Genomic DNA, 57,335 nt, shown 5'->3' on the forward strand with positions numbered 1-57,335 from the left:
CGGCAGCCGTGCCCACGCGGTCGACGGCCGGGCCGGATGGTCCGGCGGACGAAACCGCAGCAGCAGTGGTCGAGCGGCCCGTCCCGGTCGTCGCCGCTCGCGCCGACGAGGACGCGCCGCGGTCGGATCCGGAGCGGAACGCAACCGTCGATCCGGGGGACCGGTCGGAGTCGGGTCGTCCCCGGTGGGACGCGCTGACGGCCGAGGTGAGTGCGATCTTCTCGACCGCGCAGCGCCGACCACCGCGTACGGCGCCGGAGCGGGAGGCAGGGTCCGGTCGGACCGCACCCGAGCGGGACAACGCGCCGAGCCGGACCGTGCCGGCGCGGGAGTCGTCCGGCCGCGCCGGGGCCGAGCGGCGGTCGGTGTCGGCACGGATCGGGGCCGAGCGGTCGCCGGAGTCCGCACGGGTCGCGGACGAAGAGGAGCCGGTACCGGAGCGGGGGATACCGGCCGAGCCGGCGGACGGCCCGTCGACCGTACCGCTGCTGGACCGTCCATTGCCCGACCTGGTAGCTGCGGCGGCAACCCGTACCCTTCCTCCGTCGCAGGTCAACTCCGTGTCGGCGGCCGAACCGGTGCGGCCGGCCCGAGGCGTGGCGTCCGTGCCGTCCAGTACCGAGGGCTCGCTGCGGGCCCGGGTCTACGGCCTGCTCGACGAGGAGGTGCGGGTCGGCGACGACCGGGAGAACCCCGCCCTGACCGAACTGGTGGTGAGCCGACTGGGGCTCAGCTCGACCGAACGCGCCACGGCGTCGAAGTACGTCAGCCGCTGGCGCAACGACGTGGTCGCCGGACGTCGTACGCCGGCCGCCGAACGGCGTCTGCCGGTCGTACCCGGCCAGTAGGCGCGCCGCTCGGTCGGCCCACCCGGCCGGCCCGCGCCGCCGGTGGGGGCGACGTCCGGGAACGGAGGTTCTAGGAGCTACGCGGAGCGAGCGCGGTGCCGATCCGGACCGTGGTGCCGGCCGGGCCGCTGTCGATCGAAAGGGTGTCGGTCGTGTGCTGGACGATCCACAGACCCATCCCGCCGTCCGGCGAGGGTGTCGGCCGCTGGCTGCGGTTGAGGTACTTGGCCGCCGGGAAACCGGGTCCCCGGTCGCGGACCTCGCACACCAGGTGGGCACTCTCCCACAGCCGCAACTCGCCGCTGCCACCGCCGTGCCGGACGGCATTGATCATGACCTCGTTGACGGCCGTGACGAAGTCGGCGGCCTTTTCGGCGTTCAGGCGGCAACGACGGATCACCGCATCGACCGCGTGACGGACCTCGGTGAACCGCCCGGCGTCGAATATGGATACGAGGAGTAGTCGCTTGATGGCGTAGGGTGGTGTGTCGGATGGGGGATGCCCGGTCACGGCAGTCCCTTTCTGAACCTGGTTCGACCGCTGGTAGGTGCCCGATTCCGGGCCGTCGAAGCAGGACGAGGGTACCCGGAGGCCGGGCGAGATGCTGGGTTGGTGCGTACGTTTCGTGTTCGGCAACGAGCGAATTCTCGCAACGCCGCCCGACACGGGCCCGTCGGAACTTTCGCAAATTCTCCGATCCTGGTCGGCGAAAGCTGGCTAGATGTTACCGCCGCCGGTCGGTGGCGTCCGGGGGTGGCCGGGTTCCGCCCGGCTGACGCTAGGCTCTTCCCGTGATCGAGGCAGGTGATACCGGCAGTACGGAGCGGTTGCGTCGGATAGAGGCGGTGACCGACGCCGCCCTGTCCCGGCTCGACCTCGACGATCTGCTCAACGAACTGTTGGATCGGGTGCGGGACCTCCTGGATGTCGACACCGCGGCGATCCTGCTGCTCGACCCGCATGCCCAGGAACTCGTGACCACCGCCGCCAGAGGGCTTGAGGACGAGGTTCGACAGGGTTACCGACTTCCCGTCGGCCAGGGCTTCGCCGGACGGGTCGCGCGGGACAGGCAGCCGGTCGCCATCGAGCGGCTCGGGCAGTCCGACGTGCTGAGTCCGGTGTTGCGGAAGAAGGGCATCTGCTCGTTGCTCGGCGTTCCGATGCTGGCCGGCAGGGACCTCATCGGGGTCCTGCATGTCGGCTCCGGTACCCCGCGTCACTTCACTCGGGACGACGTCCACCTGCTCCAGTTGGCGGCCGATCGCGCCGCGTTGGCGTCCCAGGCCCGTCTCGGCAGCATCGACCGTGCGGCCGCACTGGCCCTGCAGCGAAGCCTCCTCCCGACGCGCCTGCCGAACGTGCCCGGCGTCGACGCGGCGGCCCGATACGTGCCCGGCCACGCGGCCGGCATCGGCGGCGACTGGTACGACGTGTTCACGCTCCCGTCGGGGTGGCTTGGCATGGTCGTGGGCGACGTGTCCGGGCACGGACTGGCCGCGGCCGTGGTGATGGGACGGCTGCGCAGCGCGCTGCGCGCGTACACCCTGGAGTGCGATGATCCGGCCGACGCGTTGACCCGGCTCGACCGCAAGGTCCACCATTTCGAGACCGGCAACCTGGCCACCGTCCTGTACGCCATGGTCACTCCGGAGCGGGATCGACTCCACATCTCGCTCGCCGGCCACCTGCCCCCCGTGCTGGTGAGCCCCGGACGTGCGGCTCATCTCCTGACCCTGCCCGTCGACCCGCCGCTGGGCATCGGACGAGTGCAGCATCGGCGCACGACGGTGGTCGACTTCCCGCCGGAGGCGGTCCTCGTCTGTTACACGGACGGTCTGGTCGAACGCCGCGACGAACCGATCGACGTCGGATTCGATCGTCTCCGTGCCGCCGTCCGGCCGGGTTCCGCCGAGGATGTCTGCGTGTCTGTCATGTCGGCGCTCGGTGCCGAACAACCCGCCGACGACATTGCGGTGCTGACCATCCGCCGCCACGACTCTCGCGGATAGCCTCCGCGCGTCCACGGCGAAGAGCCGGGCACCGAGTCCCAGGAACCCTCCGTACGCACCGGATCACCCCATACCTTGACTGACTTCCATACTGCATACAGAATCCTAGGGGGGTGACCGCGGTGTCCCCGCCGGGTGGTAGGCGGGCGGCGGCCCGACCTACCGCCCACCGCGCCGGCAGTGAGACCTGGAGCAACGTGAGGAGATCGCTGATATGACACGCGTGGGTTTCATCGGACTCGGCATCATGGGCGGCCCGATGGCCACCAACCTGGTCAAGGCCGGCTTCGAGGTGATCGGCTACGACTACAGTCCGGCGCGTACCGAGGCGCTCGCGACCGCCGGTGGACGGGCCGCGGGCGGCGTCGTCGAGGTGGTCCGGGAGTCCGACGTGGTGATCACGATGGTGCCCGACTCACCCGACGTCGAGGCGGTCGCCCTCGGTGACGGCGGCATCCTCGCCACCGCCCGGCCCGGTCAGCTCTGGATCGACATGAGCAGCATCTCCCCGAAAACGGCCCAGGGCGTGGCCGAGGCGGCGAAGCCCTACGGCGTACGGGTGCTCGACGCGCCCGTCAGCGGTGGCGAACAGGGCGCGATCGAGGGCACATTGTCGATCATGGTCGGTGGTGACGCGACCGACTTCGAAGCCGCCCGTCCGGTGCTCGAGGTCGTCGGCGCCACCATCGTCCACGTCGGACCGCATGGATCCGGCCAGACCGTCAAGGCGGCGAACCAGCTGATCGTCGCGGGCACGATCGAGCTCGTCGCGGAGGCGATCGTCTTCCTGGAGGCGTACGGGGTGGACACCGAGGCGGCCGTCCGGGTGCTCGCCGGTGGCCTGGCCGGCAACCGGATTCTCGACCGGAAGGCGGCCGGCATGCTCGCCCGGCAGTTCCAGCCCGGATTCCGGATCGACCTGCACCACAAGGACATGGGCATCGTCACCTCGGCGGCCCGGGAGGCCGGGGTGGTGATCCCGCTCGGTGCGGCGGTCGCCCAGCTCATCGCCGCGTTGAAGGCGCAGGGACACGGCGGGCTCGACCACTCCGCGCTGCTGAAGGTGGTCGAGCAGCTCTCCGGTCGTACGTCGGACTGAGGCCGACTCCGATGCCCCGCCGCGCGAAGATCGTCTGCACCCTGGGGCCCGCGACCGCGACCCCGGACCGGCTGCGAGAACTGGTCGGGGCCGGGATGGACGTGGCCCGGATCGACCTCGGCCACGGCACTCCGGCCCAACACGCCTCGACCTACCGGATGCTGCGCGAGACCGCCGCTCGGGCCGGGCGCACCGTCGGCGTCCTCGCGGACCTGCGCGGACCCCGGATCCGGTTCGGTCGTCCCGCCGCCGGTGCCGAGCTCACCGAGCAGCTCACCGCGGACCTGCGGTTCGTCCTCGGACTCGGGGTGGACCTGGTGGCGCTCTCCGCCGTCGGCTCGCCCGAGGACGTCAAGGTCGTCCGTGACGTGATGGACGAGTACGGGGTGCGCCGGCCCGTGCTCGCGAAGCTGGACACCCCGGCGGCGGCCCGGCAGCTCGACGAGATCGTCGCCGCCTTCGACGGCTTGGTGGTCGCCCGCGACGACCTCGGGGTGGAGCTGCCGCTGGACGAGATACCCCTGATCCAGAAGCGGGCGATCCGCCGTTGCCGCGAGTCGGCGAAGCCGGTCGTGGTGGCCGCCCAGTTGCTCGACTCGATGGTCGAGCAGCCGCGACCCACCCGGGCGGAGGCGTCGGACGTGGCCAACGCCGTACTGGACGGTGCGGACGCGTTGCTGCTCGGGGCCGAGACCAGCGTCGGGGCGTTCCCGGTGCAGGCGGTGCGGATGATGGCGCAGATCGTCGGGTCGGCCGAGGCGACGACCTCGGTCCGGCGTACCGCGTTGCGGACCGGGGCGGTCACGAACGTCGACGCGATCGCCGAGGCCGCCGCCGAGGTGGCCGAGTCGCTGGGGGTGAAGGCGATCTGCTGCTTCACCCGCAGCGGCGCCACCGCCCGGCAGTTGGCCCGGCACCACCCCGCCGTACCGCTGCTCGCGTTCACCCCGGATCCGCACGTACCGGCGCGGCTGACGCTGACCTGGGGAGTGGAGACGTTCGGTGTGCCGGTGGTCGTGCACACCGACGAGATGGTGCACCACGTGCAGGACGTACTGCTGTCACTGCCCCGGTTCCAGGTCGGCGACCTGGTGCTGATCGTGGCGGGCAGCCCGCCCGGACTGCCCGGTTCGACGAACACCATGCGCCTTCTCCGACTCGGTGACCGGGTTCTCGCCCGGCCGCCCGGTCAACCGTCGGGACCGGCCCGGGGCCCGGCGCCCCGACCCGAACCGGTGCCCTGAGCGTCAGCTCTCCGCGCCCGCGGTGGCGGGCAGCCGTTCCCCGGTCCGGGTGGTCCCACCGGCCCGTGCGCCGGTGCCGGGATCGGCCCCGGGCAGCTCGGCGGGCCGGACCGGGCCGACGGCGGCCGGCACCGGCACGCCGGCCGCGTCCGCGCCGGGCAGCGCGAGCAGTTCGACCTCGCCGCCCGGCCAGCCCGGCGGTACGACCGCCAGCCCGTGTGCCTCGGCCGCCCCCCAGAGCAGGCCGGGGCGGTCGTGCCCGACCGGGACCACCCCCGAACCGACCCGCGTCACCGGCACCAGTCGGGTGTCCCGCTCGAGCACCTTCACCGGTCCGGTCAGCCGGGCCGTCACCGGTGGCCGCTCGGCACGTCCGGCGAGCTGACCGAGCAGCGGCGCGAGCAGGGTGAGCCCGGCGACGAGGGCCGCGTACGGGTTTCCGGGCAGTCCGATCACCGCCCGGCCGTCCGCCATCGTGGCGAGCAGTTGCGGATGGCCGGGCCGGCAGGCCACCCCGTGCACCCGGACCAGCGCCGCGACCGCCTCCAGGGCGGCGCGCAGGTGGTCGGCGGCACCGACCGAGGTGGCCCCGCAGACCACCGTCACGTCCGCACCGGGCCGCCGGATCGCCTCGACCAGTGCGGCCTTGTCGTCGGTCACCCGGACGGTCCAGACGATCTCGCCGCCGGCCGAGTGCACCAGGCCGGGCAGGAGCGGACCGATCGCGTCCCGGACCCGTCCCGGCGACGGCAGCCCGGCGCTGAGCAGTTCGGCGCCGGTGACCACCACCCCGACGCGGGGCCGGCGGAACACGGTCAGCCAGTCGTTGCCGAGGCTGGCGGCCAGCCCGAGCAGCGCGGGCGTGACCAGGCTGCCGGCCGGTAGCACGTGTTCGCCGAGCGGGCAGTCGTCGCCGCGCCGCCGGATGTGCCGGCCGGTTTCGATCTCGCCGTGCACCCGGTCGGCCCGGCACCGGGCCCGCTCGTACGGCAGCACCGCGTCGGCGCCGACGGGCACCAGGGCGCCGGTGGCGATCTCCACGGCGGTGCCGGGGCGCAGCGGGTCGACCGGGGTCGGGTCGCCGGCGAGCACCCGGCCGGTGACCTGCCACGGCCCGGTGCCGGCGACGGCGTACCCGTCCATGGCGGCGGCGTCGTAGGCCGGTAGTGGGGCGAGGGCCACGAGCGGGGTGGCGAGGGTGGTGCCGAGCGCGTCGGGCAGGGCGAGGTCGATCCGGCCGAGCGGGGTGCCGGCCGCCCGCGCGATCCGTCGGGCCGTGGGCCAGTCGGTGGTGTTCACGAGCGGGTTTCCGAGCCGGGCCAGCTCTCGGCGAGGGTGGTCAGCCGTGCGGCGGCCTCGGCCGGGTCGGCGCCCCGCCCCACCGCCACCCCGAGCAGGTAGGTGCTCAGCGGCGCCGCCGGTCGGGCCACCCCGTGTGCCACGTCGCGGGCCAGGTCCAGGACGAGTCCCTGGTCGAGGGTGCCGGGGTCGAGGCCGAGTTCGTCGAGCGCCCGGCGGTTCCATTCCTGCAACTGGCTCATCAGCGTCCCTCGCAGTCTTCCGGTCGGTTGCCGGGCCGGCCCCTCCATCGTGCCCGACCCGGAGGGCGGAATCGATTGATCCTGGACAGCCGTGCGTCGCTGGTAGACACTAGTGCACGTAACATACAGTATACAATGGCCGTCGGCCTGGGGTTCCCGCCGCCCGGCCGCACACGGTGACAGGTGGAGGTGCCAGGGATGCCGGAGGCCAGGAATGCCGTTGCCGCCCGCGAGGTGAGCGACGTCTACGGACGCCGCTACCGCGTCGGGGAGACCGACTTCGACCTGATGGGACGCTCACGCGCCTGGATGCTTCGGCTGTGCTGGGCCTCGATGCTGGCGATCAGCCTGTTCCAGTACGGCTTCGGCGCCGCGATCCCGGCCCTGGTCCGGGCCAACGGCTGGACCCTCTGGGAGGCGTTCACCGTACTGGCGGTCTGGATCGTCTGCCAGGCCGGCACCGCGCTGCCGGCGGTCTGGCTCTACCGGCGGGTCCGGGTGCGGCTCGCCGTACCGATGCTCGCCGGTGCCACGCTGAGCCTGGTTGCCCTGGTCACCCTCGGGCACAGCCGGGACCTGACCGGGGTGCTGCTCGGCTACTCGGTGCTCGGCGGGATCGGCGCCGGCCTGGTCTACATGACCTGCATCGCCACCGTCACCGAATGGTTCCCGGAGCGGACGGCGACCATGGTCGGCGTGGTCAGCGGTGCCTTCGGCTACGGCTGCGTCCCGTTCGTCGTGGTCGCCGCGTACGCGCTGGAGCTGGGGAACCTGCCGGTGGTGCTGGACGCGGCCGCGATCGCCGCGTTCGTCGTGATCGCGGTGAGCGGGCTGCTGCTGCGCAAGCCGCCCCGGCACTGGTGGCCGGCGGACCTCGATCCGCAGCGGTGGGCGGTCGACCGCCGGCTCAACCGCAGCATCCCGAACAACATGCCGGCGCTGCGGCCCTACTCACCCCGGGCCGCCGTCCGCAGCGGCATGCTGCCGGTGATGTTCGTCCTCGTCGTGGTGACCGCGGCGATGGCCCTGTTCGACATCGCGTACCTGGTCGGCTTCGCCCACCACCGGGCCGACCAGCCGTTCCTGGTGGTCGCCTCGATCGGCGTACTGGCCGTCGCGACCGGGATCGGCCGGGCGGTCACCAGTTCGCTCTCCGACCGGCTGGGGCGCCGCCGTACGCTCGGACTGGCCCTGGCCGTCGGGGGAGTGGCCCAGTTCGGCCTGCTCGCCGCCGTGCAGGCGGAGCAGGTGGTGGCGGTGGTGGCGTTCGCCGGACTGGCCGGCGCGGGCACCGGCGCCGGATACTCTCTGCTGGTCAGCCTGGTGCGGGACTGGTTCGGTGGCGAGGCGACCCTGCTGAACTACGGCATCGTCTACACCGGCAAGGTGGTCGGCGGGCTGGTGGGCATCGGGTTCGCCGGACTGGTGACCGGCACCCCCGGCGCGATCGCCGCGTTCGTCGTGGCTGGCTGTCTGGGGCTGTTCGGCGCACTGTTGACGAGCGGGATGCGGCAACCGGGACGGCCGACGCTGTCGGTTCTGCCCCGGCTGCGGCCCGACGAGCTGTGAGAGCGGTCGGGGCTGGTGAGCCGGTCCCGACTGCGCGACCCGCCGGGACCGGTGAGCCGGGCCCGGCGGGGGAATCCGGACCGACGATGGGTGGTGGCAGATGGGACGCGTGACAAGCCGACGTCGCGTGGTGCGGGTGGTCGACGGGACCGTCACCGAACCGGTGGACACGCTGGTGGCGGAGGAGCCGTTGGAGATCCGGGTCAACGGACGGGCGTTGACCATCACCATGCGTACGCCGGGCGACGACTTCGACCTGGCGGCCGGATTCCTGGTGAGCGAGGGCGTGGTGCAGCGGGGCGAGCACATTGCCGGGATCCGCTACTGCGCCGGGGCGACCGAGGACGGCAGCAACACCTACAACGTGGTCGACGTGGTGCTCGGCGCCGGGGTGCCGGCACCGGACCCGTCCCTGGAACGCAACTTCTACACCACATCCTCGTGCGGGCTCTGCGGCAAGGCCAGCCTGGACGCGGTGCGTACCACGGCGGCGTGGTCGGTCGCCGACGATCCGCTGCGGATCACTCCGGACCTGGTGGCGGGACTGCCCGACCGGCTGCGCGCCGCGCAGCGGGTGTTCGACCGTACCGGCGGGCTGCACGCCGCCGGGCTGTTCGACGCCGCCGGGCAGTTGCTCTGCCTGCGCGAGGACGTCGGCCGGCACAACGCCGTCGACAAGGTGGTGGGCTGGGCGCTGCGCTCCGGCCGGGTGCCGCTGCGCGGCACGCTGCTGCTGGTCAGCGGCCGGGCCTCGTTCGAGCTGGTGCAGAAGGCGGTGATGGCCGGGGTGCCGGCGCTGGCGGCGGTGTCGGCGCCGTCGTCGCTCGCGGTCGATCTCGCGGCCGACTCGGGCCTCACCCTGGTCGGCTTCCTGCGCGGTACGTCGATGAACGTCTACACCGGCGGGCACCGGCTGGGGCTCGCCGACCGCGCCCCGGCCGCCACCGCACTGTCCTGACCACGGGTACGGCGACCGTCTCCGGTACGGCTGTGACAGGTGCCTCCCGGCCTCCCCTCCGACGAGCGGGGAGGCCGGGAGTTCTCGGTTGTTACCGGGTCGCCATCCGGGACAGCAGCGTCTCGCGCATCAGCTGGGCGGTCTCCGACGGTGTCCGGCCCACCCGCACCCCGACCGCCTCCAGCGCCTCCTGCTTGGCGGTGGCGGTGCCGGAGGAGCCGGAGACGATGGCTCCGGCGTGTCCCATGGTCTTGCCCTCCGGGGCGGTGAAGCCGGCCACGTAGCCCACCACCGGTTTGGTGATGTGGGCGGCGATGTACTCCGCGGCCCGCTCCTCGGCGTCGCCGCCGATCTCGCCGATCATCACGATCGCGTCAGTCTCCGGGTCGTCCTGGAAGGCCTGGAGGCAGTCGATGTGGGTGGTCCCGACGATCGGGTCACCGCCGATGCCGACGCAGGTGGAGAAGCCGAAGTCGCGCAGCTCGTGCATGAGCTGGTAGGTCAGCGTGCCGCTCTTGCTGACCAGTCCGATCCGGCCCCGTCCGGTGATGTCGGGCGGGATGATGCCGGCGTTGGACTGTCCCGGGCTGATCAGGCCGGGGCAGTTCGGGCCGATGATCCGGGTCCGGTTGCCGGTCGCGCACGCGTACGCCCAGAAGTTGGCGGTGTCGTGCACCGGGATGCCCTCGGTGAGCACGACGACCAGGGCGAGTCGGGCGTCGATAGCCTCGATCACCGCGGCCCTGGCGAACCGGGGCGGTACGAAGACGACCGAGGTGTCGGCGCCGGTGGCGGCGACCGCCTCGGCGGTGGTGTTGAACACCGGGATGCCGTCGACGGACTGACCGCCCTTGCCGGGGGTGACCCCGGCGACGATGTTCGTGCCGGCGGCGACCATCCGCCGGGTGTGCTTGGTGCCCTCGGTCCCGGTGATGCCCTGGACCAGCACCCGGCTGGTCTCGGTGAGGAAGATTGCCATCGCTGTCATGCCCCCTTGGCGGCGAGTTCGGCGGCGAGGCGGGCCGCGCCGTCCATCGTGTCCACGGTCCGTACGCAGTCCAGTGCGGCGGCGGTGAGGATTCGCCGGCCCTCCTCGGCGTTGTTGCCGTCCAGCCGGACCACCAGCGGTTTGGTGATCTCGGCGCCGTCGCGGGTGAGTAGTTCGATCGCCTGCACGATGCCGTTGGCGACCGCGTCGCAGGCGGTGATGCCGCCGAAGACGTTGACGAAGACGCTGCGTACCGCCGGGTCGCCGAGGATGATCTCCAGCCCGTTCGCCATCACCTCGGCCGATGCGCCGCCGCCGATGTCGAGGAAGTTGGCCGGTTTCACCCCGCCGAACTCCTCCCCGGCGTACGCGACCACGTCCAGGGTGCTCATCACCAGGCCGGCACCGTTGCCGATGACCCCGACCTCGCCGTCGAGCTTGACGTAGTTGAGGTCCTTTTCGGCGGCGAGCGCCTCCAGCGGATCGGCGGCGGCGGTGTCGACGAACGCGGCGTGCGCGGGGTGCCGGAACCGGGCGTTGTCGTCGACGGTGACCTTGCCGTCGAGGGCGCGTACGGAGCCGTCGGCGAGCCGCGCCAGCGGGTTGATCTCGACCAGGGTGGCGTCCTCCTCGGTGAACACCGTCCAGAGCCGGACCAGCACGTCCCGTACGCCGTCGTGCACCTCGACCGGGAGGTTGGCGTCGACGCAGAGTCGGGTGGCGATGTCGGCGGTGACGCCCTCGGCGGGGTCGATCGGCAGCCGGATCAGCGCGTCCGGCTTCTCCACCGCCACCTGTTCGATCTCCATCCCGCCCTCGCGGGACACCATGGCGAGGAACGAGCGGTTGGACCGGTCGAGCAGCAGCGAGACGTAGTACTCGTCGGCGATGTCGCTGGCCTCGGTGACCAGCACCTTGCCGACGGTGTGTCCCTTGATGTCCATGCCGAGGATCGCGCTCGCCGTCTCGTACGCCGAGTCCGGGCCGTCGGCAAGTTTGACCCCGCCGGCCTTGCCCCGGCCCCCGGTTTTCACCTGGGCCTTCACCACGACCCGGCCGCCGATCTCGGCGGCGGCCTCGCGGGCCTGTTGCGCGGTGCTGGCAACGCGGTACCTACCCACAGGCACGCCGTGTTTGGCGAAGAGATCCTGTGCCTGGTGCTCCAACAGATCCACTGAGGGCCTCCCTCTCCTTGACCTTCTCCGGTGGTGGCGCCCGACCTTCGCCGGTGGCGCCCGAGCCGGGTCCGGAACGGTCGTCGACCCTGCGGCGGGCGTGGAGCGGCCTACGGACCGCAGGTCGGGTCGGTCTGCGAGGGCTTCGCAGAATTCGTTTTGCTACCCCCTAGACACCCCGCTGTTACATGGGCCACGATATTGCCTACCCCATACGGTATGCAATCCCCGAGGACGCGGAGGGTGTCGATGACCCGATCGTCAGCCCGGACCCGCGCGGAGCACACCTCGGGTCTGAATCCCCTGATCAGCAACACGTGGAGTGTCACGTACAGGAGGTTGGCTCATGGGTAAGGCACTGGAGGGCATCCGCGTCCTCGACATGACACACGTGCAGTCCGGTCCCTCGTCCACACAGATCCTGGCGTGGTTGGGCGCCGATGTCATCAAGCTGGAGGCACCGGGTACGGGTGACATCACCCGGGCGCAGCTCCGCGACCTGCCCGGCGTGGACAGTCTCTACTTCACGATGCTCAACTCCAACAAGCGGAGCATCACGCTCAACATGAAGAGCGAACAGGGCAAGGAGATCTTCACCTCGCTGGTGTCCGGAGTGGACGTCCTGGTGGAGAACTTCGGACCCGGCGTGGTGGAGCGGTTCGGCTTCCCCTGGGAGCGGCTCCAGGAAATCAACCCCGGCCTGGTCTACGCCTCGATCAAGGGCTTCGGACCCGGCCGCTACGCCAACTTCAAGGCGTACGAGGTGATCGCCCAGGCGATGGCCGGCTCGATGAGCACCACCGGCTTCGAGGGCGGCCCACCGACCGCCACCGGCGCGCAGATCGGCGACTCCGGCACCGGCATCCACCTGGTCGCCGGCATCCTCGCCGCGCTGTACCAGCGCACCCAGACCGGCCGTGGTCAGCGGGTCCAGGTCGCCATGCAGGACGCGGTGCTCAACCTGTGCCGGGTCAAGCTCCGCGACCAGCAGCGGCTGGCGCACGGACCACTGGGGGAGTACCCCAACGAGCACTTCGGCGACGAGGTGCCGCGCTCCGGCAACGCCTCCGGCGGCGGCCAGCCCGGCTGGGCCGTGCGCTGCGCACCGGGCGGACCGAACGACTACATCTACGTGATCATCCAGCCGGTGGGCTGGAAGCCGATCACCGAGCTGATCGGCAAGCCGGAGTTGGCCGACGACCCGGCCTGGAGCACCCCGGCGGTACGGCTGGCCAAACTCGACAAGGCCTTCGCGCTGATCGAGGAGTGGACCGAGAAGCACACCAAGTGGGAGGTCATGGAGAAGCTCAACGCCCACAACATCCCCTGTGGGCCGATCCTGTCGACCAAGGAGCTGATCGAGGACGAGACCCTCGCCGAGCTGGGCTCCGTGGTCGAGGTCGAGCACCCCGAGCGGGGTGTCTACAAGACCGTCGGCAACCCGATCAAGCTGTCCGACTCGACCGTCGAGATCGAGCGCTCACCCCTGCTCGGCGAGCACACCGAGCAGGTTCTCGGCGAGCTCGGCTACGACGAGACCCAGGTCGCCGGGCTGCGTACCGCCGGCGTGATCTGACCATCCCGCTGTTCACCGTCCGCCGCGTCCGGCGGAGCGTTCGGTCCGAAGGAGAGACGAGGAAATGCCAGATAACGCAACCGGCTACGACCGCGAGGCGGTACGCCGGGTCCTGGACCAGGTCCGTGCCGAGGGCCGTGACTCGCTGACCGCGCCCGAGGGTCGGCTGGTCGTCGAGGCGTACGGCATCGCCACGCCCCAGGAGGGGCTGGCGACCAGCGCCGACGAGGCGGTGACCCTGGCGGAGCGGATCGGCCTGCCGGTGGTCCTGAAGATCGTTTCACCGGACATCCTGCACAAGACCGAGGCCGGCGGTGTGCTGGTCGGGCTCAAGACGCCGGCCGAGGTGGCGGACGGCTACCAGACCATCGTCGACAACGCGCACGCGTACCGGGCCGACGCCCGGATCGTCGGGGTCCAGGTGCAGCAACTGCTCACCTCCGGCCACGAGGTGATCGTCGGCACCGTGACCGACAAGACCTTCGGCAAGGTGGTCGCCTTCGGGCTCGGCGGGGTGCTGGTCGAGGTGCTCAAGGACGTCACCTTCCGGCTCGCCCCGGCCGACCACGAGACCGCGCTGTCGATGATCGACGGCATCGCCTCGGCCGAGATCCTGCGCGGCGTACGCGGAGCCGAGCCGGCCAACCGCGAGGTGCTGGCCGGACTGATCCGGCGGTTGTCCGACCTGGTCACCGACTTCCCGGAGCTGGCCGAGGTCGACCTCAACCCGGTGCTGGCCACCTCGGCCGGCGCGACCGCGGTGGACGTGCGGATCCTGGTCGACGACGAGGCCGCCAAGACCCCGGAGCGGTTCTCCGAGGAGGAGATCCTGGCCAGCATGACCCGGATCATGCGGCCGGCCGCGGTCGCCGTCATCGGCGCCTCCGCCGAAGCCGGCAAGATCGGCAACTCGGTGATGAAGAACCTGGTCAACGGCGGCTACCAGGGCGAGATCTACCCGATCAACCCGAAGGCCGACGAGATCCTGGACCGCAAGGCGTTCAAGAGCATCGGCGACGTACCCGGACCGGTGGACGTCGCCGTCTTCGCCATCCCGGCGAAGTTCGTGCCGCAGGCACTGGAGGAGGTCGGTGTCAAGGGCGTGGCCGGGGCGATCCTCATCCCGTCCGGCTTCGGCGAGACCGGCAACCACGCGTTGCAGGACGAGATCGTGGCGATCGCCCGACGGCACGGCGTACGCATCCTCGGACCGAACATCTACGGCTACTACTACACGCCGGAGAACCTCTCGGCGACCTTCTGCACCCCGTACGACGTCAAGGGTGGGGTCGCGCTCTCCTCGCAGAGCGGCGGCATCGGGATGGCGATCCTCGGTTTCAGCCGGTCGGCCAAGATGGGTGTCTCCTCGATCGTCGGCGTCGGCAACAAGGCCGACATCGACGAGGACGACCTGCTGACCTTCTTCGAGACCGACCCCAACACCCAGCTCATCGCCATGCACCTGGAGGACCTCAAGGACGGTCGGGCCTTCGCCGAGACCGCCAAGCGGGTGTCGAAGACCAAGCCGGTGCTGGTGCTCAAGGCGGGCCGGACCGACCAGGGCGCCAAGGCCGCCAGCTCGCACACCGGAGCCCTGGCCGGCAACGACAAGGTCTACGACGACATCCTGCGGCAGAGCGGCGTGATCCGCGCCCCCGGCCTCAACGACCTGCTGGAGTACGCCCGCGGCATCCCGCTGCTGCCCACCCCGCAGGGCGAGAACGTCGTCATCATCACCGGTGCTGGCGGCTCGGGTGTGCTGCTCTCCGACGCCTGCGTCGACAACAGTCTGCGGCTGATGGAGATCCCGCCGGATCTCGACGAGGCGTTCCGCAAGTTCATCCCGCCCTTCGGCGCGGCGGGCAACCCGGTGGACATCACCGGCGGCGAACCGCCGTCGACCTACCGGAACACCATCGCGCTGGGCCTGTCCGACCCCCGGATCCACGCGCTGATCCTCGGCTACTGGCACACCATCGTCACCCCGCCGATGGTCTTCGCCGAGCTGGTGGTCGACGTGGTCGAGGAGTTCCGGGCCAAGGGCATCCACAAGCCCGTCGTCGCCTCGCTCGCCGGCGACGTGGAGGTCGAGCAGGCAAGCGAGCACCTGTACCGGCACGGCATCGTGGCCTACCCGTACACCACGGAGAAGCCGGTCGCCGTGCTCGGCGCGAAGTACCGCTGGGCCCGGGCCGCAGGCCACATCGGGGCCGATCCGAGCGCCGGCGGCTGAACCGAGAAGACCCGCGGCACACCGGTCTTGCCGAGGGGAAACCTGCGACAGTGACCGCTCCCGCGGCCAGGAGGCGAACAGGACATGACGTCGGGGTCTGGTTCCGTCCCCCAGACCCCCCAGCCACTAGGTCCCGAGGAGGTCCAACGTGGACGCTTCGAACAATCCTGGCCCCCACCCCCAGGGGGGCAGTGCCACCGCTCCACCCAGCACCACCGCATCGATCCCAGCAGCCCGGGCCGGCGAAGAGCGGGTCTGGCGGGCCGGTGGACTTGAGCCGATGCCGATCCGGGAACTGCCGGACGCACCCCCCTCCATCCACCTGCTCGGCCCCACCGTGTTCCTCGTCGCGCTCGGCGTGGGCATGGGCGAGGCGTACATGTGGCCCCGGTTGGTCCTGGTCTTCGGTCCGGAGATCCGCTGGCTGTTCCTGATCGGTGTGACCCTCCAGGCGTTCGTCATGCTCGAGATGGCCCGGTACGCCATGGCTACCGGGGAGAGCATCTTCTTCGGCGCCGCCCGGGTGTTCAAACCACTGATGTGGTTCTTCTTCGGGGTGGCGATCCTGGTCTACATCTGGCCGGGTCACCTCTCCACCGGGGCCGCCGCCTTCGAGGAGGTGAGCGGCGTACCCTGGGTCGTCACCGCCTGTATCGGCCTGATCGTGGTGGGTATCCTGTTCAGCCTGGCGTCAGTGATCTACCCCCTGCTGGAGAGCCTGCTGGGCATCCTGATCGGCGTGCTGGTGGTCGGCACCGCCGTGGCGGCCTCGATGGTCGGGCAGTGGAGCGACGTCACCTCGACCCTCGGCGGCATGTTCCGCTTCGGCTACCTGCCCGACGAGGCCATGTCGGCGGCCTGGTTCCCGGTGCTGGTCGGCGCCATCGCGTTCGCCGGGCCGTCCGGCATGCAGCAGATGTGGTACACGCTGCACCTGCGTGACTCCGGTGCCGGCATGGGTGCGCACATTCCGAAGATCCGGGGACTGCGGTCCGCGGGCGAGGAAGAGGTCATGCCCTCGCGCGGGTTCATGTTCGACACCGACAACCCGGCCGAGATGCGCAAGTGGAAGGGCTGGCGCAAGTGGGTGACCTTCGACGCCGTACTGCTCTTCTGGGGCATCACGATGCTGGTCACCATCTCGTTCACCGTGCTCGCCCAGACCGCCGCCCGGGAGAGCCCGAACGTGGCCGGTCTGATCCGCGACGGTGACCGGGAGGTCGCCCTGACCGCGATGGCGGACGCGTTCGCCTCGGCCGGTGCGCCGGTGCTGCGCGGGATCTTCCTCGGCTTCATCGCGCTGATCGGTCTCAACGCCACGCTCGGCCTGTTCGACTCGTTCTCGCGTGGCCAGGCGGACATGAGCTACCACTTCATCCGCGGGGCGAAGCGCTTCGGCATGTCGAAGCTCTACGCCGGTTTCCTCTGGGGCGTCATCACGTTCGGGATCCTGATCCTGCTCTTCGGTCCCGCCGACGGTCCGGGTGCGATCCTCGACGTACTGGCCTTCCTGTCCACCTTCGCCATGGGTACGTACTGCGTGGTGCTGCTCCTGGTGAACAACCGGATGCTGCCCAAACCGATTCGACCGGGCCTGCTGCAGAACCTGGTGATCGGCTTCGGCGCGGTGTTCTACCTGGGCATGCTGATCTACAGCCTCTTCCGGTTCGGCGTGGTAGTGGGCTGAGATGACTGTCGATCGGATGAGGGATCTCGGTCAGATCGCGATTCCCGGTGCCGGCATCGGCGCCAGCGCCGGACTGGCGGCCCTGGGACTCGCCCTGATCGTCGGCCAGCCGTTCGGCTGGGCGGTGGCCACCGGTGTCGCTCTCGGCCTGCCGCTGGCGTTGCTCGGCGGCGGGTTCGGCGCGCTGCTCGGGGCGGGGATCATCACGCCCGGGGTGTTCGCGCCGGCCGGGCTCTACTGGTTCGTCGGGTTCCCGGTGGCCAGACTCGTCCACGAGGTGCTGGCCGGCCTGCTGATCGCGGGTCGGCCGGCGCTACCGCCGGACGTGCTCGGCTTCCTGGCCTACCAGGCGATGATCAGTCTCGGGTTCGCCATCGGCTTCAGCTGGCTGCACGAGCGGTTCGCACCGAACTGGTTGCGCCGGATCCGGCGGGACAACGAGCCGGCCGACCGGCTGTACGCCTTCTACCTGCAACACGCGCAGGCGCAGTGGCAGGCACGCGAGAACCGGCGGCGCAAGCGCGGTGCCGGTCAGGGTTTGGGCCGGCTGATCCGGCCCCGGACCGGAGGTAGGGCATGAATCTGCCCGGCTGGGTGTGGGCGGTAACGATCACCGCGTTCGTCGTGATGATCGCCGTCGACTTCTACCTGGTGGCCCGCAATCCACGCGACCCTTCCTTCCGGGAGTGCGTGACGTGGGTGAGCTTCTACATCCTGGCGGCGGTGGCGTTCGGGCTGGTCCTGACCGGGACGGCCGGCGCCACGTACGGCGGGCAGTTCTTCGCGGGTTGGCTCACCGAGTACTCGCTCAGTGTCGACAACCTGTTCGTGTTCGTGATCATCATGACCCGGTTCGCGGTGCCGGTGCAGTACCGGCAGAAGGTGCTGCTGATCGGCATCGTGATCGCGCTGCTGCTGCGGGGCGTGTTCATCGCCGCGGGGGCTCAGGCGATCACCCGGTTCGACTGGCTCTTCTACCTGTTCGGCGCCTTCCTGATCTACACCGCGATCAAGTTGGTCGGGCCGCAGCAGGAGGACGAGTTCTCGGAGAACGTGGCACTGCGTACGGTCCGCAAGGTGCTCCCGACGACCGAGTCCTACCACGGCTCGTCGGTGTTCGCCCGGATCGACGGTCGGCGGATGGTCACCCCGATGCTGATCGTCATGGTCGCCATCGGTACCACCGACCTGTTGTTCGCGCTCGACTCCATCCCGGCGATCTTCGGCCTGACCCAGGAGCCGTACCTGGTCTTCACCGCGAACACGTTCGCGTTGATGGGCCTGCGGCAGCTCTACTTCCTGATCGGTGCCCTGTTGGACCGCCTGGTGTACCTGAGCAAGGGACTGTCGCTCATCCTCGCCTTCATCGGCGTGAAGCTGGTCCTGGAGGCGCTGCACCACGACGGGGTCGACTGGGCGCCGGAGGTGCCGATCGTCGTCTCGCTCGGGGTCATTCTCGGTACGCTGCTGGTCACCACCGTGGCCAGCCTGTTGAAGACCCGGCGGGACGGACGACGGGCGGCAGAACCCGCCGCCGTCCCGGCCGGTGGTGCCAAGGACGATGATCAGCCAGGGGCCTCGGAAGTCGCCATGGCCGAACGTGATGCGTCCTGATCGGTTGTCACAGCTTCACGAGGTCGTCCTCGGTGTGCTCGTTCAGCAGCCGCGCGATCTCCTCGTCGCTCGGCCGGGTGGCTCGCCGCTGGGATTCCAGGGCGAGCGCCAGGCCGAGCCCGAGGGTACGACCGTCGGCGTTGAATCCCTGCGGGAGGTTGAGTCCGCGCTGGATTCGGTTGAGGAAACGTACGAACTCTCCTTGGGTTGCCATGACCTCTTCACCTCGTCATTTATTGGCGTTCCCGCGGAACGACGCTCCGCGGGAGGGTACGCACCGGCCGCGCGTCCAGGGCTGGGTGCGGCATTGCTCCCAGCGGGACGGGCGCGTGTGCTCGATGTGGTCGCCGAGGGTCCGGGCTGGCAGGCTCGGGCCCTCGGGCGTCCCGGTGGTGATCCGGGTGTGCTGCTCGGCGCGGCGGCTGGTGGTCCGCCGCTGGGCCGCCGGAGCGGATCGGGCCCGACGTCGCTGTTCCGTCGTGGGCCGGGTGGTTCGGCGGGTCGCCGGCCGGGTGAGCCGGGATGCCGCCGTCGCTGGGTCGGGGCGCCGCTGCTCCGGTCCCAGGTTACCGGAGCGGCCGGGCCGTCGCCCGGGACCGCCGACGACGGGCCGGCTGCGTCCGGCCGGTTCGGAGGTGGGGGCTCCGAGTCGGGGTCCGGTGCGCGGGGTGCCGGTCCGGAACTGTCCCGGTCCCGGCGCTGACCCGTTGGTGCGGGTGGTCCGGTGTGGTGCGGAGAGTCGAGGACGGTGGTCGGCCGTCGGGTGATGCGGATCCCCGTTGCCGGCTCGGGTGGTGGCCCGGCCCGTCGTGGGGGAGATGGTTCCGCTCACCGTGGACCTGCTTCGTTGGCTCGTCTCTTCCCTTGGTGCCGGCTTCAGCATACAGGCTTTTGTATGCAAAATTTGATCCAGTGACCAAGACCACCACCCCGCCGGCCGGCGCGTACCCGGCGGTGGATCGCCGGTGGCGCGGGCCGGTGGTCCCTTCCGGACATCCGGTGACCGCCGCGCCGATCACTACTCGCCGTGAGACTGGCGTCGGGTCGTCCACCCCGAGACTCCGACGTCGTGCCAGGTCCGCGCCACCGGGCACGGTGGTCGGAGCGAGGGGAGTGGACGGACGGTACGAGCTGAGCGTCACCCCGTTCGCCGGCTCGCCCTGGAGGCGTGCGGAACGGGGTAGGTGCCGCTCTAGCGGAAAACCTGCCGCTACCCCCTAGACACCCCGCTGTTACATGAGCCACGATATTGCCTACCCCATACGGTATGCAATCCTTGAGGGTGGCGGAGGAAACCCATGACTCGTCAGCGACATCGAGCCCGTGCGGCGACCACCGCTGGCGCCGTTATTCACCCGCGATCCGTGCCGCCCGGCCCGTCCCGGCCGGTGGCGCGCGACCGTGCCCACCCGTGGACAGGGGAGGTTGCCCTGGTCGAGCAGCCGATGTGGAGCCGTGCGCCGAGCGCGCCCGCCGCGCCGCGCCCGCACACGTCCCGGAGCAGTTTTCCAGCCCAACACCGCCGGACCCGTCGCATCCGTGCACGCAGGTCGCCGGCGGCGACTCAAGGGAGTTGAGAAACATGGTTCAGACCGCGAGGGAATCCGTCGTGGACCCGATCCTCGCCGAGCCGAGTCGCGATCCGGAGCGGATCTCGGGCGGACACCTGGTGGCCAAGGCACTCAAGGCCGAGGGTGTCGACGTCATCTTCACGCTCTGCGGTGGCCACATCATCGACATCTACGACGGATGCGTCGACGAGGGCATCGCGGTGGTCGACGTACGGCACGAGCAGGTCGCGGCGCACGCGGCCGACGGCTATGCGCGGGTCACCGGCAAGCCGGGGTGCGCGGTCGTCACCGCCGGACCCGGCACCACCGACGCCGTCACCGGCGTCGCGAACGCGTTCCGGGCGGAGAGCCCGATGCTCCTGATCGGCGGCCAGGGCGCGCTCAACCAGCACAAGATGGGGTCACTGCAGGACCTGCCGCACGTCGACATGATGACGCCGATCACCAAGTTCGCCGCCACGGTGCCGCACACCGCCCGCGCCGCCGACATGGTCTCGATGGCGTTCCGCGAGGCGTACAACGGTGCTCCGGGCCCGTCCTTCCTGGAGATCCCGCGCGACGTGCTCGACGCCGAGGTGCGCCTGGCCGACTGCACCATCCCGGAGCCCGGTCGCTACCGGGCCTCGACCAAGAGCATCGGTGACCCGGCCGCCATCCAGCAGCTCGCCGACATCCTGGTCAAGGCCAAGAAGCCGACCGTGCTGCTGGGCACCCAGGTCTGGACCGCGCGGGGCAGCGACGCCGCGATCGACTTCGTCCGGACGCTCAACATCCCCGCGTACATGAACGGCTCGGCGCGCGGCACGCTGCCGCCCGGCGACCCGCACCACTTCCACCTGTCGCGGCGCTACGCGTTCAACAACGCCGACGTCATCATCATCGTCGGCACCCCGTTCGACTTCCGGATGGGCTACGGCCGCCGGCTGCCGAAGAACGCGACCGTGGTGCAGATCGACATGGACTACCGCACCGTCGGCAAGAACCGCGACATCGACCTCGGCCTGGTCGGTGACCCGGGCGCGATCCTGGCCGCGGTGGCCCAGGCCGCGTCCGGTCGGATCGACAACGGCGCCGCCGGCCGCAAGCCCTGGTTCGCCGAGCTGCGGGCCGAGGAGACCTCGGCGTACGAGAAGCGGCTGCCGCGTCAGCTCTCCGACGCCAGCCCCATCCACCCGCTGCGGTTGGCGCACGAGATCAACGAGTTCCTCACCGAGGACTCGATCTACATCGGCGACGGTGGCGACATCGTCACCTTCTCCGGCGGCGTGGTGCAGCCGAAGTCGCCGGGCCACTGGATGGACCCCGGTCCGCTGGGCACCCTCGGCGTCGGCATCCCGTTCGTGCTGGCCGCCAAGTACGGTCGCCCGGACAAGGAGGTCGTCGCGCTCTTCGGCGACGGCGCCTTCAGCCTCACCGGCTGGGACTTCGAGACCCTGGTCCGGTTCAACCTCCCGTTCGTCGGCGTGGTCGGCAACAACTCGTCGATGAACCAGATCCGCTACGGCCAGGCCCAGAAGTACGGGGCCGCCCGCGCCCGGGTCGGCAACACCCTGGGCGACGTCCGCTACGACGAGTTCGCCCGGATGCTCGGCGGGTACGGTGAGGAGGTGCGCAACCCCGAGGACATCGGCCCGGCCATGCAGCGGGCCCGCGAGTCCGGGCTGCCCTCGCTGATCAACGTCTGGGTCGACCCGGACGCGTACGCCCCGGGCACCATGAACCAGACCATGTACAAGTAACGCCTGCACCGATCGGCCAGTGGGGATTGGCCGGACCAGCGTCGACCGGCGCGGCGGAAGCCGTACCGGTCGACGTTGGCGTGTGCGGGGTCGCCGCCCCGGCACCCCGTATGACGAAACCCGCCACCACCCGGTGACGGGGTGGTGGCGGGTACCGGGCGTCGTCGTTCAGGCCAGAGCCTCCCGCTCAGCGGCCTCCTTGCGCCGCTTGTGGTAGCTCTCCCGGGTCCGTTCGGTGTGCCGGCGCATCATGTCCCCGGCCCGCTTGCCGTTGCGGCTGGCGATGACCTCGATCAGGGCCGCGTGCTCGTCCCACGCCTCCCGGCCGCGCGACCGGGCGATCGGCAGGTAGTACCAGCGCACCCGGCGGTCCACCAGCGCGATCAGCTCGGCCAGGACGTTGTTGCCCGACATGGACACCACGTACGCGTGCAGGGCGGCGTTGGCGGCGACCATGCCCTCCTGGTCGTCGTCGCTCAGTGCCTTCTCGCCGGCGCGCTGCAGGCCCCACAGGTGCTCGATGTGCTCCGGGGTGGCCCGGCGGGCGGCCAGCCGGGCCGACTCGGTCTCCAGCAGCGTACGGGCGGCCAGGAGTTGGTCCGCCTCGGCCTCGGTCGGCACGTGGACGAACGCGCCGAGGGCGGGACGCAGGTCCACCCAGCCCTCGCTGTGCAGCCGTTGCAGCGCCTCCCGGACCGGTTGCCGGCTCACCCCGAGCTGGGCGGCCAGCTCGTTCTCGACCAGGTGCTCGCCGGGTTGCAGCTCGCGGTTGATGATCATTTCGGCGATCACGTCGTAGACCGCCTGACGCAGCGGGGCGGGACGCTCCAACGGCTGGCGTACGGCCCGCGCCTCGGCTCGGGCGGCGGCGAGCCGTCGTCCACCTCTGGCGGCGGCTGGCGGGCTCGAGTCCCAGTCCGTCATCGAAACCTCCGGCTCTGCTGGATCGATCGGGCGCTACGCCGCCCCGAATGTGTTCATAGCATACAGTCGCCGAGATGCAATGGTTCTTCGCTCGTGCGGCGGCCGTCGGGCTGCGTCGATGCGCCGACGGTGGCGCCGCGCGGCCCGTACGTCGGTGTTGCCACCAGCGCACGCCCACCGTCGGGTGGGCGTGCGCTGGGTGCCGGGGGGGGGGGGGGGGGGGGGGGGGGGGGGGGGGGGGGGGGGGTGGCGGGGGGGGGGGGGGGGGGGGGGGGGGGGGGGGAGAAAGGGGGGGGGGGGGGGGGGGGGGGGGGGGGGGGGGGGGGGGGGGGGGGGGGGGGACGGGGCCCGCCCCCCCCCCCCCCCCCCCCCCCCTCCCCCCCCCCCCTCCTCCCCCCCCCCCCCCCCCCCCCTCCCCTCCCCCCCCTCCCCCCCCCCCCCTCCCCCCCCCCCCCCCCCCCCCCCCCCCCCCGGCGGGCGGCGCGTCCGGGCTCGGGTACCGTGGGCCGCGACGTCCACGGGTGCCGGGAGCGCCGCCGGGGGTGGCGGATGTCCGGTGGGACCGGACGGGTCGGTGGGCGCGGGTCGGCGGCTACTCGCCCTCGGGCACCGGCTCGAACTCGTTGACGCGTGCGATGGACAGGCCGTGCGCGGTGTTCGCCTCACGTTCGATCATCACCTCGACCAGCACCGGCCGGCTGGTGCGCTTCGCCTCCTTGCTGGCCCAGGCCAGCGCGTCGCTGATCTCGCCCGGCTCGGTCACCCGGCGACCGGAGCAGCCGTACGCCTCCATGATCTTGACGTTGTCGGTGCCGTACTCGTCGTAGTGGATGTCCACCTCGAAGTTCATGTTGTAGCCGATCTCGGCCTGCCGGATCAGACCCAGGTACTCGTTGTTCAGCATCACCAGCACGAACGGCACGTTGTACTGGGCCGCGACCGCGAGTTCCTCGACCAGGAACTGGAACGAGTAGTCGCCCACCACGCCGACCACCTCGGCGTCGGGCCGGGCCGACTTCACCCCGATCGCCGCCGGGATCTCCCAGCCCAGCGGCCCGGCCTGGCCGCAGACCTGGTAGTGCCGGGGCTTGAAGACGTTCTGGAACTGCCCCGACCAGATCTGGTAGAGACCGATCGCGGTGACGAAGTACGTCTCCGGGCCGAAGAACTCGTTGATCTCCCGGAAGACCCGGGGCGCCTTGATCGGCACCGAGTCGAAGTCGTCCCGGCGGGTCAGCGTCCGGCGCAGCGTACGCACCCGCGACACCCACGCGTCCCGGTCGACCTCGGCACCACGGCGGCGGACCGCGTCGAGCAGGGCGGTCAGGAAGGCGCCGGTGTCCGACACGACACCGAGGTCCGGGCCGAACACCTTGCCGATCTGGGTCGGCTCGATGTCGACGTGGATGAACTTCCGGTCACCGCGGTAGGTCTCCAGGTCACCGGTGTGCCGGTCGCCGAACCGGGCGCCGAGCGCCAGCACCAGGTCGGACTCCAGGAAGGACGCGTTGCCGTAACGCTGGGTGGTCTGGATGCCGGTCATCCCGGCGAACAGGTCGTGGTCCTCCGGAATGGAGCCCTTGCCCATCAGGGTGACCTGGACCGGGATGTTCAGCGTCTCGGCGACCTCGCGCAGCAGGTCGGTGGCCTCGCCGAGGATCACTCCGCCGCCGGCCAGGATCAGCGGCCGCTCGGCGGCGAGCAGCAGGTCCAACGCCCGTTCCACCCGTGGCGGGTGCGGTTCCACCCGGGTCACCGGCAGCGGGGCGTCGATCGTGGCGTCCCACTCGATCTCCTGCCGCTGCACGTCCAGCGGCAGGTCGATCAGGACCGGGCCGGGGCGGCCGGACCGGGCGATCCGGAACGCCTCCCGGAAGATCCAGGGCGCCTGGGCGGCCTCCTTGACCTGCACCGCCCACTTCGTCACCGGCTTGGCGATCTCGACGATGTCGACCGCCTGGAACGCCTCCTGGTGCAGCTTCGTGGTGGGCGCCTGTCCGGTGATGCAGATCATCGGGATCGAGTCCGCCTGCGCGGTGTAGAGCCCGGTGATCATGTTGGTGCCGGCCGGGCCGGAGGTGCCGATCGCGACGCCGACCCGCCCGTTGGTACGGGCCCAGCCGTCGGCCATGTGGGTGGCGCCCTCCTCGTGCCGGACGATGAGGTGCCTGATGTCGCTGTTGCGCAGGGCGGCGTACAGCGGCAGGATGGCGGCGCCGGGGCAGCCGAACGCGATGTCCACGCCCTCCGACGCGAGCACGGCGACCACCGCGTCCATGCAGGGGATCTTGGCCATAGTTTCCATACCTCTCGAATGGGCGGGGCGCCGCTCGGCTCGGCCGGGCGGGGAGACGCTCGGTGGTGGCCGGACGGCGGATGCGGTCAGTCAGTGCCGGGCGGAGGCGCGGCGTTCCCGGGGCAGCCAGCCGAAGCTGTCCTCGCTCCGGCCGAGCGGCTTGTACTCGCAGCCCACGTAGCCCCGGTAGCCGGCCCGTTCGAGCTGGCCGAGCAAGCCGTCGAGGTCGAGCGCGCCGGTGCCGGGCTGGTGGCGACCCGGCGCGTCGGCGATCTGCACGTGACCGATGTGGCCGGTGTGCGTGGTGATCACCTTCTCCAGGTCCTCACCGTTGCTCGCCAGGTGGTACAGGTCGCAGAGCAGCCGTACGTTGTGCTGGCCGGAGCCGACCCGTACCCGGTCGATGACCGCCCGTACGTCGGCGGCGGTGGCCAGCGGGTAGGCCGGGTTCTGCGCGCTGTTGAGCGGCTCGACCAGCACGATCGCGCCGGCCCCGGCGGCCGCCTCGGCCGCCAGCGCCAGGTTCTCGGCGGCCAGGTCGTCCTGGGCGGCCGGATCCACCCCGTCCACCCGGTTGCCGTACAGCGCGTTGAGGGCGCGGCAGCCGGTCGCCTCGGCGATCCCGATCGCCGCGTCGATGTTGGCCCGGAACCGGGCCGAGTTGGCCGGCTGGGAGAGCAGGCCCCGGTCGCCCGAGGCCATGTCACCGGCGTCGAAGTTCAGCCCGACGAGCCGTACCCCGGCCCGGTCGAGCGCGTCGACGAAGGCCGTGACGTCGCGGTCGGCCGGCACCGGCTCGGCGAACGGCCACCAGAACTCGACCGCGTCGAAGCCGGCCTCGGCGGCGGCCGCCGGCCGTTGGAGCAGCGGAAGCTCGGTGAACAGGATGGAGAGGTTCACGTCGAACCGGAGGTCGTGTGCCGTCATGCGTGCGTACTCCTTGCGGACCGGGCCGGCGGGCCGGCTGGTGGGTGGACCGGTGCCGCCGCCCGCGCCGGTCGCGACGGCACGGGCGGCGGCTGGCGGTGGGGGACCTCACACCGCCGGATACCGGGCATGCGAGGGGAAGTTGCCGTACAACCGCTCGTCGGACGGCCCCTCGGTGACGGCGTGGACCAGCAGCGCACCGCCGACGAAGGCACCCCGCCAGGACGCGCCCTTGCCGCCGAAGACCTCCTGCCGGTCACCACGGGACCGGGGCCGGTTCACACCGACCTTGAACGCCTGCAACTCGCCGCCGAGCCGGTACGCGGTCGCCTCGTCGTCACAGGCGATCGAGGCGACCAGCGCCCCGTTGCTGGCGTTCATCGCGGCCAGCAGTTCCGCCTCGGTGTCGACCAGGACGATGGTGTCGACCGGGCCGAACGGCTCGGCGTGGAACAGCGGCGAGGACGGCGGCGGGGCCAGGATCGCGGTCGGCGGCAGGTACGCCGAGGTGTCCTGCCCCGGCAGGAAGTGACCGCCGTCGAGCGAGCCCCGGTAGATCGGTACCCCGCCCTTGGCGATCGCCTCGTTCACCGCGTCGTTGAGTTCCTTGACCTTGGCGTCCTTGATCAGCGGCCCGAAGTCGAGCTCGGGGAAGTCCTCCTGTCCGGGCTCGACCGCCAGCGGGTGCCCGAACCGCACCCCGCGCACCGCCGGCAGGTACGCGGCCAGGAACTCGTCGAACAGCGAGCGCTGCACCACGTACCGGGGGTAGGCGGTGCACCGCTGCTTGGCGTACTCGAAGGACTTGCGCACGTTGGCGGTGAGCAGGTCCCAGTCGCTGAACTCCCACACCCCCCAGCAGTTGAGTCCCTCCTGTTCGAGCACGTGCCGCTTGTCGGAGTCGACCAGTCCGGCGGCCACCCGGCTGCCGACGTCGCGGCCACCGACGAAGAAGACACAGCCGATCTCCGGTGCGGCGACCAGCACCGAGGAGAGTTCGGCACCGCCGCCGCTGATCAGGGTGAACGGCAGGTCGTGCCGGGCGGCGAGGGCCACGGCCAGGGTCAGGCAGCTCACCCCGCCGTCCGAGGGCGCCTTGGCGATCACCGCGTTGCCGGCCAGGGCCTGGACCAGCATCGCGTGCATGATGACGCTCATCGGGTAGTTCCAGCTGGCGATGTTGCTCACCGGGCCGGGCAGCGGGGTCCGGCCGTCGAGCATGTCGTCGATCTCGTCGACGTACCAGCGGACGCCCTCGATGCACCGGTCGACGTCGGCCCGCGCCAGCCGCCACGGCTTGCCGATCTCCCAGACCAGCAGCAGGGCGAGCAGGTCCCGGTGCTCGGTCAGGGCGTCCAGCGCCGCACCCACCCGGGCCTTGCGGGTGGCCAGCGGTAGGGCGGACCAGGTCCGGTGGGTGTCGAGGGACGCGCGGACCGCGGCGGTCGCGATCTCCCCGGTCACCCGTGGCGGGCCGGCGATGGGCGTCCCGTCGACGGGCGAGGTGGCCGGGGCGGGCACCCCGTCGGGTTGCCAGCGGCCGGCCCAGTAGTTGTGGAGGCGGCCGTCGCGGAACGCCTCGGGTGCCACCTGCTGGCAGCGGGAGTAAACGTCTGACCAGGCGGTGCCAGGCTTGAGGATCAGGGGCACGGGAGCCTCCAGGGCGTCGGGTGTCCTGCGGATGTGCTGGCGCGCCGGGTCGCGTCAGGCGTCTGGTACGCCGAGGACGCCGGCGTCGCGCCGCTGGCTGGCCGGCACCGGATCCCGGTGTTCACGGCTGAGGCCAATGCGCGTACTGCATACAGTATGCGGTCGGCTGACCCAGTGCAAGGCTTCGGTCGGCGGACAGCAGCTTCTGGCGTGCGGTTTCACGGCAGTCCCGGTGCCGTTCGGCGCACCGTCGGAGGTGGAGCGGGGGAGGGCGGGAGTCACCGGGGGCGAGGCCGGTCCCGCATCGGCGGCCGGTGGATCAGGCCGCGTTCACGCTGGGTGCCGCCGTACGCCGGGCCACGGACCTGGCCAGCAGTTCGGTGGCGGCATAGACGGTACGCAGCGTGGGTGCCGGGGCGCTGGTGATGTCGGCCATCTCCACCACGGCCGCGACGATCGCGTCGAGTTCCAGTTCCTTGCCCGCCTCCAGGTCCTGCAACATGGAGGTCTTGTGGTGGCCGACCCGCTGCGCACCGTCGATCCGCTTGGCGATGGAGATCTCCGGGTTGCTGCCGACCCGGGCGGCGATGTCCAGCGTCTCCTCCATCATCTGCGCGACCACCTGGCGGGTGCCCGGGTTCTCGCAGATCTCGATCATCGTCGCCCGGGTCAGGGCGCTGATCGGGTTCAGGGAGACGTTGCCCATCAACTTGATCCAGATGTCGTCCCGCAGGCGCGGTTCGACCGGGCACTTGAGACCGCCGGCGATCATCGCGGCGCTGAACTCCGTACAGCGTCGGGAGATCGTCCCGTCGGGTTCGCCGATCGAGAACCGGGTCCCCTCCAGGTGCCGGATGACTCCGGGTGACTCGATCACCGTGGCCGGATAGACCACGCAACCGATGGCCCGCTCCGGCTCCATCACCGCCGAGGTCTGCCCGTCTGGGTCCACCGCCTGGATGCGCTGGTTCTCGTACGGCCCGTGCAGCTTGTGGAAGTACCACCACGGAATGCCGTTCTGCGCGGCGATCAGTGCGGTGTGCGGCCCCAGCAACGGGGCGAGCAGGGGCCCCGCCGAGGCGTACGAGTGCGCCTTGAGGCCCAGGAACACGTAGTCCACCGGCCCGACGGAGGCCGGGTCGTCGGTGGCGTGCGGATGTGCCGAGAAGTCCCCTCGGGGACTGAGGATCCGAACTCCGTTCTGTTGCAGGGCGGCCAGGTGCGCACCGCGGGCGATGAGGTGGACGTCCACTCCGGCACGGCAGAGGGCCGCGCCAACGTAGGCGCCGATGGCGCCGGCTCCGAGCACTGCGACTCGCACGGGCTGCTCCCTTCGAGCGCACACAAAAAGACCAGGCTTCTGTATGCGTTATGGGGAGTACAGTATGCAATAGGGGTTCGTCACTGACAAGCCTCGGTGGCCGGCGCCCGCAACGGGCGCCGCTGACGCCTTGCCCCGGCACGCCCGCTGTAGGGTCAGCTGCGACGGCATGCCGCCACCCGGCACCCGCGCGACGGACGCGGTCGGGGGCGCCGGCGAGGAGGCAAGTCCACAGCGTGGCGAAGACGTTGAAGATCACGACCCGGAACGCGAGCTTCCAGCAGTGGCAGGCGCTGCTGACCAACCGCACCAAGCGCCAGCGGGCGGGCGAGTTCCTGGTCCAGGGGGTACGCCCGATCACCCTGGCGGTACAGCACGGCTGGACCATCCGGGCCCTGCTGCACCCGTACGGCCAGGGGTTGTCCCGGTGGGGCCGCGACCTGCTCGACCGGGTCGACGCCACCCGGGTGGTGCTGGCGCCGGAGCTGATGCGCGAACTCGGCGGCAAGGACGACGAGTCACCGGAACTGCTCGCCGTCGTGGAACTGCCCCCCGACCGCCTCGACCGCCTGCCCGAACGGGCCGACCTGCTGGCGGTGGTCTTCGACCGGCCGACCACACCGGGCAACATCGGCACCCTGGTCCGCTCCGCCGACGCGTTCGGCGCCAGCGGAGTCGTGATCACCGGACATGCGGCCGACCCCTACGACCCGAAGGCGGTCCGGGCCAGCACCGGCTCGCTCTTCGCGACCCCGGTGGTCCGGGTCGCCACCCACCGCGAGGTGGTCGACTGGGTGGCCGCCCTACGCGGCCGGAACCTGCCGGTGCAGATCGTCGGCACCGACGAGAACGGTGAGGTCGACGTCGCCGAACACAACCTCACCGGACCCACGGTCGTGCTCGTCGGCAACGAGACCCACGGGCTCAGCGGCGCCTGGCGGGAGGCGGCCGACCGGACCGTCCGGATCCCGATCACCGGCGCCGCCAGCTCGTTGAACGCGGCGGCGGCCGGCACGGTCGTCCTCTACGAGGCCGCCCGCCAGCGGGCGCGGGGATAGCCGGGCTCAGCGTACGACGATAGTGTGGCCGCCCCGGCGCGGCACGAGCTGCCCGATCACCGGATGGCCGGGCAGCTCGCCGGCGACCAGCAGCCCGCCGGAGGTCTGGGCGTCGGCGAGCAGCAGCGCCTCGTCCGCGTCCACCGCGTCGAGGTCGACGTGCGGGCGTACCCAGTCGAGGTTGCGCCGGGTCCCGCCGCTGACGTAACCCTGCGCGAGCGACTCGCGGGCCCCGTCCAGGTACGGCACCGCCGCCGCGTCGAGCTCGGCGGTGACCCCGCTCGCCCTGGCCAGCTTGTGCAGGTGCCCCAGCAGGCCGAAGCCGGTGACGTCGGTCGCGCAGACGGCGCCGGCCGAAAGCGCCGCGCGGGAGGCGTCGGCGTTGAGTGTGGTCATCAGCGCGATCGCCTCCGGGAACACCTCGCCGGTGCTCTTGTGCCGGTTGTTGAGCACCCCGACACCGAGCGGCTTGGTCAGGGTCAACGGCACGCCGGCCCGACCGGCGTCGTTACGCAGCAGCCGCTCCGGATCGGCCAGACCGGTCACGGCCATGCCGTACTTCGGCTCCGGATCGTCCACACTGTGCCCACCGGCGACGTGGCAGCCGGCCGCCGCCGCGACGTCGAGACCACCTCGGAGCACCTCGCGGGCCAGGTCGAACGGCAGTACGTCACGCGGCCAGCCGAGCAGGTTCACCGCCACCACCGGCCGCCCACCCATGGCGTAGACGTCGGAGAGCGCGTTCGCCGCCGCGATCCGACCCCAGTCGTACGGGTCGTCGACGACCGGGGTGAAGAAGTCGGCGGTGCAGACCAGCGCACCGGCCCCGGTGAGTACGACGGCGGCGTCGTCACCGTCGTCGAGCCCCACCAGCAGGGTGCCGGTCTCGGTGCCGACCGGCGGCTCGGGGCGGGTCAGGCCGGCGACGATCTCCTCCAGCTCACCCGGCGGGATCTTGCAGGCGCACCCTCCACCGTGGGCGTACTGGGTGAGCCTGACCGTGGCCATCGTCATGCGTCCCAGTCTATGCCCGGCGAGCCGCCGAAATGCCTCTTCAGGCAGGTCAGCGCAGGTCCGGTCGCGGGCCCGACGCCCTGGACGGCGCAGGCCGGCGGGGGGACCACCGGACTACGCCGTCGCGGGGCGGTTACCGCGCGGGGGACCTATGCCGCGCTGTACGAGTGCTGGCCCGTCCCGGCCAGACTCCCGCCGTCAACGATCAGGTACTCGTCCCGGATCGGCCGACCCTGGAAGTAGGACTCCAGGATCTCGCGGGTGCCGGCGGCGTACCGCGCCTGCGCCGACAACGTGGTGCCGGACGTGTGCGGTGTCATGCCGTGGTGCGGCATCGTCCGCCACGGGTGGTCGGCCGGTGCCGGCTGCGGGTACCACACGTCGCCCGCGTAGCCGGCGAGCTGACCGGACTCCAGCGCCCGTACCACCGCGTCCCGGTCGACGATCTTCCCCCGGGCGGTGTTGATCAGGTACGACCCCCGCCGCATCTTGCCCAGCAGCGCGTCGTCGAACATGTTCTCGGTCTCCGGGTGCAGCGGGCAGTTGATCGTCACCACGTCGCAGACCCGGACCATCGACTCGGCGTCCGGGTGCCAGGTGAGGTTCAGCTCCGCCTCGATCTCCGGGGCGAGGCGGTGCCGGTCGGTGTAGTGCAGCGCCACGTCGAACGGCTTGAGCCGGCGCAGTACCGCCAGGCCGATCCGGCCGGCGGCGACCGTACCGACCGCCATCGCCTCCAGGTCGTAGGCGCGGGCCGAGCAGTCGGCGATGTTCCAGCCGCCGTCGCGTACCCACTGGTGCGACGGGAGGTAGTTGCGGACCAGCGACAGGGTCATCATGACCACGTGCTCGGCCACGCTGATGCTGTTGGAGTAGGTCACCTCGGCGACCGTGATGCCGCGCTCGATCGCGGCGGACAGGTCGACGTGGTCCGAGCCGATCCCGGCGGTGACGGCCAGCCTCAGCTTCGGCGCCTTGGCGATCCGCTCCGCGGTCAGGTACGCCGGCCAGAACGGCTGGGAGATGACGATCTCGGCGTCGGCGAGCTCCCGCTCGAACACCGAGTCGGGGCCCTCCTTGTCGGAGGTGACGACCAGGGTGTGGCCCTGCGATTCGAGATAGGACCGCAGGCCGAGCTCGCCGGAGACGCTGCCGAGCAGCTCACCCGGCGTAAAGTCGATCTTCTCCGGGCTCGGTACGGTCTGACCGCCGGGATAGTGGTTGATCTGCGGCACACTGTCCCGGGCGTAGGAAGTCGGGTATCCGGTGACCGGGTCGTCGTAGAGCACGCACAGCACTTTCGCCATGAGCGGTTCCTCTTCTCACTGCGATGGGGACGGACGGCGGTCCGGAAATGGAAAGGGCGGAATGGTGTCGCCCGATGGTGGGTGGATTTCCGTGGCCGCTTCCTGAACACGTCCCAGCCTGCGCCGCGTACCCGCCGGTCACAATGAGCAGTTCCCGAACGGCCGATCGGCGGAACCTATCGAGACAGGTCGGTGCCAATGTCGCCGACGGAGTTCGATCCGGTGGCCGCGAAGGTTCCGGCCGGGACCAGGTCGTCCAGGCTGCGTTGCAGGTCGAGGCCCTCCGCGACGTGCAGCAGTGCGCTGGCCACCAGCGGGGGAGGGTCGCGGTCGAGTACCACCAGCCCGACGGTGCTGGTCGCGGTCGGTCCGGTCAGCGGCAGCACGCGGGTGCCCGGTGGTACGCCGAGCAGGCAGAGCCAGGCCTGCGGGATCACGCTCGCCCAGCGTCCACCGCGTACGTGCGAGCAGAGAGTGGAGATCGAGTTCGTCTCCATCCGGGGGGTGACCTCGACCCCGGCCCGGTGGAACAGTCCGTCGAGGATGCGCCGGTTCTGCATGTCCGGGGTGAGCAGGCAGAGCGGTAGCCGGGCCACCTCGGCCCAACCGACCTCGGTCCGGCCGGCGAAGTCGCCGTTCTCGGTGGTGAGCAGGACGTACCGCTCGTCGTAGAGGGGGACGGTCCGGAATCCGGTCAGCGGCTCGCCGGTCAGATAGGTGAGTCCGGCGTCGAGTTCGAAGTCGGTCAGCCGGCGCAGGATCTCGTCCGAGGTCAGGGAGAGCACGGTGAGGCTGGTCCCCGGATGGCGGTCGCAGAACGGGCCGGTGAGCAGGGAGACCGGCGGCAGCGAGGCCGGTACGGCACCCAGTCGCAACTGTCCGGTCAGCCCCTCGTGGCTGGTCCGGCCGAAGTCGGCCAGGAGCTGCTCCCGGTCGGCGAGCACCCGGCGGGACCAGGCAAGCAGCCGTTCGCCCTCCGGGGTGAAGCCCTCGAAGCGGTTTCCCCGCCGGACCACCGCCACCCCGAACTCCGCCTCCAGCTTGCGGATGCCGTCCGACAGCGTGGGCTGGCTGACCCAGCAGGCCGCCGCCGCCCGTCCGAAGTGGCCCTCCCGCGCCAGTGCGGTCAGGTATTCGAGGTGCCGGAGGAACACCGGGTACCCACCCTTCGCCGTGTCGGGAACACTCGTCGGAAAGCATCCCACCCCCGCGCCGCCGCCCGCTTCCGTCATTCACCTAGCCTCCTAGGACGCACTAGGGGTGGTGGGGTGGGTCTCCCGTCTCGATTGAGGCAACAGATGAGGGTCGTTCGCGTACGGCATAGTCAATAGAAACCTGATCTTGAAACACTGTGACGGTGTATGACTTCGATCTCCTCGTACTCGGTTCCGGTCCCGGCGGACAGAAGGCGGCGGTCGCGGCGGCGAAGCTCGGCCGGCGGGTGGCCGTCGTCGAGCGCGTCGACATGGTCGGTGGCGTCTGCATCAACACCGGCACCATCCCGTCGAAGACGCTGCGCGAGGCCGTCCTCTACCTGACCGGCCTCAGCCAGCGGGAGACCTACGGCCAGAGCTACCGGCTCAAGGACGACATCACGGTGGCCGACCTCGCCGCCCGTACCCAGCACGTGATCAAGCGCGAGATCGACGTCATCCGCAGCCAACTGTCCCGCAACCGGATCCGGCTGATCGGCGGCACCGGCCGGTTCGCCGACCCGCACACGATCATCGTCACCGACCACAACGGACGCGAGACGGCGGTCACCGCAGCGAAGATCGTGATCGCGGTGGGCACCCGTCCGGCCCGCCCCGACGGAGTCGCGTTCGACGAACGTACGGTGGTCGACTCCGACGGCATCCTCAACCTCGAACAGGTGCCCGGCTCGATGGTGGTCGTCGGCGCGGGCGTGATCGGCATCGAGTACGCCTCGATGTTCGCCGCGCTCGGCACCAAGGTCACCGTGGTCGAACGACGCGACCGGATGCTCGACTTCTGCGACCTGGAAATCGTCGAGGCGCTCAAGTACCACCTGCGGGACCTCGCCGTGACGTTCCGGTTCGGCGAGGCGGTGGCGTCGGTGGAACGGCACCCGCGCGGCGCGATCGCCGTGCTGGAGAGCGGGAAGCGGATCGCCGCGGACACCGTGATGTACTCCGCCGGACGGCAGGGGACCGCCGACGCCCTCGCGCTGGAGCAGGCCGGACTGAGCGCGGACGCGCGCGGACGGATCAAGGTCGACGAGTGGTTCCGCAGCGACGTACCGCACATCTACGCCGTCGGTGACGTGATCGGCTTCCCCGCGCTCGCCTCGACCTCGATGGAGCAGGGCCGGTTGGCCGGACACCACGCCTGCGACGAGCCGGTACGGGAACTCTCCCAGCAGCAGCCGATCGGGATCTACTCGATTCCGGAGATCAGCTTCATCGGCCGGACCGAGGACGAGCTCACCGCCGCGCGGGTGCCGTTCGAGGTGGGCGTTGCCCGCTACCGGGAACTCGCCCGAGGACAGATCATCGGCGACTCGTACGGCATGCTCAAGCTGCTCGTCTCGCCATCCGACCGGACCCTGCTCGGGGTGCACATCTTCGGCACCGACGCCACCGAACTCGTCCACATCGGGCAGGCGGTGATGGGCTGCAACGGCAGCGTCGACTACCTGGTCGACGCCGTGTTCAACTACCCGACGCTGGCCGAGGCGTACAAGGTCGCCGCACTCGACGCGATGAACAAGCTCCGGCACATCGCCCAGCTACCCGGCTGAGCCGGCGGGTTCAGGCGCGACCGGTGAAGGCGGCCAACAGGCGCTCGGCGGCCAGTGTCGGGGTGAGGCTGCCGTCGAGGACCCGACGTTCGAGGTCCGGGGCGAGCGCGGTCACCGCCGGGTGTTCGCGCAGTTCGTCGAGGAGCCCCGCCCGGACCATCGCCCACAGCCAGCCCACCTGCTGGCTGCGGCGCCGGGCGGCCAGCTCACCGGAGGCGCGTTGGGTCTCCTGGTGCCGGACCAGGTGCTCCCACACCTCGGTCAGCCCGGTGCCCTCCAGTGCGCTACAGGTCAGCACGGGCGGCTGCCAGCCGGCTTCGCCCGTACGCAACAGCCGTAACGCCCCGCCCAGTTCGCGGGCGGCGGCTCGGGCGTCGTTGGCGTGCGGACCGTCGGCCTTGTTGACCGCGATCACGTCGGCGAGTTCGAGCACCCCCTTCTTGATCCCCTGGAGCTGGTCACCGGTTCGGGCCAGGGCGAGGAGCAGGAAGGAGTCGACCATCTCGGCGACCGTGGTCTCGGACTGCCCGACCCCCACGGTCTCCACCAGCACCACGTCGTAACCGGCGGCCTCCACCACGACCATCGCCTCGCGGGTCGCCTTCGCCACGCCGCCGAGGGTGCCCGCGGTGGGGGAGGGGCGGACGAACGCCGCCGGATCCGTGGCCAGCCGTGTCATCCGGGTCTTGTCGCCGAGGATGCTGCCACCGGTACGGGTCGACGACGGATCCACCGCCAGCACCGCCACCCGGTGCCCCTCGCCGGTCAGGTGGCTGCCCAGCGCGTCGATGAAGGTCGACTTGCCGACCCCCGGTACGCCGGTGATGCCCACCCGTCGAGCCTTGCCCGAGTGCGGGGTGAGGGCGACCAGCAGTTGCTGGGCCAGCGCGCGGTGGTCCACGCGCCGCGACTCCACCAGGGTGATCGCCCGCGCGATCCAGGCGGGTGTGCCGGCGAGCACCCCGGCGGTGTAGTCGTCGACGTCCGGCATCGATCGGGTCATGCGGCGGTCGGGTGGCCGAGTCGTTTGGCGAGTTCGGTGAGTAGGTCGAGTGCGGCGTCGGGGATGACGGTTCCGGGTGGGAAGATCGCGGCTGCTCCGGCGGCCCGGAGCGGGTCGAAGTCCTGTTCGGGGATGACGCCACCGACGATGATCATGATGTCGGGTCGGCCGAGCGTCGTGAGTTCGTCGCGCAGCGCCGGTACGAGGGTGAGGTGGCCGGCGGCGAGGGAGTTGACGCCGACGATGTGGACGTCGGCCTCGACGGCCTGCCGGGCGACCTCGGCCGGAGTCTGGAACAGCGGGCCGACGTCGACGTCGAAGCCGAGGTCGGCGAAGGCGGTCGCGATGACCTTCTGCCCCCGGTCGTGCCCGTCCTGACCCATCTTCGCGATCAGGATCCGGGGTTGGCGTCCCTCGGCGTCGGCGAACGCGGCGGTGGCGGCCCTGGTCTGTTCGATGGAGGTGTTGTTGCCGGCCTCGTTCCGGTACACACCGGTGATCGTACGGATCTGTGCGGTGTGTCGGCCGTAGACATCCTCAAGGGCGTCGGAGATCTCTCCGACGGTGGCTTTCGCGCGGGCGGCGTCCACGGCGAGGGCGAGCAGGTTGCGGCTCAGGTCGCCCTGGCCGGCCGGTCCGGCGGCGGCCGCGTTACGGAGGGCGTCGAGGGCGGTGGCCCAGGCCTGCGGGTCGCGTTCGGCGCGTAGACGGCGGAGTTTGTCGAGTTGTTCGGCGCGGACGGCGGTGTTGTCGACGCGGAGGACGTCGATGGGTTCGGTGGTGGTGGGGCGGTAGGTGTTGACGCCGATGACGGGTTGCCGGCCGGAGTCGATCCGGGCCTGGGTACGGGCGGCCGCCTCCTCGATGCGCAGCTTGGGGATGCCGGCGTTGATCGCGGCGGCCATCCCGCCCGCGGCCTCGACCTCCTGGACGTGTTCCCAGGCGCGGGTGGCGAGGTCGTGAGTGAGGCGTTCGACGTAGGCGCTGCCGCCCCACGGGTCGATCACCCCGGTGGTGCCGGACTCCTGGGCGATGACGAGTTGGGTGTTGCGGGCGATGCGGGCGGAGAAGTCCGTGGGTAGGGCGAGGGCTTCGTCGAGGGCGTTGGTGTGCAGGGACTGGGTGTGGCCCTGGGTGGCGGCCATCGCTTCGACGCAGGTGCGGATGACGTTGTTGTAGACGTCCTGGGCGGTCAGCGACCAGCCGGAGGTTTGGCAGTGCGTCCGCAGTGACAACGACTTCGGGTTCTTCGGCTCGAACTCGCGGACCAGTTTGGCCCAGAGGAGACGGGCGGCGCGGAGTTTCGCGACCTCCATGAAGAAGTTCATGCCGATGGCCCAGAAGAACGAGAGTCTGGGGGCGAAGGCGTCGATGTGCAGGCCGGCGCCCCGGCCCGCGCGCAGGTATTCGATGCCGTCGGCGAGGGTGTAGGCGAGTTCGAGGTCGGCGGTCGCGCCGGCTTCCTGGATGTGGTAGCCGGAGATCGAGATCGAGTTGAACCGGGGCATCCTGGCCGAGGTGTAGGCGAAGATGTCGGAGATGATCCGCATCGATGGTTCGGGTGGGTAGATGTAGGTGTTGCGGACCATGAACTCTTTCAGGATGTCGTTCTGGATCGTCCCGGACAGTTGCTCCGGTGCCACACCCTGTTCCTCGGCGGCGACGATGTATAACGCGAGGACGGGCAGGACGGCGCCGTTCATGGTCATCGACACGCTCATCCGGTCCAGCGGGATCCCGTCGAACAACTCCCGCATGTCCAGGATGGAGTCGATCGCGACCCCGGCCATGCCGACGTCGCCGACGACTCTGGGGTGGTCGGAGTCGTAGCCCCGGTGTGTCGGCAGGTCGAACGCCACCGACAGGCCCTTCTGCCCCGCGGCGAGGTTCCGCCGGTAGAACGCGTTCGACTGCTGCGCGGTGGAGAACCCCGCGTACTGGCGGATCGTCCACGGCTGGGTGGTGTACATCGTCGGATACGGACCCCGCACGAACGGGGCGATGCCCGGGTAGGTGTGCAGGAAGTCCAGGCCGTCGAGGTCGGCGGCGGTGTAGAGCGGGGGAACGGTGATCCCCTCCGGGGTCTCCCACCCCAACGCCTCCGGGTCGGTGCCCGTCTGTTCGCGGACCGCATCCGCCCACCGAGTCCGGTCCACCACCGGTTCCGGTGTGCCGAGGTCCAGGTTCGAGAAGTCCGGGATCATCACGCCACCCCCACATCATCCAGCGTCATGTCGATTACCCGTACCGCGTCGCAGCCGGCGAACAGGTAGGAGTCCACACCGTCCCACTCGCCGGGCGGACCGGCCAGCCACACCCGCCGCGCCCCAGCGGCCGCCAACGCTGTCGCGACCGGAGCAGCCAACGTCGCGTACGCCTTGTCGGTGCCGCAGAGGCAGGCGACGGTGGCACCGCTGGCGGTGAACGCGGCGGCGATCTCGTCGGGGTCGGTTCCGGGGCCGCTGCGGGTCGTGACGATTCCACCGGCGGCGAACAGATTCGCCGCGAACGACGCCCGACCGGTGTGCGCGGCGATCGGGCCGAGGGTGGCCAGGAACACGGTCGGGACGCTGCCGGTGGCCGTCGTGTGGGCGTCGGCCCGGTCACGCAGGTTCTCGAACAGTTCGGCGTAACGATGCGACGGCAGACCACCACCCTGCGGCGCCGGTGCCGGGGCGCGGACCGGCCGACGCTCCTCCAGGTTCGGAAACTCACTCACACCGGTGATCGGATCCCGCCGGTGGGCGAGGTTCTCCGCCCGCCGGTCCCACGTCGCCGCCAACCGGTCGGCGACCAGGCCGCTGTCCAGGGCGGCAGCCATACCACCGGCACGCTCGATCTCGGTAAACCATGCCCAGGCGGCCTGGGCAAGATCCTCGGTCAGGCGCTCCACGTACCAGGATCCGCCCGCCGGATCGACAACGCGGCCGACGTTCGCCTCGGCCAGCAACAACGACTGGGTATTGCGGGCGATCCGCCGACTGAACCCGTCCGGCAACCCGAGCCGGGCGTCGAACGGCGCCACGGTGACCGCGTCCGCACCACCGACCCCGGCAGCGAAGCAGGCGAGGGTGGTACGGAGCATGTTCACCCACGGATCACGAGCGGTCATCATCGCCGCCGACGTGACCGCGTGCTGACGCTGCCCACCAGCGCCCGGCGCCCCACACACCTGCGCCACCCGAGCCCACAACCGCCGGGCAGCACGCAGCTTCGCGATCGTCAGAAACTGGTCAGCGGACGCCGCGTAACGGAACTCCAGTTGGCCCAGAGCGGCGGCGGGATCGAGACCGGCGTCGGTCAACGCCCGCAGGTACGCGATTCCGGCCGCGACCGAACACCCCAGCTCCTCCGCGTCACTACCACCGGCGTCATGGAAGACCGTCGCGTCCACGGTCACCGCCCGCAGACCGGGGTACCCGGCCGCACACCGGGCGCCCAGGGTGGCGACGAGCCCCAGGTCGGCGACCTCACCGGTACGAGCCCGCCAACCCAACGGATCAGCACCGAGGTTCCCACTCAACCGCGCCGGAGCCACATCCGCCCGATCGGCCAACGCGAACAGTGCCGCAGCCGCCTGCTCGCTCGCGGGACCGGCGTCCAGCACCAGCCCCACCAGATCGAGATACACCCCGTCGAGCGCGGCCGGCAGCGCCGTCGGGTCCAGGCCCCCCGGACTCAGGGCCAGCCAGATCGACGTGCCGCCGTTCTCCAGGTCGGCCAGGATCGCCTCGTTCGTCGCGACCGGATCCGGATCCGCGTGACGTTGCCGGACGTCCCAGCCCGAGCGGACTGGTCCGGTCGGCTGACCGCCACGGGTGAACGGCGGTAGTCCGGGCAGGCCGGCCGGTGCCGGAGCGTCCTCGGCGGTGTATAACGGCAGGACGCGTACGCCGTCGTACGTGGTCCGGCCCAGCAGGTCGTCGACCGCTTCGGGATCGGTGTTCTCGTCGGCCGCGCCGCTCTTGCGCAGCACGGCGAGCGCCAACTCCTGCCACTGGGCCTGCGTCGCGGGTGCGAAATCAGCGGCCAGGCTCGGCTCTCCTGGTGACCGGGTCATGGACGGAGACTAAGGGTGGCGTCCGGCGGCCCGCTCACCGGTGGGTGGGCCGGCATCTCAACCTGAACCTAACACCGCCAAACATCCCATATCGGGCATTCCTTCCGCTCGGCGGAAGAGCTGCCGAGCGCGGGCCGGATTGACGGGTCGGACGGTGGGTAAGCGCCCGGCGCTCGCCCATGCGGGCCCACACGACCTGCCAGGAGGGAATCATGAGCAGCAGTCCCGCCGATCGCAGCTCGGCCGACACCATCGTGTTGATCCACGGGCTGTGGATGACGCCGCGTAGCTGGGAGCAGTGGGTCGACCACTACTCCCGCGCGGGCTTCCGGGTCATCGCGCCCGCCTGGCCCGGCATGGACGGGGAGGTCGAGCAGCTTCGCCGGGACCCGTCCCCGATCGCGAGTCTCAACGTCACCCGGATCGTCGACCACTACGACCGGATCATCCGGGACCTGGACCGGCCGCCGATCATCATGGGTCACTCGTTCGGCGGCTCGTTCACCCAGATGCTGGCCGACCGGGGGCTCGGGGCGGCGGCTGTGGCGATCGACTCCGCACCGGTCAAGGGGGTGCTGCGGGTGCCGTTCTCCAGCCTGCGGGTCGCGTTCCCGATCCTGCGCAGCTTCGCCAACCGGCGCAGGGCGGTCCCGCTGACGCCCGAGCAGTTCCACTACGCCTTCACCAACACGATGAGCCGCGAGGAATCCGACCGTGTCTACGGGCGCTACCACGTGCCCGGTGCCGGGGGAGTGCTCTGGGAGAGCGCCCTGGCCAACTTCAACCCCCGGGCCGCGATCCGGGTCAACTTCGCCAACAGCGACCGTGCGCCGCTGCTCTTCGTCGCCGGGGGTGCCGACCACGTCGCGCCGGCTTCGCAGAACAAGCAGAACGCCGGCCGCTACCGCCGGTCCCGGGCGATCACCGGCTACCACGAACTGCCCGGCCGGTCCCACTTCACGATCGGGCAGCCGGGTTGGCAGGCGGTCGCCGACTACGCGCTCGAATGGGCGATCGAGGCGACCGCGCCGCACAAGCCGGAGTACAACCGGCAGGCGGCACCGGTAGCGGGTCAGTAGCCGGCCCGACCGCCCGCAGCCATCGACCGTGCGCGTCCCGACGTTCGTCGGGGCGCGCACTGGCGTCCGACCACACTCGTACGTGGTGAGACATGTCACGTACGAGGGTGTCGGGGCCGGTCGACGCGCTCCTAGCCTCGGTGCACGCCGCGCCCCACCGCCCGGCGTCTTCCCATCAGGAGGGCGTCCCATGAGGTTCCTCGCACGCAGCATCACCGCCGCCGCCGCGGCCCTGTCCCTGCTCGTCCCCGGCGCCGCCCCGGCCCGGGCTGCCGCCACCCCGTACACGAAGGCGCCGGTCGCCGGCTCGCTGGGCACGTACCAGGTGTCCGGGGTGTACGTCGCCGGGGTCTCGTCCGGCGGCTACCTGGCGACCCAGTTGCAGGTTGCCTACTCCAGCCGGATCAAGGGGGCGGCGATCTTCGCCGCCGGCCCGTACTACTGTGCCCAGAACAACGTCAGCCAGGCCCTGTACGGCTGCGCCGACAACAGTCTGCCGACGTACCTGAGCAACCTTCAGACCTACACCCGGACCTGGGCCGCGTACGGCTGGGTGGACCCGGTCAGCCGGCTGTCCGGCCAGCCCGTCTACGTCTACCACGGCAACAACGACACGGCGATCAAGAAGTCGGTCACCGACGACCTGGTCCGCTACTACCAGCACTTCGGCGCCAGCGTGCAGTACGACAGCGGCTCGTCCGCCGGCCACGCCTGGGTGACGCCGTACGGCACGGGTGCCTGCACCGCGACGGTGTCGCCGTTCCTGAACGACTGCGGCACGGACCCGCAGAACACCTTCCTGCGCAAGCTGCTCGGCTCGGTCAGCGCGCCGAACACCGGCCCGCTGGGTGGCACCCTGACCAGCTTCAACCAGAACACGTTCGCGGTGAACGGTCTCGCGGCCGGCCTGAGCATGGGCGGCACCGGATTCGCGTACGTGCCCTCGACCTGCGCCTCCGGCCAGTCCTGCAAGCTGCTCGTCGCGCTGCACGGTTGCCAGCAGGGCTACAACAGCGTCGGTACGGCCTTCGTGGACCGGGCCAACCTCAACCAGTACGCCGACACGAACCGGCTGATCGTGCTCTACCCGCAGGCCACCGCCTCGGCGGTGAACCCGAACGGGTGCTGGGACTGGTGGGGCTACCTCGGCAGCACCGCGTACCCGATCAAGGGTGGACCGCAGTTGGAGACGGTGATGAACATGGTGCGCCGGCTCGGCGGCTGAGGCACCGCAGACGGTCGACGGAGGTTCGGGGGGCACGGTCGGGCAGACCGTGCCCCCTGGTCATTGAATGATCGACAATTCCCGGTCAACCGCAGTTCAACCGGGACGCCTACCGTGCCGGCCATGACAGCTACCGCTCGACGGCTCGGTCTCGGCCTCGGTATCGGCGCGTTGACGCTCGCCGTACTCGCCGTGCCCACCGCCGCGGCCAACCTCATCGGGGCCGACCGCAACGAGGTCAACCTCACCGGGCAGGGTGGACCGGCGAAGCCGTTCCGCCAGGCCACCCTCACCAATTTCGCCGCTCTGCCGGCCCTGTCCTTCGTCCCCGGCAGCGAACCGTCCGGGTCGCTGCTCGGCACCGCCCCGGTCAACGGGGTCGTCGCCCCCTTCGCCGACCAGCCGGTGCAGGGCTTCAGCGGGGTGCAGCGCAACACCGACGGCACCTTCGACGTGCTCACCGACAACGGCTTCGGCAACAAGGCCAACAGCGCCGACTTCGTCCTGCGGATCCAGCGGGTGGCGCCGAACTTCGGCACAGGAGCCGTCGACGTGCTCGGCGGGCTGAACCTGACCGACCCGAACGGGCTGGTGCCGTTCGCGCTGACCCGCCCGGACCGGGTACTCACCGGCTCCGACTTCGACATCGAGTCGATGGTCAAGACCAAGGACGGCTCGTACTGGATCGGCGACGAGTTCGGCCCGTACCTGCTGCACTTCGACCGGGCCGGTCGACTGTTGCAGGCTCCGGTGCCGCTGCCGGGCGTACGGGCCCCGGAGAACCCGGCCGGCCAGCCGAACCTGCCCGGCAGCAAGGGCTTCGAGGGCATGGCGCTCTCCCCGGACGGTCGTTCGCTCTACCCGCTGCTGGAGGGGACCGTCGCCGGTGACCCGGCCGGTGCGCTGCGGCTGCACCGGTTCGACCTGGTCACCGGCGAGTACGCCGCCGACCGGTGGATCTACCAGCTCGACTCGCCGAGCAACGCGATCGGTGACGCGATCAGCGTCGACAACAACCGGATGCTGATCATCGAGCGGGACAACGGTGAGGGTGCCGCCGCCCTGTCGAAGAAGATCTACCTGATCGACCGGCGGGACCGGGACAAGGACGGCAAGGTCGACAAGACCCTGGTCGCCGACCTGCTCAACATCAACAACCCGCACGACATCGGCGGGTTCGGGCCGGTGTTCCGGTTCCCGTTCACCACCATCGAGGGCCTGGTCATCCTGGACGACCGGACGCTCGGTGTGCTCAACGACAACAACTTCCCGTCGTCGAACGGGCGGACCCCGGGCCAGCCGGACAACAACGAGTTCATCACCATCCGGTTGAGCGCGAACCTCGACGCGGACAAGCGCGTCCTGCCGTAACTCCGTAACCCGATCACCAAGCAGAGGTGCCCCGGCCCGCGAGCAGCGGACCGGGGCACCTCGCCGTCGGTGGCCGGGGGGAGCCGGGCCGGCGGTGGTCGTACCGCAGGATCTAGCCGAGCAGGGTGACCTTGCCGTTGTCGAGGTCGTAGCGGGCGCCGACGACGCCGAGGGCGCCGGCGTGGACCTTCTCCCGGATGATCTCGCTCTGGGCGAGCAGAGCCTGCACCTGGGCCAGCACGTTCGCCTGTACGGCTGCCTCGACGACGTCACCCGGGCCGCCGACCAGCGGCTCGACGATCGGACGCAGGGCTTCCACGATGGTGCCGATCTTGCCGGGCGCGTGACCGCCGTGCTCGATCGCGTCGACAGTGGCGGAGATGGCGCCGCAGCGCTCGTGACCGAGGACCACGATCAGCGGCACCCCGAACTCCTCGATCGCGAACTCGATGCTGCCGAGCAGCAGGTCGTCCACGATGTTGCCGGCGACCCGGTTGTCGAACAGGTCACCGAGACCCTGGTCGAACAGGATCTCCGGGGCGACCCGGCTGTCGGCGCAGCCGAGCGTGATGGCGAACGGGTGCTGCCCGCTGGCCAGTTCCCGTAGGTCTCTCAGGGACTGGTGCGGGTGGCGGGAGTTGCCCTTGTAGAAGCGCTTGTTGCCGGCGACGAGCCGGTCGAGGGCGGTGGTGGGGGTGGGGGCGGGCGGCTCGGCCTGGTGGGCCGAGGCCGGGGCGGCGAGCCCGAGGATGCCGGCCGCGCCGGCGGCGGTGAGGCCACCGGCGGCGAGCAGCGAGCGACGGGACACGGTGTTCGAAGACAAAGGGGTGTCTCCTCGTGATGGGAACGGAAGGGGAAGAGGATGGGCCCGCCGGGCAGGGATGTTCGCCGTGGTCCGGCGAGGACCCAGGAGATATTGCGCTCGCCGGCCCACCCCGCGAAACCCCGATTTCGTACGGCCCGCCGGCTTGATCGAAGCGACCTGCGCAAAGACAGCCAGTCAGAAATAAGACAGTGATCTCTGCAACCGCCCGGCCCTGAGCAGGGCTTACGCTCCGTCGTCAGATCAGTCCGGCGAGTTTGTAGAGGACCAGCGAGCCGGCCACCGCCACGTTGAGGCTCATCCCGGTGCCGACCATCGGAATCTCGACAACGGCGTCGAGGGTGTCCAGGGCGTCGGCGGGTATTCCGGTCGCCTCGTGGCCGAGCAGCACCACCGTACGGCGACGCGCGGTGGGCAGGTCCGCGAGCCGGATCGCCTCCTCGGCCAACTCGACGCCGAGGATGTGCGAACCACGGGCACGTTCCGCGGCCAACCAGCGCAGCGGAGCACCGACCCGGTGCACACAGGTCGGCCGGCGCAGCGTGTTGCCCCGCTCCACGGCCCGGTCCACCCACCCGAACGGCGGTACGGCCAGGCACGCGCCGACCGCGTCGCAGGTGCGTAACAGGGTGCCGAGGTTCGCCTCGTGCAGTGGCCAGAGGGGAGCGGCGATCAGATGGCCCCAGCACCGGTGGGCGCGGGGACGGCGGGCGGCGCGTAGGTCGGCGCGGGAGCGGATCCGGACGCTCGGCCGGCTCTGCGGGCTCATCCGGTGGTGGCGGAGCCGCCACTTCGGTTGTCGTTCACACGGGACGTGCTTCGCGGCGCACGCGGGCCATCGACGGGGATACCGGTGCGAGCATAGCCGGCTCCGGCGACGCGGGGAGGGCACCGGCGCCCTCCGGTGGCGGCGAGGCGGTGCGGTGCGCCGCCGGACATCGGTTACCCTCGGCGCGATCTCGCCTGTTCCGGCGTGGGCATCGACGGCGTCACCGGTTCGGTGACCGACGGGGCGGCGCGCGAATGACTTCCTTCCCGAAGCGCCCCTGGTGGCGCGGGGTGCGGCGAACGGTACGCCGGTCGCCCGGCAGCCGGGCGTTCGCCGTGCTCACCGTGCTGCTGCTGGTGGCGGTGGTCGCCGGACCACCTGCCCCGCTCCGGCCCGGTCGGCCCCGGCCGCAGGTCGACCCGATCTCCGGCGTACAGCGGTTCTGTCCCGAGGTGGGCCCCTGCGCCGACCTGGGTGGGTGGGGCGGTGCGCAGGACGGCGCGGAGCCGGACGGGGTCGGCTTCGGCGTACTCCAGCTCAACCTCTGCAACAGTGGCTTCGCGGGGTGTTACGCGGGGCGTAACGACGGCCGGGCGGTCGGCGAGGCGTACGCCGCGATCATTGCGCTGCGTCCGCAGGTCGTGACCCTGAACGAGATCTGCCGGGACGACGTGGCGACCGCCCTGCACCCGGCGATGGTCCGCAACTTCCCCGGCGACCGGGTCTTCTGGGCGTTCCAGCCGGCCGGCGACCTGCCCGACGGCTCCCGGCCCTACCGGTGCCGCAACGGCGACGAGTACGGCATCGGGATCCTCGGCCGGGTGCCCGCCGCGCACCCGGGTGACGTGTCGGTGTTCAACGGGCTCTACCCGGACCAGGGCGGCTACCCGGACGAGATGCGGGTGTGGCTCTGCGTGGCGGCGGCCGGCGCGTACTACGCCTGCACGACGCACCTGACGTACCTGTCGCCGTCGATCGCGATGCGGCAGTGCCGGCGGCTGCTGGACGTCGAGATACCCGCGATGCGGGCGATGGTCGGCTCGACCGCCCCGGTGGTCGTCGGCGGCGACTTCAACCTCTCCTCCGGTGGCTCCCCGGACGTCCGGGACTGCGTTCCCGCCGGTTACCACCGCGCCGGCGACGGCGGCGTCCAACAGCTCATGACCAGCGCCGATCTCGGCGTCGGGGCTCCGCGCGCCCACCCGATGCGGCACACCGACCACCCCGGCTGGTTCGTCGGTTTCCACCGCTGAGCACCGACGGCCCGGCCCGTACCCGGTCGGGTACGGGCCGGGAACACTACGGTGCCTCGATACCGCCGTCGGGGCGCCGGACCCGCGCCGACCAACGCTCGTGCAGGTGGGTGACCGGCGGATGCTTCGCGGCGAGCCGTTCGTCCAACTCGATCCCCCAACCGGGAGCGTCGTTCGGGTAGAGGTAACCGTTGCGGGTCACCAGCGTGCCCGGGAAGACCTCGCGGGCCGCCTCGTTGTACTCGTGTCCCTCCTGGATGCCGAACGCGGGCGTGGTGACGTCGAGGGCCACGTTCGCCGCCGCACCGATCGGGGAGACGTCGGCCGGCGCGTGCCAGGCGGTCTTCACCCCGCTCAGTTCGCAGAGCGCCACCAGCTTGCGGGTCGGGGTCAGCCCGCCGACCGCGGTGATGTGCAGCCGGAGCAGGTCCACCCCGCCGCCGAGGACCAGCCGGGCGGCGTCCGCGACCGAGCTGACCTGCTCCCCGACCGCGATCGGCACCGGCGACTCGGCACGGATCTGCGGCAGCCGGTCGTACTCCTCCGGTGGGATGACGTCCTCCAGGAAGAACAACCGGTACGGCTCCAGCGCGCGGGCCAGGAGCACCACCTGCTTCGGCGAGAGCCGGCTGTGTACGTCGTGCAGCAGCTCGACCTCCTCGCCCAGCTCGGTCCGGGCGGCGGCGAACAGCGCCGGGGTGGTCCGCAGGTACTGCTGCACGTCCCAGCCGTCCGGGTACGGCTGCCCCGGATAGCCGCCGCCCACCCCGGCGGCGCCGTACGCGCCCAGGCCCGGCTGACCGACCTGGAGGCGGATGTGCCGGTAGCCGGCCGCCATGAATTCCCGCGCCTGGTCCAGGGTTTCGGCGACGGTGGCACCGCCGGCGTGGATGTAACACTGGGCGGCGGTCCGGACCCGCCCGCCGAGCAGCTCGTAGACCGGCATCCCGGCCCGTTTGCCGGCGATGTCCCACAGGGCGAGGTCCACCCCGGCCAGCGCGTTGTTGGTGACCGGCCCGTTGCGCCAGTACGACGAGAAGTGGACCATCCGGAAGATGTCCTCGATGTCGGCCGGGTGCCGGCCGATCAGCATCGGGGCGACGTGCTGCTCGATGGTCGCGACCACGGCGGTGAAGCGCTGGGTGAAGGTGGCGCAGCCGAGCCCGTACAGGCCCGGTTCGTTGGTGTCGATCCGGACCACCACCAGCGGCGGCCCCTCGGGCGCGGTGACGATCGCCCGTACCCGGGTGATCCGCAGGCCGTCCCGCGCCGGCCAGGGTGCCTGGGTCTCGGGCAGTACGGGCAGTTCGGGCTCGGTCATCGGTCCTTCTCGGCTGGTCCGGGCACGCCGATCAGCCGGCGGCGGGGGTGGGGGACGGGGCTGGCGGGTGGTGCTCAGGCGAGCAGGGCGGGGTCGGCTTCGAAGTGGTGCTCCGGTTCGAAGCCCAGCACCTCCCGTGCGGCCCGGGTGTCGATCGCCGAGGCCCGGCCGGGCAGCGCCGCCCGCCGGGGCACCTCGGGGTGGAAGCGGTCGAGCAGTTCCTCGGTCGGGAACGGGGCGAGGATGTCGTCGGCGGCGACGAAGAGCACGTGCGCTCCCGGACCGGGCCGGGTGAGCCCGAGCCAGCAGGCCCGCGCGGCGTCGCGTACGTCGAGGTAGCTCCACAGGTCGCGGGCGCCGGAGGCCGGGTCCCGCGCGAACTCGGCGGCCCGGCGGGCCAGCCGGTCGTCGTGCTGCCCGACGAACGGCAGCCGGAGCGCGACGACACTGCCCCCGTGCCGGCGGGCCATCATCGCGGCGGTCGCCTCGTCGGCCTGCTTGCTCAGCGCGTACGCCTCGGTCACCTGCAACGGCAGCGCCTCGTCGACCGGCACGTACGCCGGATGCAGTTCGACCTCGGCCCAGGGCAGGCCGGTCACGGAGAAACTGGACGCGATCACCGCCCGGCGCACACCGGCCCGGCCGGCCTCCTCCAGCACCGCGAAGGTCGCGCGGGTGTTGCGGGTGAACACCGCCTGCGCGGTGTCCAGGTGCGGGGCCGGGATCGCCGCCAGGTGCACCACGGCGTCCACGCCGGCCAGCGCGGCGCGGACGATCTCGGGGTCACCGGCGTCGCCGACCACGATCCGGTTCGCCGGCAGGTCGTCGGCGGCCTCCAGCACGAGTGCGGTCGCCGGTACGCCCCGGTCGGCGAGGTCGGCCAGGACGGCGCGACCGATCAGTCCGGCCGCGCCGGTCACCAGGACCCGTTGCGGAAGTGTGCTGGTCACGTCTGTGGTGCCTTTCCTCGGACGGTGGTGCGGTCCCGGATCCACGGTGGACCCGGCCGGTGGCAGCGGGTGCGGGTCAGGCCGGTTCCCTCGGTGGCAGGCCGAGCGACGCGCACGCCTCCCGGTACATCCGGACCACCTCCCGGCGGACCTCGGCCCGTTCGGTGAGGCGGTGACCGAACGGGACCCGGACCGGCACGGTGATGCCGTCAACGGCGGCGTCGAACTCGATGCCGTCGGCGTCCAGGCCGGTCATCCGGGCCCCGGTCGCGGCCGGCTGGCCGCCGAGCGTACGGCAGATGAGCAGCGAGTCGTCGGCGTGGTCGTCGTTCATGTGGCGACCGATCGCGGCGACCACGTCCGGGGTGAAGACGTCGGTGTCGCTCATGCCGCCACCTCCCCGGCCCGGCCCGTGGCCCGGCCGAGTTCGGCGAGGACGGCGATGTTGTACCGGTAGGCGACGCGTACCTCGTCCACGACCTCGGCCTGTTGCGCCTCGTCCAGCGGCAGCGCGTCGAGGCGTTCGCGGTACGCCTGTTTGTAGGCGCGCGGGTCGGGGATGCCGGGGAACCGGTAGAACAGCGCACCGGGGCCGTCACCGAGACGGTAGGTGCGGGTCAGGGACCGGCCGATGGCCAGCCCGCCGGAGAGGTCGCCGAGGTAGCGGGTGTAGTGGTGGGCGACGAATCCGGCCGGCCAGGTCTCACCGACGGTACGGATCCGGGCCGCGTACTCCCGTGTGGTCGGGTGGGTCGGGAGGTGGTCGGCCCAGTCCGGTCCGGCGAGGAACTCCAGGTCGGCGACGAGTGCGGGTAGCCGGGTCAGCCGGTCGTCGACGAACCGGCCCACGACCGGGTGGTCGCGCAGGTCGTCGGCGACCGTCTCCAGCGCCTGGTAGATGGCGTGGTGCTGGGCCGCCAGGGTCGCGTAGCCGGTCCGGTCGAGGTCGCCCGCGACCAGCGCCGAGACGTACTCCTCGGACTCGGCCGCCTGGTGTTCCGACCAGGTCGCCTGACGGAGCCGGACGGAGAACGGGTCGCCGGTCGTACTCATGGGGCTACCTCCCGTACGGGGGCGAGCGGTGGGTGCAACCAGTATTGGTCAGGGTACGCGTGGCGCGGCGAGTCGCCGGGCGGCGAGTTCGGCGAGCAGGGCGGCCCCGTCGGCGAGCACGCTGTCGTCGAAGGCGGCCCGGGGCGAGTGGTTGCTCGGCGCCGTCTTCGGGTCGTCGCCGGCGCAGGCGCCGAGGAACAGGTACGCCCCCGGCACCAGGTCCAGGACCCGGGAGAAGTCCTCGGAGCCGGTCATCGGGTCGACCAGGTCCTCGAACCGGTCGGGTCCGAAGACGTCACGTACGGTCTCCGCGACGAACTCGTGCTCGGTGGCGTCGTTGACCGTCGCCGGGTACTCCTGCTCGAACCGGACCTCGACCCGCATTCCGTGCGCAGCGGCGATGTGCTCGCAGAGTGCGACCGCGTACTCGCCGGCCTGCGCGTTCGTCGCCGAGGAGAAGCTGCGTACGGTCGCCTCGAAGGCCGCGTCGTCCGGGATGATGTTGCGCCGGGTGCCGGCGTGGAACACGCCCACGGTCAGCACCACCGGGTCGAACACGTTGAACCGCCGGGTGACCATGGTCTGCAACGCGGTGACCATCTCGGCGGCGACCGGGATCGGGTCGAGGGTGTTGTGCGGGGTGGAGCCGTGCCCACCGGCGCCGACGACCCGGACGAACAGCCCGGCGGAGGCGGCCATCAGCGGGCCCGGCCGGGACGAGAACACGCCCCGGTGCAGGGTGCCGGCGAGCACGTGCAGCCCGTACGCGGCGGCGACCGGGCGGCCGGCGGCGGTGAGCACCCCCTCGGAGATCATGTGGCTGGCGCCGTCGAAGCCCTCCTCGCCGGGCTGGAACATGAACACCACGTCCCCGGCCAGCTCGTCGCGCCGGGCGCTGAGCAGCCGCGCGGCGCCGACCAGGCCGGCGGTGTGCAGGTCGTGGCCGCAGGCGTGCATGACACCGTCGTGCCGGGAGGTGTAGGCCAGGCCGGTGCCCTCGGCGACCGGCAGCGCGTCCATGTCTCCCCGGAGCAGGACCGCCGGGCCGGGGCGGCCGCCGCGCAGCACGGCGGTGATCGAGGTGAGGTCGGTGCCGGTGCTGATCTCCAGCGGTAGCGGGGCGAGCGCGGCGAGCACCCGTTCCTGGGTTCGCGGCAGGTGCAGGCCGATCTCGGGGATCTGGTGCAGCTCGCGGCGGAGCGCGACCAGTTCGTCCCGAAGTGTCGCGGCGTCCTCGCGCAGGCCCATCTTCTCCCCATTTCCGCCGCCGGTCGGCACCGGACCGACCGGTGTTCCGGTGCCGGGCAGCTCACCGGTCGAATCCTAACGACCTTGGGACGCCGGGTGCCCGTACCGGTGTCCGGATCTTCGTCACCGGCGAGCGGCGGGCCGGTGGTCAGCGGTGTTGGCGGCGCCAGGCGTTCTCCCGTGCCTCGCTCGCGAGATGTTCCTCCAGGGCCGCCGCCCGGATGCTGCGCCGGGAACTGGCCAGCAGGACGAGTTCGCTGCCGACCAGTGCGACGCTCGTCGCGGCCAGCAGGCTCAGCGCCACCAGTCCGGGCACGTTGACGGCGAGCGGGATCAGCGCGGCGGTCAGCGTGATCGTGCCGACCCGGGTCCAGGTCACCGTGCCCAGCATCCGCAACTGGAAGCCGAGGTGCCCGAGCAGGTAGAGGATCATCCCGCCGTACAGCAGGGTGACCGCCACCGGGTGCATCGGCGTATGCCAGATCTTCGGGTCGCCGATGTGCTTGAGCGCCTCCTTGCCACCCAGCGACAGCAGCAGAAGCCCGGCGATCATCGGCAGGTGCAGGTAGATGTAGGCGTCCCGGGCGAGGATCACCCGGTGCAGCCCGTGCGCGGCGTGCAGCGCCTGCTCGGCGGCGAGCGCCACGATGTCGAAGTACGCCCACCACAGGGCGACGGTCACCATGATGCCGAGCACGGCCGCGATGATCAGCGGCCAGGTGATCGGATGGGGGAGTTGGGTGCCGCCGACCCCGACCGAGATGATCAGCTCGCCGAACGCGACCAGCAGGATCAGCGCGAACCGCTCGGCCCAGTGGTCGGCCGAGGCGATCCGCCAGCCGTGCGGCGCGGCCAGGAAACCGGAGCCGTACTCGGCCAGTATGGCGAGCGTCCAGAAGCCGATCTGGGTCCAGGTACGCGCCGACCCGTGCAGCAGCCGCTCCGGCACCAGCGCGGCGAGCAGCAGGAAGCCGGTGGCGAGCACGATCGTCGCGCTCACCCGGACCAACTGGGCGCGCAACTGCGGCTGGTCGGCGGCGGCGTGCCACTGCAACACCACGTACAGAATCCGGATCAAGAAGTAGCAGCAGGCGAAGACGAGCGGCCCGGACAGGCCACCGGGGATGTCGACGAACGCCTCGGCGACCGTCAGGGCCACGACGAAGATCGCGGCCATGGCCGGGAACAGCGCCGCCGGCACCATGCCCTCGCCGGACCGGACCGAGTTTCCGGCCCAGGCGTAGGCGACCCAGCACCACCAGAGCAGCGCGATGATCAGCAGTGCGCGCAGCAGCCCGATCCCGGTCAGGTGGTCGGTGGTCGCCCGCGAGATGTTGATGAAGGCGTAGACGAAGACCAGGTCGAAGAAGAGTTCCAGGCGGTTGACCCGGGTGCCCTCCCCGGCGGCCCGGATCCGCAACGGTCGCCGCTCGCCGCCGCTCACGAGCCGGCCTCCGTCGGCAGCAGGTGACGTACCTGGGGGATGCCGTCGGCCAGCGCCACCGCCCGCTGCTCCGCCTCCCGGTCGGTGCCGGTCAACCGGCCGCCGTGCTGGCGCAGGTGCTCGTCCCAGGAGGGCAGCTGGTAGACCTCGACGAAACACGCCGGTGACTCACCCTCGCGGTACAGCCCCCACCGGGTCGCACCGGTACGCTGCCGCGAACCCCGTACCAGCTCCATCGCGTCGATGAACGCGCTCTCGTGTTCGGCCCGCACCACGTACGACACCAGGATCACCACCGGCCCGATCCGCGGGTCGGGTTCGTGGGTCAGCCGCAGCGCCGGCCAGTACGCCTCCGGGTCCTGGTTGTTGCCGCGCAGGTCGGGCAGGGGCCAGAGGCGTACCGTCACCGCGCCGAGCAGCATCAGTACGGCCGCGGCGAGGTGCGCGACGACCAGCCCGGCCATGTCACCGACCACCCCCCAGACCAGGGCGCCGATCGCCTGCCCACCGGCGAAGACCACCTGGTAGACCGCGAGGCCCCGGGCGCGTACCCAGCCGGGCAGGTAGAGCTGGATCTCCGCGTTCAGGTTCGACAGCACGGTCACCCAGGCCACCCCGGCCGGGACCAGCGCGATCAGCACCACCGGCAGGCTGGACACCAGCGCGACGACGACCAGCGCCGCACCGTAGAGCAGGCCCGCGGTGAGCAGGAACTGGCCGGCGGTCAGGTGCACCCGTACCCAGGGCAGGATCAGCCCGCCGGCGATCGCGCCGACGCCGAGCGCGGCGAGCAGGATGCCGTACCCGCTGGAGTTCAGGTGCAGCTGGCGGTTGGCCACCAGCGGCAGCAGTGCCCACAACGCGCTGCCGGGGACGAGGAAGAGCAGTGCCCGCAGCAGCAGCCGGCGGACCACCGGGGAGTGGCGGACGAACCGGCCACCGGCGCGCAGCGCCGCGGTGAACCGCTCCGGCACCTCGACCGCACGCGCGTGCTCGGTACGCCAGCGGAACAGCGCGAACCCGAAGACCAGTACGGCGACCGCGTTGATGGCGAAGACCGGCGCCACCCCGGAGCGGGCGATCAGCAGTCCGGCGATCGCCGGGCCGATCGACCGGGCGGCGTTCACGCTGATCGAGCCGAGCGCCGAGGCGGACTGCAACTGGTTGCGCGGCACGAGTTCGGGGATGATCGCCGCCCAGCACGGCAGGGTGAGCGCCTGCCCGACACCGATGGCGAAGGTGAGGGTGAGCAGCAGCGCCGGCGGCATCCGTCCGGTCGCCGTCAGGACGGTCAGCAGCAGGCCGACGGCGGCGAGGTAGAGCTGCACCGCGATCAGCAGGTGCCGCCGGTCGAACGCGTCGGCCAGCGCCCCGGCCGGCAACGCCAGCAGCAGGATCGGCAGCATGCTCGCCGTCTGCACCAACGAGACCAGGGTCGAGGCGTTGCGTTCGTCGATCAGCAGCCACTGCGCGCCGACGGTCTGCATCCAGGTGCCGATGTTCGCCGCCAGCAGCGCCAGCCACAGGTTGCGGTACGCGGCACCGCGTAGCGGCGCCCACGCCGAGGTGGACGGCTCGGCGGTCGCGGGTCCGGCGCTTACCACCTGCCGTCGGCGCGGAGGACTTCCTGACCCGAGAGGTACAGCTCGTCGGGTTCCAGGAGCAGCAGCCGTACCACTTCCCGGGCCACCTGCTCGGGCTCGGCGTAGACCTCGTCGAGGAACTCGGCGCCGACCCGCTCCTGGAGCCGGGTGTGCATCGGGCCGGGGTGGATCTGCATCACCTTGACGCCGTCGGTCCCCTCGGCCTGGGCGAGCGACTCGACGAGGCTCTTGCCGAAGTTCTTCGTGGCCCGGTAGACGGGGATGCCGGGTCGCGGCTTGTCGACCGCCATCGCGCCGATGTAGACGATGTTGCCCCGGCCGCGTTCGCGCATCCGGATCAGCGCCTCGCGCAGCAGGTACACCGTGCCGAGCACGTTGACCTCGATCGCCTTGCGCAGCGCGTCCGGCGACATCTCCTCCAGCGCACCGCCGGCCCACATGCTGGCGCAGTGCGCCAGCCCGTCGATCGCCCCGTAGCGGCTGGTGACGTCGTCGAGCGCGTGCGCGACCTGGTCGTACGAGGAGACGTCGCAGGTGGCGCCGGCGCATTCGAGTTCGCTGGTGGTGGCGGCGACCTCGTCGGCGACGTTGCCGAGCACGAACACCCGGTGGTCGGTGACCAGTTTGCGGGCGACCTCCAGCCCGAGTCCGCTGGTGCCACCGGCCACGACGTACGTGCGTGCGCCCATGCCCCCTCCAGCCTGCTCGCGGTGCCCTTTCACAGACCCTGTCATCCGCCGGGCCGGTCGAGGGCGGCGGATCGGATATGTCGCCCGAACGGGGGTGGGCGTCAGCCGGCGAGCCGGTCGACCGCCCGTACGACGGCACCGGCGCCGTCCTCGGCGGCCAGGCGGGCCGCGATCGACCGGGCCCGGTCGGCGAAGCCCGGTTCGGTGACGGCGGACCGGATCGCGGCGGCGAGCCGGACCTCGTCGAGCCGCCCGGCCGGCACGGTGTCCGGGCTGACGCCGAGCGCGGCGAGCCGGGCGGCCCAGAACGGCTGGTCGGCCATCATCGGGATCGGGACGGCCGGCACCCCGGCCCGGAGCCCGGCCGCGGTGGTGCCGCAGCCGGCGTGGTGTACCAGGGCGGCCATCCGGGGGAAGAGCCAGTCGTGCGGCGCCTCCCCGATGGTGATCACGTCGGCGGAGACCGCCCGGACCGGGTGGTCCGCCCCGTCGTCGACCTGGATCACCCCGCGTACGCCGGCCCGGCGCAGCGCGGCCGTGACCAGCGCGCGGAACTGGTCGTCGCCGCCGACCATGCTGCCGAAGCCGACGTAGACCGGTGGCGGGCCGGCGTCGAGGAAGTCGACCAGGAGCGGCGAGGGTCGCCAGCCGGGTGACGCCGCAGGCCACCAGTAGCCGACCACCTCCAGGCCGGGGCGCCAGTCCGCCGGCCGGGGCACCACGCTCGGGCTGAAACCGTGCTGGATCGGCCAGCCTCGGGTCATCGCCGCCTCCACCATGCTGTGCAGCCGGGTCGGGGCGAGACCCAGCCGGTGGCGCAGCCGTCGGGAGGCGCGCGCGTAGACCCGCCGGGCGACGAGTTGCCCGAGCCGGCCGGCGGTCCGGTTGCCCCACCGGCCCAGGGACCGGGCGCCGAGCACCATCGGCGGGAACTCCCGGGTCGGGTGGATCGGTTGCAGGAACACGCCCATGCTCGGCACCTCGTGCCGTTCGGCCACGGAGTAGCCCAGCGGTGCCGTGGTGGTCGAGCAGAGCAGCAGGTCGACGCCCCGGTCGGCGGCGGCGCGGATGCCGTCGCCGAGTTCGTCGACGAACCGGGTGCCGAGCCGGACGAAGTCGCTCACGTTCCGGGCCCCGGCACCGGGCCGGTCCGGCCGTCCGCCGGCCGCCCGCAGCGCCCCCAGGTCGCCGGCGAGCGGCGCGAAGTCCAGGCCGCAGCCGGTCACCAGGTCGGCGAACGAGGGCTGGGCGGCGATCGTGACCCGGTGCCCGGCCGCGTGCAGCCGGGCACCCAGACCGGTGTACGGCGCGACGTCGCCGCGTGACCCGGCGGTGACGATCAGCACCCGCATCGGTGCGCCGCGACCCTGGCCAGCATGTCGCGAGCCTTGCACGCGGGCGCCGGTGCGTCCGCCGGTACGCGAAATGCGCTGTTCGTCGCCGTCCCGGCGGTTCGGCCGCTGACCGGACGGTCGGCGTGACCGCCCCGGTCATCTAGGGTTGCCGGAGAACTTGGCAGGCAGCTCCACCTCTCCTTCAGGATGAAACTTCATGGTGAACCCCGCGATCCTGACCGTCGACGACGATCCCGCGGTCTCGCGTGCCGTGGCGCGCGACATCCGGCGCCGCTACGGCGACCGGTACCGGGTGGTCCGGGCCGACTCCGGCGATGCGGCGCTGGCCGCCCTCCGGGAGCTGAAGCTGCGCGGTGAGCAGGTCGCGGTGATCCTCGCCGACTACCGGATGCCGCAGATGAACGGCATCCAGTTCCTGGAATCGGCGATGGACCTGTTCCCGCAGGCCCGGCGGGTGCTGCTGACCGCGTACGCGGACACCGACGCCGCCATCGACGCGATCAACATCGTCGACCTCGACCACTACCTGCTCAAGCCCTGGGACCCGCCGGAGGAGAAGCTCTACCCGGTGCTGGACAACCTGCTGGAGGTGTGGCTCGCCACCCCGGACATGTCGGGCAGCGAGACCCGGGTGATCGGGCACCGCTGGTCCGCCCCGTCGTTCGCGATGCGCGACTTCCTGGCCCGCAACCTGGTGCCGTTCCGGTGGCTGCTCGCCGACGAACCCGAGGGGGAACGGCTGCTCACGGCGGCCGACCTCACCGCCGCCGACGTACCGGTCGTGATCACCCCGGACGGTAAGGCGCTGGTCATGCCGACCGAGGCGGACCTGGCCGGACACGTGGGCCTGAGCACCACGCCCGCGTCCGACTTCTACGACGTGATCGTCGTCGGTGCCGGCCCGGCGGGGCTGGGTGCCGCCGTCTACGCCGCCTCCGAGGGACTGCGTACGGTCCTGGTCGAGCAGCGGGCGACCGG

At 71.3% G+C, this 57,335-nt stretch carries 47 protein-coding genes (2 of these 47 running past the window's edge); 19 read left to right on the plus strand and 28 right to left on the minus strand.

Features of this window, described 5'->3' with window-relative positions; translation table 11 throughout:
* On the plus strand, positions 1-848 hold the final stretch of the coding sequence (locus ACZ6QQ_RS11150; protein ID WP_465875809.1) for a hypothetical protein. Its footprint begins 1,276 nt before the window's first position; the window shows 848 of its 2,124 coding nt (coding positions 1,277-2,124); its start codon lies off the left edge, out of view; it ends in the stop codon at positions 846-848.
* A gap of 70 nt (positions 849-918) precedes the next feature.
* Here the strand turns inward: ACZ6QQ_RS11150 and ACZ6QQ_RS11155 are convergent, their stop codons facing one another.
* Positions 919-1,515, minus strand: a complete 597-nt coding sequence (locus ACZ6QQ_RS11155; protein ID WP_465875810.1) for an ATP-binding protein — start codon at positions 1,513-1,515, stop codon at positions 919-921.
* Between the two features lie 125 nt (positions 1,516-1,640).
* Here ACZ6QQ_RS11155 and ACZ6QQ_RS11160 point away from each other — a divergent pair, with 125 nt between their 5' ends.
* From ACZ6QQ_RS11160 to ACZ6QQ_RS11170, 3 genes are all read left to right on the plus strand, one after another.
* Complete coding sequence (locus ACZ6QQ_RS11160) at positions 1,641-2,858, plus strand: PP2C family protein-serine/threonine phosphatase (RefSeq protein ID WP_465875811.1); 1,218 nt, start codon at positions 1,641-1,643, stop codon at positions 2,856-2,858.
* A gap of 214 nt (positions 2,859-3,072) precedes the next feature.
* A complete protein-coding gene (locus tag ACZ6QQ_RS11165) occupies positions 3,073-3,957 on the plus strand; it encodes a 2-hydroxy-3-oxopropionate reductase (RefSeq protein WP_465875812.1) in 885 nt (294 codons plus the stop codon).
* Positions 3,958-3,968: 11 nt separating this feature from the next.
* On the plus strand, positions 3,969-5,201 hold the full coding sequence (locus ACZ6QQ_RS11170) for a pyruvate kinase (RefSeq protein WP_465875813.1): 1,233 nt from the start codon (positions 3,969-3,971) through the stop codon (positions 5,199-5,201).
* 3 nt (positions 5,202-5,204) lie between these two features.
* Here ACZ6QQ_RS11170 and ACZ6QQ_RS11175 read toward each other — a convergent pair whose 3' ends face one another.
* Complete coding sequence (locus tag ACZ6QQ_RS11175) at positions 5,205-6,500, minus strand: molybdopterin molybdotransferase MoeA (protein WP_465875814.1); 1,296 nt, start codon at positions 6,498-6,500, stop codon at positions 5,205-5,207.
* Complete coding sequence (locus ACZ6QQ_RS11180) at positions 6,497-6,742, minus strand: DUF6457 domain-containing protein (protein ID WP_465875815.1); 246 nt, start codon at positions 6,740-6,742, stop codon at positions 6,497-6,499. The genes ACZ6QQ_RS11175 and ACZ6QQ_RS11180 overlap by 4 nt, the downstream gene beginning before the upstream one ends.
* Positions 6,743-6,940: 198 nt before the next feature.
* Here ACZ6QQ_RS11180 and ACZ6QQ_RS11185 point away from each other — a divergent pair, with 198 nt between their 5' ends.
* Together ACZ6QQ_RS11185 and fdhD are read left to right on the plus strand one after the other, a co-directional pair.
* On the plus strand, positions 6,941-8,311 hold the full coding sequence (locus tag ACZ6QQ_RS11185) for an MFS transporter (RefSeq protein ID WP_465875816.1): 1,371 nt from the start codon (positions 6,941-6,943) through the stop codon (positions 8,309-8,311).
* A gap of 100 nt (positions 8,312-8,411) precedes the next feature.
* Positions 8,412-9,269 (plus strand): formate dehydrogenase accessory sulfurtransferase FdhD, encoded by an 858-nt coding sequence (fdhD, locus tag ACZ6QQ_RS11190; protein ID WP_465875817.1) that lies wholly within the window; start codon positions 8,412-8,414, stop codon positions 9,267-9,269.
* A gap of 91 nt (positions 9,270-9,360) precedes the next feature.
* On the opposite strand, the gene sucD is transcribed toward fdhD, so the two are convergent.
* Together sucD and sucC are read right to left on the minus strand one after the other, a co-directional pair.
* Positions 9,361-10,248, minus strand: coding sequence for a succinate--CoA ligase subunit alpha (gene sucD / locus ACZ6QQ_RS11195; RefSeq protein WP_465875877.1), 888 nt, complete (start codon positions 10,246-10,248; stop codon positions 9,361-9,363).
* Positions 10,249-10,253: 5 nt separating this feature from the next.
* Positions 10,254-11,432, minus strand: coding sequence for an ADP-forming succinate--CoA ligase subunit beta (gene sucC, locus ACZ6QQ_RS11200; RefSeq protein WP_465875818.1), 1,179 nt, complete (start codon positions 11,430-11,432; stop codon positions 10,254-10,256).
* 346 nt (positions 11,433-11,778) lie between these two features.
* On the opposite strand from sucC, the gene frc reads away from it, so the two are divergent.
* The 5 genes from frc to ACZ6QQ_RS11225 all read left to right on the plus strand — a co-directional run bounded on the left by frc (position 11,779) and on the right by ACZ6QQ_RS11225 (position 18,542).
* On the plus strand, positions 11,779-13,008 hold the full coding sequence (frc, locus tag ACZ6QQ_RS11205) for a formyl-CoA transferase (protein ID WP_465875819.1): 1,230 nt from the start codon (positions 11,779-11,781) through the stop codon (positions 13,006-13,008).
* Between the two features lie 64 nt (positions 13,009-13,072).
* Positions 13,073-15,241, plus strand: coding sequence for an acetate--CoA ligase family protein (locus ACZ6QQ_RS11210; protein WP_465875820.1), 2,169 nt, complete (start codon positions 13,073-13,075; stop codon positions 15,239-15,241).
* Between the two features lie 280 nt (positions 15,242-15,521).
* Positions 15,522-16,928 carry an Nramp family divalent metal transporter gene (locus ACZ6QQ_RS11215; protein WP_465875821.1) on the plus strand — a complete coding sequence of 469 codons (1,407 nt, stop codon included), beginning with the start codon at positions 15,522-15,524 and terminating at the stop codon, positions 16,926-16,928.
* A gap of 16 nt (positions 16,929-16,944) precedes the next feature.
* Positions 16,945-17,508, plus strand: a complete 564-nt coding sequence (locus tag ACZ6QQ_RS11220) for a hypothetical protein (RefSeq protein WP_465875822.1) — start codon at positions 16,945-16,947, stop codon at positions 17,506-17,508.
* Positions 17,505-18,542 (plus strand): TerC family protein, encoded by a 1,038-nt coding sequence (locus ACZ6QQ_RS11225; RefSeq protein WP_465875823.1) that lies wholly within the window; start codon positions 17,505-17,507, stop codon positions 18,540-18,542. The genes ACZ6QQ_RS11220 and ACZ6QQ_RS11225 overlap by 4 nt, the downstream gene beginning before the upstream one ends.
* Before the next feature lie 7 nt (positions 18,543-18,549).
* Here the strand turns inward: ACZ6QQ_RS11225 and ACZ6QQ_RS11230 are convergent, their stop codons facing one another.
* On the minus strand, positions 18,550-18,756 hold the full coding sequence (locus tag ACZ6QQ_RS11230; protein ID WP_465875824.1) for a hypothetical protein: 207 nt from the start codon (positions 18,754-18,756) through the stop codon (positions 18,550-18,552).
* A 1,368-nt stretch (positions 18,757-20,124) separates the two neighbouring features.
* On the opposite strand from ACZ6QQ_RS11230, the gene ACZ6QQ_RS11235 reads away from it, so the two are divergent.
* Positions 20,125-21,852 (plus strand): thiamine pyrophosphate-binding protein, encoded by a 1,728-nt coding sequence (locus ACZ6QQ_RS11235; RefSeq protein ID WP_465875825.1) that lies wholly within the window; start codon positions 20,125-20,127, stop codon positions 21,850-21,852.
* A 168-nt stretch (positions 21,853-22,020) separates the two neighbouring features.
* On the opposite strand, the gene ACZ6QQ_RS11240 is transcribed toward ACZ6QQ_RS11235, so the two are convergent.
* From ACZ6QQ_RS11240 to ACZ6QQ_RS11260, 5 genes are all read right to left on the minus strand, one after another.
* Entirely contained in the window at positions 22,021-22,776 is a 756-nt protein-coding gene (locus tag ACZ6QQ_RS11240) for a GntR family transcriptional regulator (protein ID WP_465875826.1), read from the minus strand.
* A 592-nt stretch (positions 22,777-23,368) separates the two neighbouring features.
* Positions 23,369-25,081 (minus strand): glyoxylate carboligase, encoded by a 1,713-nt coding sequence (gene gcl / locus ACZ6QQ_RS11245; protein WP_465875827.1) that lies wholly within the window; start codon positions 25,079-25,081, stop codon positions 23,369-23,371.
* 81 nt (positions 25,082-25,162) lie between these two features.
* Complete coding sequence (locus ACZ6QQ_RS11250; protein ID WP_465875828.1) at positions 25,163-25,999, minus strand: hydroxypyruvate isomerase family protein; 837 nt, start codon at positions 25,997-25,999, stop codon at positions 25,163-25,165.
* A 108-nt stretch (positions 26,000-26,107) separates the two neighbouring features.
* A complete protein-coding gene (locus ACZ6QQ_RS11255) occupies positions 26,108-27,649 on the minus strand; it encodes an aldehyde dehydrogenase family protein (RefSeq protein WP_465875829.1) in 1,542 nt (513 codons plus the stop codon).
* A gap of 319 nt (positions 27,650-27,968) precedes the next feature.
* On the minus strand, positions 27,969-28,970 hold the full coding sequence (locus ACZ6QQ_RS11260; protein ID WP_465875830.1) for a 2-dehydropantoate 2-reductase: 1,002 nt from the start codon (positions 28,968-28,970) through the stop codon (positions 27,969-27,971).
* 236 nt (positions 28,971-29,206) lie between these two features.
* On the opposite strand from ACZ6QQ_RS11260, the gene ACZ6QQ_RS11265 reads away from it, so the two are divergent.
* Positions 29,207-30,028 carry a TrmH family RNA methyltransferase gene (locus ACZ6QQ_RS11265; protein ID WP_465875831.1) on the plus strand — a complete coding sequence of 274 codons (822 nt, stop codon included), beginning with the start codon at positions 29,207-29,209 and terminating at the stop codon, positions 30,026-30,028.
* Positions 30,029-30,034: 6 nt separating this feature from the next.
* On the opposite strand, the gene selD is transcribed toward ACZ6QQ_RS11265, so the two are convergent.
* From selD to ACZ6QQ_RS11280, 3 genes are all read right to left on the minus strand, one after another.
* On the minus strand, positions 30,035-31,042 hold the full coding sequence (selD, locus tag ACZ6QQ_RS11270; RefSeq protein WP_465875832.1) for a selenide, water dikinase SelD: 1,008 nt from the start codon (positions 31,040-31,042) through the stop codon (positions 30,035-30,037).
* Between the two features lie 149 nt (positions 31,043-31,191).
* Positions 31,192-32,349, minus strand: coding sequence for an NAD-dependent formate dehydrogenase (locus tag ACZ6QQ_RS11275; protein WP_465875833.1), 1,158 nt, complete (start codon positions 32,347-32,349; stop codon positions 31,192-31,194).
* Positions 32,350-32,525: 176 nt separating this feature from the next.
* Positions 32,526-33,503, minus strand: coding sequence for a LysR family transcriptional regulator (locus tag ACZ6QQ_RS11280; RefSeq protein WP_465875834.1), 978 nt, complete (start codon positions 33,501-33,503; stop codon positions 32,526-32,528).
* Positions 33,504-33,706: 203 nt separating this feature from the next.
* Between ACZ6QQ_RS11280 and sthA the strand changes: the two genes are divergently transcribed.
* Complete coding sequence (gene sthA, locus ACZ6QQ_RS11285; protein WP_465875835.1) at positions 33,707-35,110, plus strand: Si-specific NAD(P)(+) transhydrogenase; 1,404 nt, start codon at positions 33,707-33,709, stop codon at positions 35,108-35,110.
* Between the two features lie 10 nt (positions 35,111-35,120).
* Here sthA and meaB read toward each other — a convergent pair whose 3' ends face one another.
* Genes meaB through ACZ6QQ_RS11300 form a run of 3 tightly spaced genes read right to left on the minus strand, consistent with a single transcriptional unit; the run spans position 35,121 to position 40,173 of the window.
* Entirely contained in the window at positions 35,121-36,113 is a 993-nt protein-coding gene (gene meaB, locus ACZ6QQ_RS11290; RefSeq protein ID WP_465875836.1) for a methylmalonyl Co-A mutase-associated GTPase MeaB, read from the minus strand.
* Entirely contained in the window at positions 36,110-38,317 is a 2,208-nt protein-coding gene (gene scpA / locus ACZ6QQ_RS11295) for a methylmalonyl-CoA mutase (protein ID WP_465875837.1), read from the minus strand. The genes meaB and scpA overlap by 4 nt, the downstream gene beginning before the upstream one ends.
* Positions 38,317-40,173, minus strand: coding sequence for a methylmalonyl-CoA mutase family protein (locus ACZ6QQ_RS11300; RefSeq protein ID WP_465875838.1), 1,857 nt, complete (start codon positions 40,171-40,173; stop codon positions 38,317-38,319). The genes scpA and ACZ6QQ_RS11300 overlap by 1 nt, the downstream gene beginning before the upstream one ends.
* Before the next feature lie 212 nt (positions 40,174-40,385).
* Here ACZ6QQ_RS11300 and ACZ6QQ_RS11305 point away from each other — a divergent pair, with 212 nt between their 5' ends.
* The 3 genes from ACZ6QQ_RS11305 to ACZ6QQ_RS11315 all read left to right on the plus strand — a co-directional run bounded on the left by ACZ6QQ_RS11305 (position 40,386) and on the right by ACZ6QQ_RS11315 (position 43,848).
* The gene (locus tag ACZ6QQ_RS11305; protein WP_465875839.1) at positions 40,386-41,252 is read left to right on the plus strand and encodes an alpha/beta hydrolase; all 867 of its coding nucleotides are present in this window, start codon (positions 40,386-40,388) and stop codon (positions 41,250-41,252) included.
* A 190-nt stretch (positions 41,253-41,442) separates the two neighbouring features.
* Entirely contained in the window at positions 41,443-42,477 is a 1,035-nt protein-coding gene (locus ACZ6QQ_RS11310) for an extracellular catalytic domain type 2 short-chain-length polyhydroxyalkanoate depolymerase (RefSeq protein WP_465875840.1), read from the plus strand.
* Positions 42,478-42,600: 123 nt separating this feature from the next.
* On the plus strand, positions 42,601-43,848 hold the full coding sequence (locus ACZ6QQ_RS11315; protein WP_465875841.1) for an esterase-like activity of phytase family protein: 1,248 nt from the start codon (positions 42,601-42,603) through the stop codon (positions 43,846-43,848).
* Between the two features lie 112 nt (positions 43,849-43,960).
* On the opposite strand, the gene ACZ6QQ_RS11320 is transcribed toward ACZ6QQ_RS11315, so the two are convergent.
* Together ACZ6QQ_RS11320 and ACZ6QQ_RS11325 are read right to left on the minus strand one after the other, a co-directional pair.
* On the minus strand, positions 43,961-44,671 hold the full coding sequence (locus ACZ6QQ_RS11320; protein ID WP_465875842.1) for a carbonic anhydrase: 711 nt from the start codon (positions 44,669-44,671) through the stop codon (positions 43,961-43,963).
* A 238-nt stretch (positions 44,672-44,909) separates the two neighbouring features.
* A complete protein-coding gene (locus ACZ6QQ_RS11325) occupies positions 44,910-45,440 on the minus strand; it encodes a TrmH family RNA methyltransferase (protein WP_465875843.1) in 531 nt (176 codons plus the stop codon).
* 254 nt (positions 45,441-45,694) lie between these two features.
* On the opposite strand from ACZ6QQ_RS11325, the gene ACZ6QQ_RS11330 reads away from it, so the two are divergent.
* Positions 45,695-46,693, plus strand: coding sequence for an endonuclease/exonuclease/phosphatase family protein (locus ACZ6QQ_RS11330; RefSeq protein ID WP_465875844.1), 999 nt, complete (start codon positions 45,695-45,697; stop codon positions 46,691-46,693).
* A gap of 46 nt (positions 46,694-46,739) precedes the next feature.
* Here ACZ6QQ_RS11330 and ACZ6QQ_RS11335 read toward each other — a convergent pair whose 3' ends face one another.
* From ACZ6QQ_RS11335 to ACZ6QQ_RS11375, 9 genes are all read right to left on the minus strand, one after another.
* Positions 46,740-48,014, minus strand: coding sequence for an enolase C-terminal domain-like protein (locus ACZ6QQ_RS11335; protein WP_465875845.1), 1,275 nt, complete (start codon positions 48,012-48,014; stop codon positions 46,740-46,742).
* A 74-nt stretch (positions 48,015-48,088) separates the two neighbouring features.
* Positions 48,089-48,964, minus strand: coding sequence for an NAD-dependent epimerase/dehydratase family protein (locus tag ACZ6QQ_RS11340; RefSeq protein WP_465875846.1), 876 nt, complete (start codon positions 48,962-48,964; stop codon positions 48,089-48,091).
* A gap of 76 nt (positions 48,965-49,040) precedes the next feature.
* Positions 49,041-49,352: a DUF2470 domain-containing protein gene (locus ACZ6QQ_RS11345; protein ID WP_465875847.1), complete on the minus strand. Its 312-nt coding sequence runs from the start codon at positions 49,350-49,352 to the stop codon at positions 49,041-49,043.
* Complete coding sequence (locus ACZ6QQ_RS11350; protein ID WP_465875848.1) at positions 49,349-50,017, minus strand: biliverdin-producing heme oxygenase; 669 nt, start codon at positions 50,015-50,017, stop codon at positions 49,349-49,351. Before ACZ6QQ_RS11350 ends, ACZ6QQ_RS11345 begins: the two co-directional genes overlap by 4 nt.
* A 48-nt stretch (positions 50,018-50,065) precedes the next feature.
* A complete protein-coding gene (locus ACZ6QQ_RS11355) occupies positions 50,066-51,265 on the minus strand; it encodes a M20 metallopeptidase family protein (RefSeq protein WP_465875849.1) in 1,200 nt (399 codons plus the stop codon).
* Positions 51,266-51,413: 148 nt separating this feature from the next.
* Positions 51,414-52,709 carry a low temperature requirement protein A gene (locus tag ACZ6QQ_RS11360; protein WP_465875850.1) on the minus strand — a complete coding sequence of 432 codons (1,296 nt, stop codon included), beginning with the start codon at positions 52,707-52,709 and terminating at the stop codon, positions 51,414-51,416.
* The gene (locus tag ACZ6QQ_RS11365; RefSeq protein ID WP_465875851.1) at positions 52,706-54,313 is read right to left on the minus strand and encodes an MFS transporter; all 1,608 of its coding nucleotides are present in this window, start codon (positions 54,311-54,313) and stop codon (positions 52,706-52,708) included. The genes ACZ6QQ_RS11360 and ACZ6QQ_RS11365 overlap by 4 nt, the downstream gene beginning before the upstream one ends.
* Positions 54,307-55,002 (minus strand): SDR family oxidoreductase, encoded by a 696-nt coding sequence (locus tag ACZ6QQ_RS11370; RefSeq protein WP_465875852.1) that lies wholly within the window; start codon positions 55,000-55,002, stop codon positions 54,307-54,309. The genes ACZ6QQ_RS11365 and ACZ6QQ_RS11370 overlap by 7 nt, the downstream gene beginning before the upstream one ends.
* 101 nt (positions 55,003-55,103) lie before the next feature.
* Positions 55,104-56,354, minus strand: a complete 1,251-nt coding sequence (locus ACZ6QQ_RS11375; RefSeq protein WP_465875853.1) for a glycosyltransferase — start codon at positions 56,352-56,354, stop codon at positions 55,104-55,106.
* Positions 56,355-56,553: 199 nt separating this feature from the next.
* Here ACZ6QQ_RS11375 and ACZ6QQ_RS11380 point away from each other — a divergent pair, with 199 nt between their 5' ends.
* A protein-coding gene (locus ACZ6QQ_RS11380) for an NAD(P)/FAD-dependent oxidoreductase (RefSeq protein ID WP_465875854.1) crosses the window boundary here: on the plus strand, positions 56,554-57,335 show its beginning. Its footprint extends 877 nt past the window's final position; 782 of the gene's 1,659 nt are visible here — the first part of the coding sequence; it begins with the start codon at positions 56,554-56,556; its stop codon lies off the right edge, out of view.

Source organism: Micromonospora sp. NPDC049529 (assembly GCF_055586685.1).

What these genes read in the sequence shown, in the direction of transcription:
- ACZ6QQ_RS11165 (WP_465875812.1), top strand. Translation starts at nt 3,073, where the DNA reads ATGACACGCGTGGGTTTCATCGGACTCGGCATCATGGGCGGCCCGATG.
- ACZ6QQ_RS11170 (WP_465875813.1), top strand. Translation starts at nt 3,969, where the DNA reads ATGCCCCGCCGCGCGAAGATCGTCTGCACCCTGGGGCCCGCGACCGCG.
- ACZ6QQ_RS11180 (WP_465875815.1), bottom strand. Translation starts at nt 6,742, where the DNA reads ATGAGCCAGTTGCAGGAATGGAACCGCCGGGCGCTCGACGAACTCGGC.
- ACZ6QQ_RS11185 (WP_465875816.1), top strand. Translation starts at nt 6,941, where the DNA reads ATGCCGGAGGCCAGGAATGCCGTTGCCGCCCGCGAGGTGAGCGACGTC.
- fdhD (WP_465875817.1), top strand. Translation starts at nt 8,412, where the DNA reads ATGGGACGCGTGACAAGCCGACGTCGCGTGGTGCGGGTGGTCGACGGG.
- sucD (WP_465875877.1), bottom strand. Translation starts at nt 10,248, where the DNA reads ATGGCAATCTTCCTCACCGAGACCAGCCGGGTGCTGGTCCAGGGCATC.
- frc (WP_465875819.1), top strand. Translation starts at nt 11,779, where the DNA reads ATGGGTAAGGCACTGGAGGGCATCCGCGTCCTCGACATGACACACGTG.
- ACZ6QQ_RS11210 (WP_465875820.1), top strand. Translation starts at nt 13,073, where the DNA reads ATGCCAGATAACGCAACCGGCTACGACCGCGAGGCGGTACGCCGGGTC.
- ACZ6QQ_RS11215 (WP_465875821.1), top strand. Translation starts at nt 15,522, where the DNA reads ATGCCGATCCGGGAACTGCCGGACGCACCCCCCTCCATCCACCTGCTC.
- ACZ6QQ_RS11220 (WP_465875822.1), top strand. Translation starts at nt 16,945, where the DNA reads ATGAGGGATCTCGGTCAGATCGCGATTCCCGGTGCCGGCATCGGCGCC.
- ACZ6QQ_RS11225 (WP_465875823.1), top strand. Translation starts at nt 17,505, where the DNA reads ATGAATCTGCCCGGCTGGGTGTGGGCGGTAACGATCACCGCGTTCGTC.
- ACZ6QQ_RS11230 (WP_465875824.1), bottom strand. Translation starts at nt 18,756, where the DNA reads ATGGCAACCCAAGGAGAGTTCGTACGTTTCCTCAACCGAATCCAGCGC.
- ACZ6QQ_RS11235 (WP_465875825.1), top strand. Translation starts at nt 20,125, where the DNA reads ATGGTTCAGACCGCGAGGGAATCCGTCGTGGACCCGATCCTCGCCGAG.
- ACZ6QQ_RS11240 (WP_465875826.1), bottom strand. Translation starts at nt 22,776, where the DNA reads ATGACGGACTGGGACTCGAGCCCGCCAGCCGCCGCCAGAGGTGGACGA.
- gcl (WP_465875827.1), bottom strand. Translation starts at nt 25,081, where the DNA reads ATGGAAACTATGGCCAAGATCCCCTGCATGGACGCGGTGGTCGCCGTG.
- ACZ6QQ_RS11250 (WP_465875828.1), bottom strand. Translation starts at nt 25,999, where the DNA reads ATGACGGCACACGACCTCCGGTTCGACGTGAACCTCTCCATCCTGTTC.
- selD (WP_465875832.1), bottom strand. Translation starts at nt 31,042, where the DNA reads ATGACGATGGCCACGGTCAGGCTCACCCAGTACGCCCACGGTGGAGGG.
- ACZ6QQ_RS11275 (WP_465875833.1), bottom strand. Translation starts at nt 32,349, where the DNA reads ATGGCGAAAGTGCTGTGCGTGCTCTACGACGACCCGGTCACCGGATAC.
- meaB (WP_465875836.1), bottom strand. Translation starts at nt 36,113, where the DNA reads ATGACCCGATCGATGCCGGACGTCGACGACTACACCGCCGGGGTGCTC.
- scpA (WP_465875837.1), bottom strand. Translation starts at nt 38,317, where the DNA reads ATGATCCCGGACTTCTCGAACCTGGACCTCGGCACACCGGAACCGGTG.
- ACZ6QQ_RS11300 (WP_465875838.1), bottom strand. Translation starts at nt 40,173, where the DNA reads ATGACCCGGTCACCAGGAGAGCCGAGCCTGGCCGCTGATTTCGCACCC.
- ACZ6QQ_RS11305 (WP_465875839.1), top strand. Translation starts at nt 40,386, where the DNA reads ATGAGCAGCAGTCCCGCCGATCGCAGCTCGGCCGACACCATCGTGTTG.
- ACZ6QQ_RS11310 (WP_465875840.1), top strand. Translation starts at nt 41,443, where the DNA reads ATGAGGTTCCTCGCACGCAGCATCACCGCCGCCGCCGCGGCCCTGTCC.
- ACZ6QQ_RS11315 (WP_465875841.1), top strand. Translation starts at nt 42,601, where the DNA reads ATGACAGCTACCGCTCGACGGCTCGGTCTCGGCCTCGGTATCGGCGCG.
- ACZ6QQ_RS11325 (WP_465875843.1), bottom strand. Translation starts at nt 45,440, where the DNA reads ATGAGCCCGCAGAGCCGGCCGAGCGTCCGGATCCGCTCCCGCGCCGAC.
- ACZ6QQ_RS11330 (WP_465875844.1), top strand. Translation starts at nt 45,695, where the DNA reads ATGACTTCCTTCCCGAAGCGCCCCTGGTGGCGCGGGGTGCGGCGAACG.
- ACZ6QQ_RS11335 (WP_465875845.1), bottom strand. Translation starts at nt 48,014, where the DNA reads ATGACCGAGCCCGAACTGCCCGTACTGCCCGAGACCCAGGCACCCTGG.
- ACZ6QQ_RS11345 (WP_465875847.1), bottom strand. Translation starts at nt 49,352, where the DNA reads ATGAGCGACACCGACGTCTTCACCCCGGACGTGGTCGCCGCGATCGGT.
- ACZ6QQ_RS11350 (WP_465875848.1), bottom strand. Translation starts at nt 50,017, where the DNA reads ATGAGTACGACCGGCGACCCGTTCTCCGTCCGGCTCCGTCAGGCGACC.
- ACZ6QQ_RS11355 (WP_465875849.1), bottom strand. Translation starts at nt 51,265, where the DNA reads ATGGGCCTGCGCGAGGACGCCGCGACACTTCGGGACGAACTGGTCGCG.
- ACZ6QQ_RS11370 (WP_465875852.1), bottom strand. Translation starts at nt 55,002, where the DNA reads ATGGGCGCACGCACGTACGTCGTGGCCGGTGGCACCAGCGGACTCGGG.
- ACZ6QQ_RS11375 (WP_465875853.1), bottom strand. Translation starts at nt 56,354, where the DNA reads ATGCGGGTGCTGATCGTCACCGCCGGGTCACGCGGCGACGTCGCGCCG.